General features: G+C 65.0%; 45 protein-coding genes and 2 pseudogenes. 27 read left to right on the top strand and 20 right to left on the bottom strand.

Annotated features, from left to right (window positions below; genetic code table 11):
• Nucleotides 1–95: 95 nt before the first annotated feature.
• From CSQ99_RS25565 to CSQ99_RS25555, 3 genes and pseudogenes are all read right to left on the bottom strand, one after another.
• A pseudogene (locus tag CSQ99_RS25565) lies at nt 96–416 on the bottom strand (ATP-binding protein); the annotation flags it as partial.
• On the bottom strand, nt 413–1,918 hold the full coding sequence (istA, locus tag CSQ99_RS25560) for an IS21 family transposase (protein WP_099041809.1): 1,506 nt from the start codon (nt 1,916–1,918) through the stop codon (nt 413–415). The gene istA and the pseudogene CSQ99_RS25565, both read right to left, overlap by 4 nt.
• Nucleotides 1,919–2,306: 388 nt before the next feature.
• Nucleotides 2,307–3,263: a phytanoyl-CoA dioxygenase family protein gene (locus CSQ99_RS25555; RefSeq protein WP_099041798.1), complete on the bottom strand. Its 957-nt coding sequence runs from the start codon at nt 3,261–3,263 to the stop codon at nt 2,307–2,309.
• 298 nt (nt 3,264–3,561) lie between these two features.
• On the opposite strand from CSQ99_RS25555, the gene CSQ99_RS25550 reads away from it, so the two are divergent.
• Nucleotides 3,562–4,008, top strand: coding sequence for an IspD/TarI family cytidylyltransferase (locus CSQ99_RS25550; RefSeq protein WP_218014616.1), 447 nt, complete (start codon nt 3,562–3,564; stop codon nt 4,006–4,008).
• 145 nt (nt 4,009–4,153) lie between these two features.
• Here the strand turns inward: CSQ99_RS25550 and CSQ99_RS25545 are convergent, their stop codons facing one another.
• Nucleotides 4,154–5,560, bottom strand: coding sequence for an IS1380 family transposase (locus CSQ99_RS25545; RefSeq protein WP_099041797.1), 1,407 nt, complete (start codon nt 5,558–5,560; stop codon nt 4,154–4,156).
• A 132-nt stretch (nt 5,561–5,692) separates the two neighbouring features.
• Between CSQ99_RS25545 and CSQ99_RS25540 the strand changes: the two genes are divergently transcribed.
• On the top strand, nt 5,693–5,992 hold the full coding sequence (locus CSQ99_RS25540) for a 2-C-methyl-D-erythritol 4-phosphate cytidylyltransferase (RefSeq protein ID WP_218014615.1): 300 nt from the start codon (nt 5,693–5,695) through the stop codon (nt 5,990–5,992).
• A 78-nt stretch (nt 5,993–6,070) separates the two neighbouring features.
• On the opposite strand, the gene CSQ99_RS25535 is transcribed toward CSQ99_RS25540, so the two are convergent.
• Nucleotides 6,071–6,931, bottom strand: a complete 861-nt coding sequence (locus CSQ99_RS25535; RefSeq protein ID WP_099041795.1) for a MaoC family dehydratase — start codon at nt 6,929–6,931, stop codon at nt 6,071–6,073.
• The gene (kstD, locus tag CSQ99_RS25530) at nt 6,931–8,613 is read right to left on the bottom strand and encodes a 3-oxosteroid 1-dehydrogenase (RefSeq protein WP_099041807.1); all 1,683 of its coding nucleotides are present in this window, start codon (nt 8,611–8,613) and stop codon (nt 6,931–6,933) included. The genes CSQ99_RS25535 and kstD overlap by 1 nt, the downstream gene beginning before the upstream one ends.
• Before the next feature lie 70 nt (nt 8,614–8,683).
• On the opposite strand from kstD, the gene CSQ99_RS25525 reads away from it, so the two are divergent.
• The 7 genes and pseudogenes from CSQ99_RS25525 (at nt 8,684) to CSQ99_RS25495 (ending at nt 16,005) form a co-directional block, all read left to right on the top strand.
• Nucleotides 8,684–9,469 (top strand): 2-keto-4-pentenoate hydratase, encoded by a 786-nt coding sequence (locus tag CSQ99_RS25525; RefSeq protein ID WP_099041794.1) that lies wholly within the window; start codon nt 8,684–8,686, stop codon nt 9,467–9,469.
• 12 nt (nt 9,470–9,481) lie between these two features.
• The gene (locus CSQ99_RS25520) at nt 9,482–10,411 is read left to right on the top strand and encodes an acetaldehyde dehydrogenase (acetylating) (protein ID WP_099041793.1); all 930 of its coding nucleotides are present in this window, start codon (nt 9,482–9,484) and stop codon (nt 10,409–10,411) included.
• Nucleotides 10,408–11,483 (top strand): annotated as a pseudogene (gene dmpG / locus CSQ99_RS25515) (4-hydroxy-2-oxovalerate aldolase). The gene CSQ99_RS25520 and the pseudogene dmpG overlap by 4 nt, the downstream one beginning before the upstream one ends.
• Nucleotides 11,484–11,577: 94 nt before the next feature.
• Complete coding sequence (locus tag CSQ99_RS25510) at nt 11,578–12,060, top strand: hemophore-related protein (protein ID WP_099041806.1); 483 nt, start codon at nt 11,578–11,580, stop codon at nt 12,058–12,060.
• Between the two features lie 70 nt (nt 12,061–12,130).
• Nucleotides 12,131–14,218, top strand: coding sequence for a RecQ family ATP-dependent DNA helicase (locus tag CSQ99_RS25505; protein WP_099041791.1), 2,088 nt, complete (start codon nt 12,131–12,133; stop codon nt 14,216–14,218).
• Nucleotides 14,219–14,322: 104 nt separating this feature from the next.
• Nucleotides 14,323–14,736, top strand: a complete 414-nt coding sequence (locus CSQ99_RS25500) for a hemophore-related protein (RefSeq protein ID WP_099041790.1) — start codon at nt 14,323–14,325, stop codon at nt 14,734–14,736.
• A 141-nt stretch (nt 14,737–14,877) separates the two neighbouring features.
• Entirely contained in the window at nt 14,878–16,005 is a 1,128-nt protein-coding gene (locus CSQ99_RS25495) for a hypothetical protein (RefSeq protein ID WP_099041789.1), read from the top strand.
• Here the strand turns inward: CSQ99_RS25495 and CSQ99_RS25490 are convergent.
• Nucleotides 16,002–16,955 (bottom strand): IclR family transcriptional regulator, encoded by a 954-nt coding sequence (locus CSQ99_RS25490; RefSeq protein WP_099041788.1) that lies wholly within the window; start codon nt 16,953–16,955, stop codon nt 16,002–16,004. The two genes, CSQ99_RS25495 and CSQ99_RS25490, sit on opposite strands and share 4 nt — an antisense overlap.
• A 69-nt stretch (nt 16,956–17,024) precedes the next feature.
• Here CSQ99_RS25490 and CSQ99_RS25485 point away from each other — a divergent pair, with 69 nt between their 5' ends.
• From CSQ99_RS25485 to CSQ99_RS25475, 3 genes are read left to right on the top strand one after another with little or no spacing between them, the layout of a single operon-like run.
• Entirely contained in the window at nt 17,025–18,152 is a 1,128-nt protein-coding gene (locus CSQ99_RS25485) for a hypothetical protein (RefSeq protein ID WP_099041787.1), read from the top strand.
• Nucleotides 18,149–18,931 carry an SDR family oxidoreductase gene (locus CSQ99_RS25480; RefSeq protein ID WP_099041786.1) on the top strand — a complete coding sequence of 261 codons (783 nt, stop codon included), beginning with the start codon at nt 18,149–18,151 and terminating at the stop codon, nt 18,929–18,931. Before CSQ99_RS25485 ends, CSQ99_RS25480 begins: the two co-directional genes overlap by 4 nt.
• Complete coding sequence (locus CSQ99_RS25475) at nt 18,931–20,073, top strand: sulfotransferase family protein (RefSeq protein WP_176561218.1); 1,143 nt, start codon at nt 18,931–18,933, stop codon at nt 20,071–20,073. The genes CSQ99_RS25480 and CSQ99_RS25475 overlap by 1 nt, the downstream gene beginning before the upstream one ends.
• A gap of 3 nt (nt 20,074–20,076) precedes the next feature.
• Here the strand turns inward: CSQ99_RS25475 and CSQ99_RS25470 are convergent, their stop codons facing one another.
• Nucleotides 20,077–20,715 carry a sensor domain-containing protein gene (locus CSQ99_RS25470; protein WP_099041784.1) on the bottom strand — a complete coding sequence of 213 codons (639 nt, stop codon included), beginning with the start codon at nt 20,713–20,715 and terminating at the stop codon, nt 20,077–20,079.
• 120 nt (nt 20,716–20,835) lie between these two features.
• Between CSQ99_RS25470 and CSQ99_RS25465 the strand changes: the two genes are divergently transcribed.
• The 4 genes from CSQ99_RS25465 to CSQ99_RS25450 are packed head-to-tail and all read left to right on the top strand — an operon-like array spanning nt 20,836 to nt 24,536.
• Entirely contained in the window at nt 20,836–22,188 is a 1,353-nt protein-coding gene (locus CSQ99_RS25465; RefSeq protein WP_099041805.1) for an MFS transporter, read from the top strand.
• A complete protein-coding gene (locus CSQ99_RS25460) occupies nt 22,169–22,927 on the top strand; it encodes an SDR family oxidoreductase (RefSeq protein ID WP_099041783.1) in 759 nt (252 codons plus the stop codon). The genes CSQ99_RS25465 and CSQ99_RS25460 overlap by 20 nt, the downstream gene beginning before the upstream one ends.
• The gene (locus CSQ99_RS25455) at nt 22,924–23,580 is read left to right on the top strand and encodes a bifunctional 4-hydroxy-2-oxoglutarate aldolase/2-dehydro-3-deoxy-phosphogluconate aldolase (RefSeq protein ID WP_245909087.1); all 657 of its coding nucleotides are present in this window, start codon (nt 22,924–22,926) and stop codon (nt 23,578–23,580) included. The genes CSQ99_RS25460 and CSQ99_RS25455 overlap by 4 nt, the downstream gene beginning before the upstream one ends.
• Nucleotides 23,577–24,536 carry a sugar kinase gene (locus tag CSQ99_RS25450; RefSeq protein WP_099041781.1) on the top strand — a complete coding sequence of 320 codons (960 nt, stop codon included), beginning with the start codon at nt 23,577–23,579 and terminating at the stop codon, nt 24,534–24,536. The genes CSQ99_RS25455 and CSQ99_RS25450 overlap by 4 nt, the downstream gene beginning before the upstream one ends.
• Here the strand turns inward: CSQ99_RS25450 and CSQ99_RS25445 are convergent.
• Genes CSQ99_RS25445 through CSQ99_RS25435 form a run of 3 tightly spaced genes read right to left on the bottom strand, consistent with a single transcriptional unit; the run spans nt 24,533 to nt 26,966 of the window.
• On the bottom strand, nt 24,533–25,312 hold the full coding sequence (locus CSQ99_RS25445) for an IclR family transcriptional regulator (protein WP_099041780.1): 780 nt from the start codon (nt 25,310–25,312) through the stop codon (nt 24,533–24,535). The genes CSQ99_RS25450 and CSQ99_RS25445 overlap by 4 nt on opposite strands.
• Before the next feature lie 20 nt (nt 25,313–25,332).
• On the bottom strand, nt 25,333–25,791 hold the full coding sequence (locus CSQ99_RS25440) for a hypothetical protein (RefSeq protein WP_099041779.1): 459 nt from the start codon (nt 25,789–25,791) through the stop codon (nt 25,333–25,335).
• Nucleotides 25,788–26,966: a 3-ketosteroid-9-alpha-monooxygenase, oxygenase component gene (locus CSQ99_RS25435; protein ID WP_099041778.1), complete on the bottom strand. Its 1,179-nt coding sequence runs from the start codon at nt 26,964–26,966 to the stop codon at nt 25,788–25,790. The genes CSQ99_RS25440 and CSQ99_RS25435 overlap by 4 nt, the downstream gene beginning before the upstream one ends.
• Before the next feature lie 132 nt (nt 26,967–27,098).
• Between CSQ99_RS25435 and CSQ99_RS25430 the strand changes: the two genes are divergently transcribed.
• Nucleotides 27,099–27,629, top strand: a complete 531-nt coding sequence (locus CSQ99_RS25430) for a gamma carbonic anhydrase family protein (RefSeq protein ID WP_099041777.1) — start codon at nt 27,099–27,101, stop codon at nt 27,627–27,629.
• Between the two features lie 16 nt (nt 27,630–27,645).
• The gene (locus CSQ99_RS25425; RefSeq protein WP_176561217.1) at nt 27,646–28,626 is read left to right on the top strand and encodes an MOSC domain-containing protein; all 981 of its coding nucleotides are present in this window, start codon (nt 27,646–27,648) and stop codon (nt 28,624–28,626) included.
• On the opposite strand, the gene CSQ99_RS25420 is transcribed toward CSQ99_RS25425, so the two are convergent.
• The 6 genes from CSQ99_RS25420 to CSQ99_RS25395 are packed head-to-tail and all read right to left on the bottom strand — an operon-like array spanning nt 28,623 to nt 33,878.
• Entirely contained in the window at nt 28,623–29,270 is a 648-nt protein-coding gene (locus CSQ99_RS25420; RefSeq protein WP_425437876.1) for a hypothetical protein, read from the bottom strand. The genes CSQ99_RS25425 and CSQ99_RS25420 overlap by 4 nt on opposite strands.
• Before the next feature lie 55 nt (nt 29,271–29,325).
• Nucleotides 29,326–29,742, bottom strand: coding sequence for a nuclear transport factor 2 family protein (locus CSQ99_RS25415; RefSeq protein WP_099041776.1), 417 nt, complete (start codon nt 29,740–29,742; stop codon nt 29,326–29,328).
• Nucleotides 29,743–29,744: 2 nt separating this feature from the next.
• Nucleotides 29,745–30,623: a TIGR03619 family F420-dependent LLM class oxidoreductase gene (locus CSQ99_RS25410; RefSeq protein ID WP_099041802.1), complete on the bottom strand. Its 879-nt coding sequence runs from the start codon at nt 30,621–30,623 to the stop codon at nt 29,745–29,747.
• A 5-nt stretch (nt 30,624–30,628) separates the two neighbouring features.
• On the bottom strand, nt 30,629–31,810 hold the full coding sequence (locus CSQ99_RS25405) for a thiolase domain-containing protein (RefSeq protein WP_099041775.1): 1,182 nt from the start codon (nt 31,808–31,810) through the stop codon (nt 30,629–30,631).
• Nucleotides 31,811–31,812: 2 nt separating this feature from the next.
• Entirely contained in the window at nt 31,813–32,874 is a 1,062-nt protein-coding gene (locus CSQ99_RS25400) for a thiolase domain-containing protein (RefSeq protein ID WP_099041774.1), read from the bottom strand.
• 11 nt (nt 32,875–32,885) lie between these two features.
• Nucleotides 32,886–33,878, bottom strand: a complete 993-nt coding sequence (locus CSQ99_RS25395) for a Zn-ribbon domain-containing OB-fold protein (protein WP_218014614.1) — start codon at nt 33,876–33,878, stop codon at nt 32,886–32,888.
• A gap of 58 nt (nt 33,879–33,936) precedes the next feature.
• Here CSQ99_RS25395 and CSQ99_RS25390 point away from each other — a divergent pair, with 58 nt between their 5' ends.
• The 3 genes from CSQ99_RS25390 to CSQ99_RS25380 are packed head-to-tail and all read left to right on the top strand — an operon-like array spanning nt 33,937 to nt 36,951.
• Complete coding sequence (locus CSQ99_RS25390) at nt 33,937–34,968, top strand: LLM class F420-dependent oxidoreductase (protein ID WP_099041773.1); 1,032 nt, start codon at nt 33,937–33,939, stop codon at nt 34,966–34,968.
• A 55-nt stretch (nt 34,969–35,023) separates the two neighbouring features.
• Nucleotides 35,024–35,740, top strand: coding sequence for an acetoacetate decarboxylase family protein (locus CSQ99_RS25385; protein WP_099041772.1), 717 nt, complete (start codon nt 35,024–35,026; stop codon nt 35,738–35,740).
• The gene (locus CSQ99_RS25380) at nt 35,737–36,951 is read left to right on the top strand and encodes a cytochrome P450 (protein ID WP_281258511.1); all 1,215 of its coding nucleotides are present in this window, start codon (nt 35,737–35,739) and stop codon (nt 36,949–36,951) included. The genes CSQ99_RS25385 and CSQ99_RS25380 overlap by 4 nt, the downstream gene beginning before the upstream one ends.
• Nucleotides 36,952–36,957: 6 nt before the next feature.
• Here the strand turns inward: CSQ99_RS25380 and CSQ99_RS25375 are convergent, their stop codons facing one another.
• Complete coding sequence (locus CSQ99_RS25375; RefSeq protein ID WP_099041770.1) at nt 36,958–37,758, bottom strand: crotonase/enoyl-CoA hydratase family protein; 801 nt, start codon at nt 37,756–37,758, stop codon at nt 36,958–36,960.
• Nucleotides 37,759–37,826: 68 nt separating this feature from the next.
• Between CSQ99_RS25375 and CSQ99_RS25370 the strand changes: the two genes are divergently transcribed.
• Both CSQ99_RS25370 and CSQ99_RS25365 read left to right on the top strand, forming a co-directional pair.
• Nucleotides 37,827–39,479, top strand: a complete 1,653-nt coding sequence (locus CSQ99_RS25370) for an acyl-CoA synthetase (protein ID WP_099041769.1) — start codon at nt 37,827–37,829, stop codon at nt 39,477–39,479.
• Complete coding sequence (locus tag CSQ99_RS25365) at nt 39,479–40,600, top strand: NAD(P)H-dependent flavin oxidoreductase (protein ID WP_099041768.1); 1,122 nt, start codon at nt 39,479–39,481, stop codon at nt 40,598–40,600. Before CSQ99_RS25370 ends, CSQ99_RS25365 begins: the two co-directional genes overlap by 1 nt.
• 4 nt (nt 40,601–40,604) lie before the next feature.
• On the opposite strand, the gene lpqN is transcribed toward CSQ99_RS25365, so the two are convergent.
• Nucleotides 40,605–41,321, bottom strand: coding sequence for an envelope biogenesis lipoprotein LpqN (gene lpqN / locus CSQ99_RS25360; protein WP_099041767.1), 717 nt, complete (start codon nt 41,319–41,321; stop codon nt 40,605–40,607).
• A gap of 190 nt (nt 41,322–41,511) precedes the next feature.
• On the opposite strand from lpqN, the gene CSQ99_RS25355 reads away from it, so the two are divergent.
• A complete protein-coding gene (locus CSQ99_RS25355; protein ID WP_099041766.1) occupies nt 41,512–41,868 on the top strand; it encodes a VOC family protein in 357 nt (118 codons plus the stop codon).
• Here the strand turns inward: CSQ99_RS25355 and CSQ99_RS25350 are convergent.
• Nucleotides 41,805–42,587 carry a helix-turn-helix domain-containing protein gene (locus CSQ99_RS25350; protein ID WP_245909086.1) on the bottom strand — a complete coding sequence of 261 codons (783 nt, stop codon included), beginning with the start codon at nt 42,585–42,587 and terminating at the stop codon, nt 41,805–41,807. The two genes, CSQ99_RS25355 and CSQ99_RS25350, sit on opposite strands and share 64 nt — an antisense overlap.
• 27 nt (nt 42,588–42,614) lie before the next feature.
• Here CSQ99_RS25350 and CSQ99_RS25345 point away from each other — a divergent pair, with 27 nt between their 5' ends.
• The 3 genes from CSQ99_RS25345 (at nt 42,615) to CSQ99_RS25335 (ending at nt 46,100) form a co-directional block, all read left to right on the top strand.
• On the top strand, nt 42,615–44,141 hold the full coding sequence (locus CSQ99_RS25345; protein WP_099041799.1) for a PucR family transcriptional regulator: 1,527 nt from the start codon (nt 42,615–42,617) through the stop codon (nt 44,139–44,141).
• A 124-nt stretch (nt 44,142–44,265) separates the two neighbouring features.
• A complete protein-coding gene (locus tag CSQ99_RS25340) occupies nt 44,266–45,531 on the top strand; it encodes an NAD(P)/FAD-dependent oxidoreductase (protein ID WP_099041765.1) in 1,266 nt (421 codons plus the stop codon).
• A 101-nt stretch (nt 45,532–45,632) separates the two neighbouring features.
• A complete protein-coding gene (locus tag CSQ99_RS25335; protein ID WP_099041764.1) occupies nt 45,633–46,100 on the top strand; it encodes a GreA/GreB family elongation factor in 468 nt (155 codons plus the stop codon).
• The last annotated feature ends 304 nt before the right edge of the window (nt 46,101–46,404 follow it).

Here is a 46,404-nt window from a genome sequence, read left to right as displayed (position 1 = left end):
CAAACGCACAGCGTGCGGGTTCAGAAACACAGAAAACTCGGCCCGCCGGATACGCTTCCACTGCACCCGCAAACAGCGGGCCGCAACCCAGACATCATGCTGATTGCCCGCTCAAAATCGAAGAGCCGGATTGATGAGGAGGTCACGTCGAAGCCCTCAAGAGTCTTGAGAACCGGGAAGCCCGCAGCCTTGAGCCGGTTGGCGGTGTTGGAGGCGTCGCGGGCCGCGATCTCGGCCTCGACCAGGGTGCGCAGCACCTCTTCAGGTGTCCAGCGCTGCGTTTTGGCGGTCAACAGGACTTCGGGGGCACTGCGACGCACGGTGGCCAGCTTGAGTCGCCGCAACCCCGCATCGAGATCGGCCGCCAAGGGCGGAACACTGGTGGGGGCAACGGTTTTGGCGCCAGTTGTGCTCATGCGCCGCTCCCGTCACGAGTGTTGTCGATCTTGTAGGCGTCCAGGGGCCGGGTCGAGGAGACCGGCAGATCGAGCACCAGCGCATCCCCGGCTGGACGGGGTTGTGGGATGCCAGTACCGGCAGCCAGGATGGAGCGCACGTCCGCAGCGCGGAACCGTTTGAATGCCACCGCGCGGCGCATGGCCGCCACCAACGCCTGCTCACCGTGAGCAGCGGCGAGCCCTAGCAGGATCTCCAAATCTTGGCCCAGGCGAGTGTTTCCGATCGCGGCGGCACCGACCAGGAATGCCTCGGCGTCCTCGCCGAGAGCGCAGAATTGTTTCTCTGCAGTGGTTTTCGGGCGCGGTCCGCGACTGGGCGCTGGACGTGGCCCGTCATAGTGTTGATCGAGGATCGATGTTTCGCCGGGGGCGACCAGCTCGTGCTCGGCCACGATCGCTCCCGTGGCCGGCTCGACGACGATCAGGGCGCCGTGGTCGATCACGATCGTGACGATCGTTCCGATCAGTCGGGTGGGTACCGAGTAACGCGCCGAGCCGTAGCGGATGCAGGCCAGCCGGTCGACCTTGCGCGTCACCGACGCCGCACCGATCTCGGGTCGCAGCGACGGCAACGGTGCCAGCACTTGCCGCTCGGCGGCCAGGCGTTGGTCGGGCACCGCGGCGATCTCGGAGTGCATCGTGGCGTTGACCTCGACACACCACGCTGCTGCAGCCGCATTGGCCACCGCCAGGCTCACCGGTACCCTGGCGATCTGCGCCTCGGTCAACAGCGGCACCACCAGGTCACGCTGGGAATAGCCGCAGAGGTGCTCCACGATCCCTTTGGACTGTGGATCGTTGCCGTGACACCAGTCCGGGCGGAAACCGTAGTGGGTGGCAAACCGGACATAGTCGGCGGTCGGCACCACCACGTTGGCGACCACCCCGCCTTTGAGACAGCCCATCCGGTCGGCGAGCACTTTGGCCGGCACCCCGCCAATCACGGCCAGCGCCTCGGCGATCATCGCCATCGTGGTCGTGGCTTTCTGATCGACGGCGAATCTTACGAACCGCCATCGTGAAAACGCCAACACTGCGCAGAACGCGAACAGCCCCGGGGCGACCTCGGCCCAATCGATGACCAGATACTCGCCCGCTGCCCACACCGCTGGACGACGGCCACGGTGATGATCCTTGCGCCACAACGCTTTCTGTGCGGCCACCAGCCGCCGAAAGTTACGTGCTGAGCCCTCATAGCCGTCCGCGCGGGCGATCGGCAACAGCCGCTTGGCCGAGATCCGACCCGCCGACTTCTCGATCCGCTCAGCAACCAAGTCGACGACCTGGTCGAAATTGTGGGCACGCGGCGCCCGCGCCGGCGGCTCGCCACCAGCCTCGGCCCGCTCCACTACCCGCTTGACCGTCTTGTGCGTCGTGCCGCACAAATCGGCGGCACCTCGATACGTTCCGATTTCCCGATACGTCGAGACGATGTTCATTTTCTCCCTTGCAGACTTCAATGGAACTCCCTGGGCGGTGAAGTGACAGTTGGCGCTATCACCGTCACCGCCCAGGCCACGGGCTCCCCGGATCGACACGACAAGCAAGGGAGTGGGGACTTCTATCTGGCCATCAGCGGGGACCTACACCTGGCCACCAATGGGGACTTTTACATGGCCACGGACAGATCTGAGGTCGCACGTAAACCGGCAAACCGCCGAGCAGGAGCGCGATCACAAGTAGGAAGCCTCCTACCGCCGCCCGTGTCGTCCACGGTAGGAAACGAGGAAGATGCCGTAGCAATCGGCCGTCTATAGGCGTCTCGATGTAGCCCACGTGAAGCGCAATGGCTGTCCGCACGAGCGAACAACAATGGCGCGCCTACACCTAGCGATACCGGCGACGGGCTCAGCTCGTCCGAGCAGCACCACGCCGCTTATCGAGGAATCGTTGCACCCCATCCGCAAGCTGCCTCGCGTGGCCGAAGATGTTGGTGTCGGCTCCGGTGTGCGCAATCGGATTGGGGCCCTCGAAGCGAGGATCCGTGACATCGCCGGCGGGTTGGAAGCGCGCGTCAACCGAAAGCCGAAAACCCTTGCTGCGGTTGTCCAGCGTTGCGTGTAGGGCGCGGGTGCTGAAGATGATCACGTCACCGAGTCGGTAGTCGGTGCTGAGCCAGCGAGTGCCGAACTCTTCACGGACGCGGTCGGGTCGACGACTGTAGCGCCCGCCGTGCACCAACGAGCCGTGCTTGAAACGCGCGGCGTCGAAGTAGCCGAGTTTGTCGGCGTCCATTTCCAGGTAGCTTGCGGTGTGCGGATTCTCGTGGTGTGAATTCTCGAGAATCATCAGCGGTCCGTGCGACATGGGCAGATCCATCAGCGGCATCCATGCCGTGTAAATCCGCGATGTACCACGCGGCATGTACACCCAGTCGCAGTGGGGCAATTCGCTGCGACCCGGGCCGGCGACGCGCGGCCAGTTGTAATCGAGACACTTGGCCTCCTCACCGAAGATGGCCTTGAAGATGGCCGTCAGAGCTGGCTGGCGAGTGAGCGCGCGGCGTTCATCCTGGCTTATGTGATCCATCACTCTGTAGAGCGACAGGTCGGGACGTGCAGGAAACAGACTTGTGGATCGGTCGCCGTCGGGATCGATCAGGTCTAGCCGCCGCAGCTCATCGGCGATGGCTTGCTGAACTGCGAGCAGAACCTCCTTGTCGAGAACGTCGCGGAGAAAAGCATATCCGTCCTCGTTCAGCCGCTCCCGCAAAGCGGGCCCGTCGCCGGCGTGCTCGCTCGACTCTCGCAAGAGGCCGAACTTGCTCGCATCCTGGTCGATTACCGAACCATTCGAAGTGACCACGGCTTGCCCCGTCCCAAACTTCGTCGTGTCATTGTCGGCAGAAGCTTACGTGAGTGGTACTCCGTCCGCGCAAGATGCCAGCCGCCAACAATCCGAAGTCTTTGGTCGTGGGTCCGATCACAGCATTTGCAGGACACTTCACAGCAACTTCCAAACTTTATCCGGCGTCACGTCGATATGCGACTTCGCCACGAGTCGCCAGCCGGCCGGGACCTGGCTGATACTGAATAAGGAACGCCCCACCCCATGCATCACTGAACGTCACCTAGGGTGAGATCTTGCGAATCAGGTGGGAGTCGTGAGGGACTACGAGACGGACGATGTGTCGCGCACTGGATCCACCGGCGCGGGTGCGTGCTGGGCGATCGTGCTCGCGGCGGGCACAGGGGCCCGTTTCGGCGGTCCCAAACAGTTCGCTGAGCTGGCCGGAATGCCGATGTTGGAACATCCCGTCCGTTCGTCGGCCACGGTTTGTGGCGGCATCGTTGCGGTTCTGCCGGGGGGTGACCTCGATCGTTGGAACGCCCCGATTGGCGTCCTAAAGGTTGCAGGTGGCGCCACTCGCGCTCAGTCGGTTCGTGCCGGATTGTCCGCAGTTCCCGATACGGCTGAGGTCATCGTGATCACCGACGCCGCGCATCCGCTCGCCACTCCAGATCTCTACCGTCGTGTTGTCGAGCCGGTTCTCGAAGGGGCAGATGCTGCGATTCCTGGCCAACTACCCCGGATTTTTCGTAGGAATTGATTCGGGCCCAGTCTGATGGTGAATTGTGCTGCTGGGTAGTGGTTTCGGTGTGGTGGCGTGGTTGATTGGTCCCGTGTCGCCGGGTGGGGCGGGCTTTCCTTGGGGCCATTGGTCTTTCATCGTTGGTGGGACGTGGGATCAGCGGCTAGCTGAAGGCCGAGCGGATGCGTTGCCAGGCAGTGGCGATGGGGGTGGCCCATCGCCAGGTGGCATCGAGGCGCAGCCGCAGTTGGCGGGCGCCGCGGGTGATGCGGGCGGCCACATGCAGGACTCGGTAGCGGAACGTGGCGATCTCGGCGCGGGCCAGCGCGGGTTGGTCACCGAAGCCGATCAGGCGGGCCCAGGTGACCAGGTCAGCGGCGGCCAGAACGATTTCCAGCCAGGCCGCGTTGGCCCAGAACGAGTGGCACGGCAGGTTGCGTAGCCCGGTGGCTTTGAGTTCACGGATGCGGTCTTCGACGCGGGCATGCTGGCGGTGCCGTAGTTCCAGACCGGCGACTTGGCCGGGCACGGCACCGGGTTCGGTGTCGGTGATGAATGCGGTGACCCGCATGCCGTCGGCGTCGGTGAACCGCAACTGTGCTCCGGGGTGGGGACGTTCTTTACGCAGGATCAGCCGGGTCCCGGCGGGCCAGTTGTCCAGGTTGACCAGGTCGGTGGCCTCGGCGACCCAGGCCCCGTCACGAATACCGCCGTCGGTGTCGATCGCCGGGTACCAGCCATCGCCGATGTTGAGGGTGTCCACCGCGTCTTGGACCCGCACATCGACGGGGTAGCCGAACGAGAATCCGACCCCGGCAGCCCGGCACGCCTGGGCGAAGCGGTGGGTGGCTCCGGCGGTGTCGCTGCGGATCAGCACCCGCGGCTTGTCCGGGTCTGCGGGGTTGTCGGGGTCAGGCCGCCACCGAGCCGGAAGCGATGCCAGTGCCCGAGCCAGCACGATGATGTGGTCAGAAGCGGTGTTGGAGCCGGCGTTGCCGTTGCGCAGCATCCCAGCCACCGCTTCCCCACCGGAGATCTCGGGGCGGTCCACAAACGCCAGCAGCGGGTGGTAGCCGAACGTCTTCTTCCAGGTCGACGCGGCGCCGGCCTTATTGTCGGAGTGATCGAGAACCAGGGTCGCATCGATATCGATGGACAGCCAGCCGTGCAGGGCCGGGCCCGCGCCGGCCTCCCACGCCGCTGCCCGCGCTTTGGCTCGCGCCACCCATATCGCCGGCAGGTGCGCGGCGTCGATGCGCTCATCGACCAGCCGCCACATCGTGGTCGTCGAGGCCTTCACACCGAAGACGTGCTCACGATCGGCGCACAGCTGCCCGACCCCGTCGATGCAGTCCGCGCCGTCAGCGACCGCGGCGGCCAGATCGGCGAACACCTCGCCAGGCGCGTACACCCACGGGCCCCGGTAAGTGTCCGCCAACGCGGCCGTGACCTGCCCTGATAGACCCGTGCGGTCGGCGAGCTCGCGCAGCATGCCCATCCCGGCATGCGACACGACACCCTGGCCGTCAGCAGACACTTTCACCCGCGATGGGCCCGCGATATTCTTCACCTGCGAAGTGCCTTCCCGTAGGAATGATTGAACCCTAGACAAGTCCAATTATCCCCTGCAGGACAGGCACTTTCGCTTATCTACACCCCGACGCACACAACATTCCACGAAAAATCCGGGCTACTTGCCGAGGTGGTCAAGGAAGTCGCAGTTACCGCGGTCGAGGCCAGTGGCGTCGTTGTCGAAGCCGTCCGATCTCTGCCACGGGAAACCCATCGGATGATTCAGATGCCGCATGCCTTTAGGGCGGACTGGCTGCGACAGGTACATGCGGACGGCGCCGAAGCAGTTGAGGACTCTGAAATGGTGGCACAAGCGGGCGCGCGGGTGGTGGTTGTCGACGGCGAACCGTCCAACATTCATGTCACAACGCCCGAAGAACTGGTCATGGCGAATGTTCTGGCACCGTGGGTTTTCTCGCCGCCGCCGTGAGATCAGACTGCACCGCGTTGGCAAGGGCACTCACTCCGCGAATGCGGAGCCGTAAACGCCGCAGCGAGGTCTGCCGGGTCAGGCCGGGATGAGCTCCACGCCGGCCAGCGCGACGGCGTCGTCGCGCTCCGGCGCGGTGACGATGGCGGTGAAGCCATCACCCTCTTTCCAGATGCTGGCCTTGAGCGTCTCGCCCGGGAACACCACTCCCGCGAACCGGGCGCCGTAGCTGCCGACGCGGGCCGTATCGCCGTCGAGCAGGGTGTCGACCATCGCCTTGCACGTCATGCCGTAGGTGCACAACCCGTGCAGAATCGGACGCGGAAAGCCTGCGGCGGCGGCGAATTCGGGATCCGAATGCAGCGGATTGCGATCACCGCACATGCGGTACAACAACGCCTGTTGCGCAGATACCGGGATGGCCAGCTCGAAATCCGCTGCGCGCTGCGGGGGTTCCAACGACGTCGACGGGCCACGTTCGCCGCCGAAGCCGCCCTCGCCGCGCGCGAATATCGACCGCTTCTGCTTCCACAGCACTGCGCCGTCGGGTGCAGAAACCGTGGTCTCCGACCAGATCACCGCGGCCTTGCCCTTGTCCCAGATATCGGTGAAACGCGTGACCGCGATGCCGGTGCCCGAGGGTGGGATCGGTCCCGGAGCCGAGACCGCCTCGCTGGCGTGCAGCACCTTCGACAGCTCGATGTCGATACCGGGGAACTGGACGCTTGGCGGTTCGGTCATGTGAAAGCTCTGCGCCACGTTGGCGAACGTCGGCAGCACCTGGGGGGTGCCGTCGGTCAGGTAGCGCAATTCGCGCTTGTCCATCGGGTCGCCGCCCGCCCCGAGGCCGAGGTGGTAGAGCTGGATATCGCTACTGGTCCACGAGAATTCGGCGGGCGGTAGCTCGGCGCCCAGCGCCTCGTCGAGATTGATCGGCATCAGTTCTTCCCCGCAATGTGCAGCGCCGCCAGGTATCCGAACGTCATGGCAGGTCCGATCGTCCCACCCGGTCCCGGATAGGTGTGACCCATCACAGGCGAGCTGACGTTGCCCGCGGCGTAGAGGCCTTCGATGATCGAGCCGTCGTCGCGCAGCGCGCGCCCGTGGATGTCGGTGCGGACGCCACCCTTGGTGCCAAGGTCGCCGGGCACCATCTTGGCGGCGTAGTACGGCGCGTTGTTGATCTCACCGAGGTTGGGGTTCGGCTTGTTCGTCGGATCGCCGTAGTAGCGGTCGTAGGCGCTTTCGCCGCGCTGGAAGTCCTCGTCGACACCGGAACGGGCGAACCCGTTGAAGCGGTCGACGGTCGCGGTCAGCGCATCGACGGACAGCCCCGTCTTCTCGGCCAGTTCCGCAATGGTGTCGGCCTTCACGATGACGCCGGACTCCATCCACTTCTTCGGAATCCGTTGTCCGGGCTGCAGACCGGCGAAGATGTACCGATCACGATAGGTCTGGTCGAACACCAGCCACGCCGGGATGTTCTCGCCGGGACCAGGGCCCTGGCCGTACTCGCCGCCGTACATGTGGTGGCATGCCTCGACGTACGGCATCGACTCGTTCATGAACCGCTTGCCTGCCATGTTCACGATGATCGACCCGGGAGAGTTGCGTTCGGACAGCGCGAACCACGGCGCATCCACCAACGGAACCGTCGGGCCCCACCAGGCGTCTTCCATGATCTCCAGTGCGGCGCCCAGCTTTTCGGCGGCCAGGATCCCGTCGCCGGTGTTGGCCTTCGCGCCGACGGTCCACTCGGTCGTGATCGGGGCGCGCTGGTACTTGACCCGCATTTGCTCGTTGTGCTCGAAACCACCCGACCCGAGGATCACGGCGCGGCGCGCCCGGATCAGCTGCGGTTCGGCATCAGCGGAGTCGCGGGCATCGACGACATAGATGCCCTTCACGACGCCGTCCTCGACATAGAGATCGGTGAGTGCGGTGTTCAGCTGGACCGGCACCCCCACCTTCTGGAGCCCGATGCGCAGCGGCGCGATCAGCGCGCGGCCCATGCCGACGAGGTTCTTGCGCCGCAGGTTGGCCCAGACCGATCGCACGCCGACCTTCACGCTGCGCAGCAGGCCGCGCGGGTGGCGCTTCATCTGGTTCAGCCGAACGTAATCCTGCTGCATCACCACCATGTTCAGCGGCACCTTGCCGTACGGCGGCTCGAGGCCCTTCTCGTCGGGCCCGAGCTTGCGGGCGTCGAACGGCTTCGGCTCGATCGAACGACCCGCGGGCCGTCCGCCCGGTGTCTCTGGGTAGTAGTCGGAGTAGCCGGGCACCCAGCACATCTTCAGTGGCGAGTTCTTGAGCACGAATGACAACATCTCGGGTCCGCGCTGCAAGTAGGTGTCGATCTTCTCCGCGGGCACGACATCGCCGATGATCGCGTGCAGGTAGGTGCGCGCCGCCTCGGGACTGTCTTGGACACCATCTCGCTTGAGAATCTCGTTGTTCGGGATCCACACACCGCCACCTGACCGCGCAGTGGAACCGCCATAGTGCGCAGCCTTCTCGACGACTACTGTGGAAAGTCCCTGGTGGGCGGCTGTGAGGGCGGCTACCAAGCCGGCGGCGCCGCTTCCCACCACGACGACGTCATACTCCTGACCAGTCATGTAGAACACGTTATAGAATTGCCCGGCCGAACAACAGGGCCGGTCGAACAAACGAGGGGACTTCACGAAAATGTTGCCCGCGCAGGTGCGTGAACAGCTCGCAGCCGACTTGGCCCAGGCGGAGCGCAGCCGCGTCCCCATCAGTCCGTTGACCGATGCCCACGCCGATATCGACGTCGTCGACTCCTATGAGATCCAGCTGATCAACATCCGGCAGCGGATCGCCGAAGGCGCCCGGGTCATCGGGCACAAGGTCGGTCTCTCGTCGGAGGCCATGCAGAAGATGATGAACGTCGACGAACCCGACTACGGGCACCTCCTCGACGAGATGGAGGTCTTCGAAGATCGAAAGGTGCCGTCGGCGAATTACCTGTATCCGCGGGTGGAGGTCGAGGTCGGCTTCATCCTGGCCGACGATCTGCCGGGCGCCGGCTGTACCGAGGACGACGTGCTGGCGGCGACGGCGGCGTTCGCCCCGGCGATCGAGTTGATCGACACCCGCATCACCGACTGGAAGATCAAGCTCTGCGACACCATTGCCGACAACGCCTCATCGGCGGGCTGGGTGCTCGGTGAGGCCCGGGTGTCGCCCAAGGACATCGACATCCGCAATATCGATGCCGTGCTGACCAACAACGGCGAGGTAGTCGCGGAGGGCCGCAGTGATGCGGTGCTCGGAAATCCGGTCACCGCCGTGGCGTGGCTGGCGCGGAAAGTCGAGAGCTTCGGGGTGCGTCTGAAGGCCGGTGACATCGTGCTGCCGGGATCGTGCACACGTGCGATCGATGCACCGCCGGGGAGTAATTTCGTCGCCGACTTCGCCGGGTTAGGTTCAGTCCACCTGAGTTTCGAATAGCTAGGAGCACCAATGCCCCAGAAGGCATCAGTCGCCATCGTCGGTTCGGGAAACATCAGCACCGACCTGCTGTACAAGCTGCTGCGTTCGGAGTGGCTGGAACCGCGCTGGATGATCGGGATCGATCCCGAGAGCGAGGGTCTCGCGCGGGCGCGCAAGCTGGGTCTGGAGACGTCGCACGAAGGTGTGGACTGGCTGCTGGCCCAGAGCGAGAAGCCGGACCTGGTGTTCGAGGCCACCAGCGCCTACGTGCATCGCGACGCCGCACCGCGCTACGCCGAGGCGGGCATCCGTGCCATCGACCTGACTCCCGCCGCCGTCGGTCCCGGCGTGATCCCACCGGCGAACCTGCGCGCACACCTGGATGCCCCCAACGTCAACATGGTGACCTGCGGTGGTCAGGCCACGATTCCGATGGTGTACGCCGTATCCCGCGTCGTCGATGTGCCCTACGCCGAGATCGTCGCGTCGGTGTCGTCGGCGTCGGCCGGGCCAGGAACGCGGGCCAACATCGACGAGTTCACCAAGACCACGAGTGCGGGTGTCGAGGTCATCGGCGGCGCGAAGCGGGGTAAGGCGATCATCATCCTGAACCCGGCCGATCCGCCGATGATCATGCGCGACACCATCTTCTGTGCCATTCCCGAGGATGCCGACCACGACGCGATCACGGCCTCGATCAAGGACGTCGTCGCCGAGGTACAGACCTACGTGCCGGGTTACCGGCTGCTCAACGAGCCGCAGTTCGACGAGCCGACGATCTACAACGGCGGCAACCACCTGGTGACCACATTCGTCGAAGTGGAGGGTGCGGGTGACTACCTGCCGCCCTACGCTGGAAACCTGGACATCATGACCGCCGCGGCGGCCAAGGTCGGCGAGGAGATCGCCAGGGAAAAGGCCGGGGCGTCTCTGTCCGCATCATCTGGAGGCCAAGCATGAGCACCGACGAAATCTACTTCGACCCCATGTGGGACATCCGGATGACGGACACCTCGCTACGCGACGGGAGCCACCACAAGCGGCATCAGTTCACCAAGGACGAGGTCGGAGCCATCGTCGCGGCGCTGGACACCGCGGGCGTTCCGGTCATCGAGGTGACCCACGGCGACGGCCTCGGCGGGTCCAGCTTCAACTACGGGTTCTCCAAGACCCCGGAGCAGGAGCTGATCAAGCTGGCCGCCGAGACGGCCAAGGAAGCCAAGATCGCCTTCCTGATGCTGCCCGGAGTCGGCACCAAAGAGGACATCAAGGAGGCGCAGAACAACGGCGGGGTGATCTGCCGGATCGCCACCCACTGCACCGAGGCCGACGTCTCGATCCAGCACTTCGGCCTGGCCCGCGAGCTGGGCCTGGAGACGGTCGGCTTCCTGATGATGAGTCACACCATCTCCCCGGAGAAGCTCGCCGCGCAGGCACGCATCATGGCCGACGCCGGCTGTCAGTGCGTCTACGTGGTCGACTCCGCCGGTGCGCTGGTGCTCGAGGGAGTGGCCGACCGGGTCGCGGCGCTGGTAGCCGAATTGGGCGACGACGCCCAGGTCGGATTTCATGGCCACGAGAACCTGGGGCTCGGCGTCGCCAACTCCATCGAGGCCGTGCGCGCGGGCGCCAAGCAGATCGACGGCTCGTGCCGCCGGTTCGGCGCCGGCGCGGGCAATGCGCCGGTCGAGGCGCTGATCGGGGTGTTCGACAAGATCGGCGTCAAGACCGGTATCGACTTCTTCGACATCGCCGATGCCGCCGAAGAGGTCGTGGCGCCTGCGATGCCGCAGGAGTGCCTGCTCGACCGCAACGCGCTGATCATGGGTTACTCCGGCGTGTACTCCAGCTTCCTCAAGCACGCCATCCGCCAGTCCGAGCGCTACGGGGTGCCCGCGCATCAACTGCTGCACCGCGCCGGCCAACGCAAGCTGATCGGCGGCCAGGAGGACCAGCTGATCGACATCGCGCTGGAGATCAAGCGCGAACAAGAAGCGGCGCCGGCGTAGTTCACACCGTCCGGGCTTCCTGATGTGCCCGGTGATCTGATTTTCGCTCGGTCGCTGCGCCCAGCGGATACGCTCCGGTTGCGACCGACAGGTCGTCAACAGTGAGGAGTGATCGTGATGACCGCCTCTGTTACGAACGTTCGCCGTGGCCTCTTCGGCGTGCTCGCCGGTGGCGTGCTCACCTTCGGCGCGGCGGCGATGCTGGCCCCGATGGCCACCGCCCAGCCCAATCCCGCCGCACCCAATTGCACGGCGGCCAACGTGGCCAGCACCGTCAGCGCTGCCACCGCGGCCGAGAGCGCCTACCTGCTGGCTCACCCGCAGCACAACGAGGCACTGTCGGGCATCTCGTCGCAGCCGCAGGAACAGGTACAGGGCGCCTACAACGCGTATTTCGAGCAGAACCCGCAGGCCAGAGATGAGCTTGCGGCCGTTCATCAGCCGGTGAGCGCGCTGAGGGAGCAGTGTGGCATCAACGTGACGCCGACGCTGGTGGCCAATTCCGTGTTGACCTCGACCCAGACGCCGGCGGGAATCGACACGCCGAATCTCAACCAAAACGAGGTAGACACCCCGGCAGGCGTGGATCCGCCGTCCTAGAAGTCCGCTGACGGGTTTATCGTCCGGAGCCCCACCGGTGAGCGTCACACCGGTTCGGCACGATGGGACGATGACGACCCGCGACGACGCTCAGGCGATCCTCGAGCAGCTGGCCGGTCCGACCGCCCGACTGCGCGACGACCAGTGGAAGGCCATCGAGGCACTGGTGGTTGGTCGGCAACGCGCACTGGTAGTCCAGCGCACCGGTTGGGGTAAGTCGGCGGTGTATTTCATCGCCGCCAAGCTGCTTCGTGAAGCGGGTCGCGGTCCGACGGTGATCGTGTCGCCGCTGCTGGCATTGATGCGCAACCAGGTCGCTGCCGCGCAACGCGCCGGAGTCCACGCCGCCACCATCAACTCGAGCAACGTCGCCGACTGGGACGAGATCAACGATCGTGTGCACCGCCGCGAACTCGACGTCCTGCTGGTCAGCCCGGAACGATTGAACAATCCCGACTTTCGCGATCAGGTGTTGCCCGCGCTGGCTCACGATGCCGGTCTTGTCGTGGTCGACGAGGCGCACTGCGTTTCGGACTGGGGCCACGATTTCCGGCCGGACTACCGGCGCATCCGCACCCTGATCGATGAACTGGGTACCGACGTGCCGGTGCTGGCGACCACGGCCACCGCCAACGACAGGGTCGTCGACGACGTCGCCGCCCAATTGGGGGTCGGTGGACAGGACACGCTGGTGCTGCGCGGCGGCCTCGATCGCGAGTCGCTGAGGCTTTCGGTGGTCAAGGCGGGCAACCCGGCACAGCGCGCGGCTTGGCTTGCAGCACATATTGATTCGCTGCCGGGTTCGGGAATCGTATACACCCTCACCGTTGCTCAGGCACACGACGTCGCTTCGCTGCTGCGCGAACAGGGCCATGAGGTCGCCGCCTACACCGGCTCCACCGAGGCGGCCGAACGCGAACAACTCGAGGCGGATCTGCTGGCCAACAAGGTCAAGGCGCTGGTGGCCACGTCGGCACTCGGAATGGGGTTCGACAAACCCGACCTCGGCTTCGTCGTCCATCTCGGTGCGCCGTCGTCGCCGATCGCCTACTACCAGCAGGTCGGCCGCGCCGGCCGATCCACGGAGAGCGCCGAGGTGATTCTGCTCCCCGGCCACGAGGACCAGGATGTCTGGCGGTATTTTGCTTCGGTGGCGTTCCCGTCGGAAGCCATGGTGCGCAACGTGATTGGCGCACTGGAACTCGAGCGGCCACAGTCCACACCCGCGCTGGAACCCCTCGTCGACCTGGGACGGTCCCGCTTGGAGATGGTGCTGAAGGTGCTCGACGTCGACGGTGCGGTGCGGCGCGTCAAAGGAGGCTGGGTCGGCACCGGGGCGGCGTGGGAGTACGACGAGCCGCGCTACCGCAAGCTCGATGAGGCCCGAAAGCGGGAACAACAAGCGATGCTCGACTACCAAGCCACCGATGGTTGCCGGATGGCGTTCCTGCGGGGTCAACTCGACGATCCCTCACTTGAACCGGGCGAGCGGTGCGGTCGCTGCGACAACTGCACCGGCGAACATGTCAGCGCCGACGTCGATCCGGGTGCCACCGAGGAGACCAGACAACGACTCATGCGGCCCGGGGTCGAGCTAACTCCGCGTAAGCAGTGGCCGTCGGGGCTGGCCAAGCTGGGGGTGGAGCTGAGCGGGAAGATCAGTGACGGCCCGGCGCCCGGCCGGGCGATCGGGAGGCTGACCGACCTTGGCTGGGGTGCACGGTTGCGCCGCGTGCTCGACGAACCCGATGGCGAGGTGTCGCAAGACCTGGTGGCCGCCGCGGTGAAGGTGCTGGCCTCCTGGGACTGGGCCGATCGGCCGACGGCGGTGATGGCGCTGGACTCAGACCGGCACCCGCTGCTGATCTCGTCGCTGAGCCGCGAGCTGGCTCGACTCGGCAGGCTGACCGACCTGGGCACCCTTCAGTACTCGCCGACGCGGCGGGCAGTGACCGCGGCGAACTCGGCTTACCGCGTCGCGGCGCTCGATGGCGCGTGGAGGGTGCCGGATCCGGATCCGATCGCATCCGCGGGTGGACCGGTACTGCTCGTCGACGACCTGTCCGACAGCGGGTGGACGCTGACGATGGCGGCCAGGGTCGTGCGTGCCGCAGGTGCGGTGGATGTGCTTCCCTTCGCACTGGCCAGCACCAATTGAGAAGCGTGACACGCCGCCCCCGCCAGGGATTTGTTTGAGCCCGCCCCCATACCGGTTACGCCTTGAGAAGCGGCCATGCGGTCGCAGACTAAAGGAGTGATTCGATGAAGATGTCCGAAAAGACCGTGCGACGCGGCCTGTACGGCATGTTCGCCGGGGGTCTACTTGCTTTTGGTTCCGCGGCGATCGTCATACCGGTGGTGAATGCCCAGCCCGCCCCCGGTCCAGGTTCCGAGCCGCAGAATTGCAGCGTCAGCGCAATCGCCGACACCTCACGCTCTGTGTCGGAGTCCACGAGCATGTACCTGACCTCGAATCCTGAAACCAATAACGCGCTCTCGGAGATCGTGTCGGCATCGCCCGCTGATGTGACGCAGGCGTTCCGCACGTACTTCGCGGAGAATCCGACGGTCGAATCCGAGCTGATGACCATCAACCAGCCGGCGATCGATCTGGCCAGTCAATGTGGCGTCCAGGTGGCACCCACCCCGATCACCGAGGCGCTGACTGACCTCTAATCGCTGACCGGTCCCCACCGCTCGATCGCGTCGGCCCTCCCGCCGGCGCGATTGAGTGCTTTCCAACCGCCCCATGTTCCATATATGGACCGATTCGGTCGATATATTGACTCTTGTTAGAACGGGTTCTAGCTTCAAGAGGTGTTTTCGCAGCCACTGATCGATGCGATCGCCGAGGCGGAAAGCCTCGTCGCGGCCGCCCCGTTCATCGAATCCGACGCCGACCTGCTCGAGGGCCTGCAGTATCTGGCGGGCTGTATTGCGTCATGCACACACGTGGCGTTCGACTACGACCACGATCATCCCTTGCTGCAGTCCGGCACCGGACCGTTCACCAAAATGGCCCTGGACAACCCGGACACGCTGTACTTCGGCGCCCGGGTACTGCCGGGCCACGAGTACGTCGTGACCGGCCGGCGGGGGACCACGACGGACGTGAGCTTCCAGTTGCTCGGCGGTGAGTACACCGACGACAACGTGCCGCCGAGCCAGGCCGCATTCGACGACCGCGAGCTCGACATCGACGCCGACGGGAACTACGAATGGCGCGTGACGCCGACGAGTCCGTCGCAGTTGTTGATTCGTGAGGTCTACAACGACTGGTCGGCGCAGCGCGGATACATCAGCATCGCCAGAACCGACACCGCGGGCACCGCGCCGCCGCCGTTGACCCGGCAGTTGATCGAAAAGCGTTACGCCGTCGCGGGTAAGCAGTTGGTGCAGCGGGTGAAAACCTGGTTGCAGTTCCCGCAGTGGTTTTACAACACCCTGCCGGTCAACACGATGATTGCGCCCCGGCTGACGCCGGGCGGGCTGGCGACGCAGTTTTCCTCGGTCGGCCACTTCGACCTGGCGCCGGATCAGGCGATGATCATCACGCTGCCCGTCACCGACGCGCCGTATCTCGGCTTCCAGCTGGGCAGTCTGTGGTACATCTCGCTGGACTACATCAACCACCAGACGTCGCTGAATGGTGCTCAGGCGCAAGCTGATCCGGACGGCAAGATTCGCTACGTCGTGTCCGATGCGAACCCGGGTGTGACGAATTGGGTGGAAACGCTTGGGCATCGCAAGGGCTATCTGCAGTTCCGCTGGCAGCGGCTCTCGCGTGAGCTGACCGCTGCCGACGGGCCGGGCGTCGAGGTGGTCGATATCGACAAGGTGGCCTCCGCGCTGCCGTACTACGAGTCCAACAAGATTTCAGACGAGGACTGGCGCGCGCGGATCGCGCTGCGCCAGCGGCAGATCGGCGACAGGATGGTGGGTTAGAACCGGCGCCGGCTCTCCCGCCGGCGAGACTGAGTACTTCCCAGCTGTGCACTGACCGCGTCAGCGGCCGCCACCAGGGCGCGAGCCCGCTCAACAATCTCGTTGTCCGTCAACGACTTTCCGATATGCATCGAAGCCACCATCACCTGTCGCTGGTGATGGTCGTAGACCGGTGCCGAAATCACGCTGATATCGGAGCGGGCATTGCGGCGTTTTCCGCCACTTTCGTTCTCGTCACGCAGGTACACGCGCTCGCCGATGTCGGACACCAATTCGCCGAGTAGCGCGCGTAATTCGTCGGGCAAGTTACTTGACATGCCTGCCATCAACGAATACAGCCGCCGTCCGCCGGGGGTCTGCCGCTCGACGAGATAGCCGTCCTCGCGGCACCTGGCGATCACTCTGTTCAGCCGGTCCGAATGGGTGCGTAGCGGAATCGTCGGCTCCTTGGCGAGCCAATTGCGTTCGGCCTCTTCGTCCCACAGCACGAACATCAGCCCCACTGGCGGGGCGAACGGATAGCTCTGCCCCACCTCGACGCCCGGTCGCGCGCCGGCGGGGGCCACCAGATCCAGCAGCGTGATCCGGTCGTCGATGACACCGGACAGCGCCGCGGTGACCCCGAATCGAGCCGACAGCAGGCGCAGTTCTTCACGCGCCGCGGGGCTGACCCGCATCGACTCCTGCGCCTTGTGGCCGAGTGTGATCAACGACGGGCCAAGGCGATAGGTCTTGTCGGCGGCGTCGCGCACGAGGTAGCCCGCCTCGGCGAGGGATGTGACGATGCCGAGACACGTCGGCTTGCTCAGCCCGACCCGGCGGGCCAGGTCCGACACCCCGAAGCGTTCCGTGGGGTGGCCCGCGAGGTAGTCGAGGATCCGCACGACCCGGTCGGTCGGCGGCGAAGCACGGCCGGAAGACTCGGGGGCGGACACCGTTGCAGGGTACATCTCGTTCCATATATGTACCGCGGTGGTCGGTATATTGACTCTTGTTAGAACGCGTTCTAGTTTCAAGAGGTGTTTTCGCAGCCACTGATCGACGCGATCGCCGAGGCGGAAAGCCTCGTCGCGGCCGCCCCGTTCATCGAATCCGACGCCGACCTGCTCGAGGGCCTGCAGTATCTGGCGGGCTGCATCTCGGGCTGTACGCATCTGGCGTTCGACTACGACCGCGATTATCCGTTCATGCAGTCCGGCACCGGACCGTTCACCAAGATGGGTCTGGACAATCCCGATGCCATGTACTTCGGCACCCGGGTACTGCCGGGCCACGAGTACGTCGTGACCGGCCGCCGGGGGACCACGACCGACCTCTGCTTCCAGATGCTCGGCGGTGAGTACACCGACGACAACGTGCCGCCGAGCCAGGCCGCATTCGACGACCGCGAGCTCGACATCGACGCCGACGGGAACTACGAATGGCGCGTGACGCCGACGAGTCCGTCGCAGTTGTTGATTCGTGAGGTCTACAACGACTGGTCGGCGCAGCGCGGATACATCAGCATCGCCAGAACCGACACCGCGGGCACCGCGCCGCCGCCGTTGACCCGGCAGTTGATCGAAAAGCGTTACGCCGTCGCGGGTAAGCAGTTGGTGCAGCGGGTGAAAACCTGGTTGCAGTTCCCGCAGTGGTTTTACAACACCCTGCCGGTCAACACGATGATTGCGCCCCGGCTGACGCCGGGCGGGCTGGCGACGCAGTTTTCCTCGGTCGGCCACTTCGACCTGGCGCCGGATCAGGCGATGATCATCACGCTGCCCGTCACCGACGCGCCGTATCTCGGCTTCCAGCTGGGCAGTCTGTGGTACATCTCGCTGGACTACATCAACCACCAGACGTCGCTGAATGGTGCTCAGGCGCAAGCTGATCCGGACGGCAAGATTCGCTACGTCGTGTCCGATGCGAACCCGGGTGTGACGAATTGGGTGGAAACGCTTGGGCATCGCAAGGGCTATCTGCAGTTCCGCTGGCAGCGGCTCTCGCGTGAGCTGACCGCTGCCGACGGGCCGGGCGTCGAGGTGGTCGATATCGACAAGGTGGCCTCCGCGCTGCCGTACTACGAGTCCAACAAGATTTCAGACGAGGACTGGCGCGCGCGGATCGCGCTGCGCCAGAAGCAGATCGGCGACAGGATGGTGGGATAGAAGTGTTGCTCGAAAACAAGGTGGTCGTCATCAGTGGCGTCGGCCCGGCGTTGGGCACCACGCTCGCCAAGCGATGCGCCGGGGCGGGTGCCGATCTCGTGCTGGCCGCCCGCACGGTGGAACGGCTGGAGGACGTGGCCAAGGAAATCACCGACGTCGGCAGGCGGGCGGTGACGGTGGGCACCGACATCACCGACGAGGCGCAGGTGAACAACCTCGTCGAGCAGACGCTCGAGGCGTACGGCAGGGTCGACGTGCTGATCAACAACGCGTTCCGGGTGCCTTCCATGAAGCCCTTCGCCAACACCACGTTCGAGCACATGAAAGACGCCATCGAGCTGACCGTGTTCGGCGCACTGCGGATGATCCAGGGCTTCACCCCGGCATTGGCGGAATCCAAGGGTTCCGTGGTCAACGTCAACTCGATGGTCGTGCGCCATTCGCAGGCCAAGTACGGCGCCTACAAGATGGCCAAGTCGGCGCTGCTGGCGATGTCACAGACGCTGGCCACCGAGCTCGGCGAGCAGGGTATCCGGGTGAACTCCGTTCTGCCTGGCTATATCTGGGGGGGAACGCTGAAAAGCTACTTTGAACACCAGGCCGGCAAGTACGGCACCAGCGTCGACGACATCTACAACGCCGCCGCGGCGGGATCTGACCTGAAGCGGCTGCCGACCGAGGAGGAGGTCGCCTCGGCGATCCTTTTCATGGCGAGCGATCTGTCCAGCGGTATCACCGGGCAGGCGCTGGACGTCAACTGCGGGGAGTACAAGGCCTGATGGTTAGGACGGACGTCGGAACTGTCGACGACCTGCACGCCTCGGCGACGAAGGCGTGCGGACTCGACGACTTCGGCGTCGATGACGACAACTACCGCGAGGCGTTGACCGTTCTGCTGGAGTCGTTCCGGCGCGATGCCGACCTGACCGAAATCGGTAGCAAGATGAACCGGTTCTTCGTGCGGAACGCCCTGGTGGCGCGGCTCGTGTCGGAGGCGGCCTGGAAGCAGTATCCACAGCATGCCGACGTGGCCGTTGAGCGACCGATCTTCGTTACCGGGCTGCCCCGTACCGGCACCACCGTCATTCACCGGCTACTCACCGCCGACCCGAGGCATCAGGGGCTGGAACTATGGCTGGCCGAGTTCCCGCAACCCCGCCCACCACGTGAGACATGGTCGGAGAACCCAGTTTTCACGCAGATCGATGCTCAGTTCGCCAAGGCGCATGCGGAGAATCCGGACTACACCGGTCTGCACTACATGACCGCCGACGAGGTGGAGGAGTGCTGGCAGCTGCTGCGCCAGTCGCTGCATTCGGTGTCCTACGAGACGCTGTCCCATCTGCCGACGTACTCACAGTGGCTGGCCAAGCAGGACTGGACCAAGGCGTACCAGCGGCATCGCAAGAACCTGCAACTGATCGGTCTCAACGACGCCGAGAAACGCTGGGTGCTCAAGAACCCGAGCCATCTGTTCGCGCTCGACGCAATTTTCGCGACGTACCCCGACGCACTCATCGTGCAGTGCCACCGGCCCGCGGAGACCATCATGGCCTCGATGTGCTCGCTGGCGCAGCACACGACCGAGGGTTGGTCGAACTCGTTCGTCGGCGCGCAGATCGGCGAGGACGCCATGGAGACGTGGACGCGAGGTCTGAAGCGGTTCAACGAGGTTCGCGCCGACCATGATCAGGCACAGTTCTGCGACGTCGACTACTTCGAGTTCGTCAAGGATCCGGTGTCGGCGGTCGAGGGCATCTATTCGCACTTCGACATCGACTTCACCGACGGGGCCCGCGCCGCGATAATCGACAGTCACGCCGAGAGTCAGAAGGGCCCCCGCGCGCCGAAGCACACGTACTCCCTCGCCGACTACGGGCTGACCGACGAGCAGGTCAAAGAGCAGTTCAAGGGGCTGTGACGGTCAGGCGGTCGTATTAGCCAGTCGTTCAATGCGATTCAGCGCGTCGGCGGCCAGGGTGTGCACCGGGTAGCCGCCGACCGGCCCACACGTCGAAATCTGGACCGCCGCATTTTGGGCGGCGACGAACGTGCTGTCGCAGGCCCAGTCGCTTGCGGTGAACGACCACAGCAGGATGTTGGGCGAACTCGACGTCGTCAGGGGCTGCAGTGTGAAGTCGTAGGTGCGGCCCTTCATATCGGTGACCGTGAACGGAATGTCCACGCACGACTCAAGGGTCCGCTTCGCCTGCGATAGCGCATTCTTCGCGTCGTAGTCCGTGCGATAGACGCCGACCATCTCCTCGATGTACACCTGGCCGCCGACGTCGTCGACCATCCAGTGCCCGCCGTCGTGCGCCGCCGGATCGGAGTCGAAGATGAATGGCGGATCCACCTCTTTGGCGACGCCGCCGCACTCCTCGGGTTCGACGGTGGAGAACAAGTTGCCGTCGTACTTCTCGCCATCGGGGCTCAGCAGGTCACCGACCTGTCCTGCGGTGATCGGCGCCACCGGCGAGGTGGCCTTGGGCGGGGTGTCTACGACCTGGGTGCAGCCTGCAGCCACGAAAACGAGCAACGGTGCGACCGCACGTTTTCCCATGTCGGCAGTTTAAAGATCGCTGTGCAGTCAATAGGGGTGTTGTCTGCCTCACACATCGCAGGTTAGGCTGGCACAGTAATGGGATAGCATCCCTAAAATCGGGATAAGCGGGTGACCGCCATGACAGACAAGAGCATCGTGAAATCGCCGGACCAGCCGGCAGACCAGCAGACCGTTCGAAGAGCCGCGTGGGCCGGACTCATCGGCACCGCACTCGAGCAGTACGACTTCGTCATCTACGGCACCGCCGCCGCGCTGGTGTTCAACGACATCTTCTTTCCCGACGTCTCACCTGCCGTCGGGTTCATCGCCTCCTTCAGCACCTATGCAGTGGGATTCGCCGCGCGGCCGCTGGGTGGCCTGTTTTTCTCTCACTTCGGCGACCGGCTGGGACGCAAATGGGTCCTCGTGACAACGCTGCTGCTGATGGGCGTGTCCACCTTCTTCATCGGACTCCTGCCCACCTACGACCAGGTTGGGCTGTGGGCGCCGATCCTGCTGGTGGCTCTGCGTGTCCTGCAGGGCTTCGGCGCGGGCGCCGAACAAGCAGGCGGCATCGTGCTTCTCACCGAAACCGCGGCGAAAGGCAGACGTGGCCGCTACGCGTCACTGGTGTACGTCGGCGCCGCGGCCGGAACGGTGCTCGGTGCGGTGATCTGGATACTCGTTCAGCTGTGGCCCGAAGACGACGTGATGAACTGGGGCTGGCGGCTGGTGTTCTTCTCGTCAGTCATCGTGACCGTCGCGGCGTTCGTCATCCGGCGCAAGATGTCCGAGTCGCCGGTGTTCAAGGAGCTCAAGACGGAGGGGGTCATCGAGCGGCAGAAGGCGCCGATCAGCGACGTCCTCAAACACGGACGGTTCGGCGTGGTGCGGGTGTTCTTCATGAACCTCGGCACCAACGCGCATTCCTACGTCTTCCAGGTATTCATGGCGAGCTACCTGATCAGCCAGCTCCAGGTCGACAAGGCATTCATCCCGAAGGTGCTGCTGATCGGTGCACTCTTCGCGTGCCTGTCGGCGTACGTGTTCGGCACGCTGTCGGATCGCTTCGGCAGGCGCCCGATGTACCTGATTGTGACTGGATTCCTGCTGATCTTCCCGGTGCCGGCATTCATGCTGGTCGGAACTCAGAACCTGCTGTTGATCGCGCTCGTCATCGTGCTCGGATTCGTCTTCGCCGGGTACGGCTCAGTGGGTGTGCAGGCCGCATACTTCCCCGAGCTGTTCGGGTCGCGATACCGCTATGCCGGGGTCGCGCTCGGCCGCGAGTTCTCGGCGGTGTTCGGCGGTGGCATCGCACCGTTGATCTGTTCGGCGTTGGTGACCTGGGCATCCGGATCATGGTGGCCGGTGGCGGTTTACATGATGGCGATCATGGCGATCTCGCTGGTCGCCACCATCGTGTCACCGGAAACCGTCGACCGCGACCTGCTCACCGAAGAGGACGCCGGTGCACGAGTGTCCGTCTGACCTGACCGGGCAGACCGCGGTCGTCACCGGCGCATCGCGTGGCGTCGGTTATGCGATCGCGGTGGGGCTGTTGCGTGCCGGCGCTGATGTCGTGACGCTGCAGCGCGCCGACCCGGGGCCGGAGCTGGAGGCTGCCGCGGGTGCCCGAGGGCGCCGGTTGACCCACCACAGCGTGGACCTGGCCTCGGAGGCGTCGATTCGCGAAGTGACCGAGAACGTGCTGGCCGACCAGCAGGTGGACATCCTCGTCAACAACGCGGGTGCCCAGATGCGCAACGATGCAATCGATTTCCCGCTCGGCGACCTCGATGCGACAATGAACATCAATTTCCGGGCGGTGTTTCAACTCTGTCAGGCATTCGGCGCACCCATGGTCGAACGCCGTCGCGGCAAGATCATCAACCTCGCGTCGATGCTGAGCTTTCAAGGCGGTGTTCGGACGTCCGCGTACGCGGCGTCCAAGGGTGCGGTCGTCCAACTGACCAAAGCTCTTTGCAACGAATGGGCCGCGCGTGGTGTGAATGTCAACGCCGTCGCGCCGGGTTATCTGGCCACCGAGATGACCGAGGCGCTGAGGGCCGATCCCACGCGCAGCCAGGAGATCTCGGCGCGCATCCCCGCCGCGCGTTGGGGCACTCCCGGTGACGTGGTGGGCCCCGTCGTATTCCTGGCTTCCGCCGCGGCGGACTACGTAAACGGTGCGGTGATACCGGTAGACGGTGGATGGCTGGCGCGATGACCAGGGTCGATTTCTCACCGTTGCTCGCCGACGACCCGGTGATCGCGGTGCTGCGCGCGGACCATGCGCGTGAGTACCCGCCCGTCATCGATGCACTTCTCGCAGGCGGTGTACGTGCGATCGAACTGACGCTCAGCACGGCCGGGGTATTCGCCCAGATAAAGAGTCTGGCAGCCGAATTCGGCGATGCGGTGATCGGCCTTGGCACCGTCACCACCGCGGCACAAGCCGAGACCGCGATCGAGAACGGCGCGAAGTTCATCGTCAGCCCGACGGCGGAGCTCGACGTGATACGGGTCGCCTGCGATGCGGGCGTCCCCGTGTTTCCTGGCGGGCTGACACCGACCGAGCTGTACCGGTGCTGGGAGGCGGGCGCCTCGGCGCTCAAACTGTTTCCCGCTTCCGTCGTCGGGCCCCGCTATATCGCCGACATCAGCGGACCGTTCCCCGACATGCGGATCATCCCGAGCGGCGGCGTCGGTTTGGATGATGTCGAAGCGTGGATCGCCGCGGGCGCGCCTGCGGTCAGCATCGGTGGCCCCCTGTTGGGTGATGCGTTCTCCGGCGGAGATCTCATCGCGCTCAGCACGCGGGCGCAGCAGTTCAGGACCATCGCAGGCGACGCGCTTGCGCAGCGAAAGGCTGTGCAATGAACGAGAACTCAGCGACCGAGGTTGTTACGCTTGGGGAGACGATGGCACTTGCCCGCGCCACCCACCCCGGACCGCTGATGCACGCATCGGAGATGACCCTTGGCATGGGCGGGTCAGAGTCGAACTTCGCGATCGCACTTCGCCGCCTTGGCTCGACCGTGACTTGGGTCGGGCGGATCGGTGTGGACAGCTTCGGTGAGTACATCCGCCGCGAACTCGCCGCAGAGCAGGTGGATGCGGCCATCGTGACCGACCCGACCGCGCCGACCGGTTTGATGGTCAAGGAGCGGCGCACGGCGTCGACACAGAAGGTGTGGTACTACCGGGTGGGCAGTGCGGGTTCGCGTCTGTCCCCGGAAGACCTGCCGCTCGACAAGATTCGACGCGCCCGCGTTCTGCATGTCACCGGAATCACGCCCGCATTGTCCGAATCGGCCGCCGAAACCGTCGACCGTGCGATCGAGGTCGCCCGTGATGCAGGGGTGAGCGTCGTGTTCGATGTCAACTACCGGGCGAGCCTGTGGTCAACCGACGTCGCGGGGGAAGCACTTCGGAGGCTTGCCGGGCGCGCCGATGTCGTCTTCGCGAGTGATGACGAGGCGGCTCTGGTCGCCGGCCCCGCCGCCGACGCCGCCGAACTCGCGTGCCGCATCGCCGAACTCGGCCCTGCGCAGGTGATCATCAAACTCGGGGCGCGCGGATGCGCCGCACTGATCGACGGCGCCGAGCACCGCACCGATGCCATCCCGGTCGAGGCACTCGACACCGTCGGCGCGGGCGATGGATTCGTCGCCGGATACGTAAGTGAACTGCTGGCCGGCGCGGAGCCGTCGGTACGGCTCGATACCGCAGTAAGGGTCGGCGCATTCGCCTGCCTCGTCCCCGGTGATTGGGAGGGTATGCCGCGGCGCTCCGAGCTCGGGTTGCTGGATTCCCGCGAACCCGTCACCCGTTAGGGGCTTGCGCCCCAATAGGTTTCCAGACCAGCCGGAAGGAGTGGATTTAGCGCGGTTTGCGCGTCGCGCAGACACTCGAGCACGTCGGCGTACCGTGTCGCCGGAAGGTGGACGCTGGGAGCGGACACGGATAGCGCGACGGCGGTGTGCCCACGCGCAGCGGGTATACCGATTGCCACACAGGTGATTCCGAGCTCATTCTCCTGATCCTCGACCGCGTACCCGCGCTCGCGGGTCATGGCCAACCCGGCCAGGAACTCCTCGAGTGATCGCACGGAGTTCGGCGTGGGTGTCGCTTCAGGGTCGAAACGGGCCGCCGCCTCGATGTCGGGCAGAGCGGACAGCAGCACCTTGCCCATCGCTGTGTTCTGCGCGCGCAGCCGGATACCCGGATGCGACATCATCTCGATGCCGCGACGGCCGCGGGCCTTGGCGAGATAGAGAACGTCGGCGTCGACCAGCACGCCGAGATGCGTGGCATCGAGCGTGCGTGCCGATAGCGCCTCCAATTCTGCCTGTATCGCGCGGGACACATCGATGGACGCCTGGGCGTGGCTGCCCAACTGGAGCAACTTGATTCCCAGCTGATACTCGTGATTGGCACCTAGGCTGAGAAAGCCGGTCTCGACCAACGTGGTCAGCATGCGGTGGGTCGACGAGCGGCTCAGCCCCGCGGCGCGGGCGATGTCATCGAGGCGGGTGGTGCCCTCGGCGACGTGGTCGAGCAGCCCGAGGCCCCGTTCGAGAGTCTTGGCACCGGAGGTGCTGTCCGCCATGCACCGAGTATCCCTGAATATCAGCCGTCGCCGGGCGATGGCGCCGACGACATCTCCTCCAGGCAGCCCTCGGCGACAGCGTGTTTGATGCTGCCCGCGAGCTTCGGGCAGGACTTCTCGCGCGCGGGGTCGCCGCCGGAAGCCCGGATGTCGGCGAAATACGCGCAGCGCTGCGTCGCCTCGGTGTTCCATTGCACCGACGTGTGCGCGGGACCGAGTTTCTTCACGTTGACCGCCACGTGACAGAACCGGCAGTCGACGGACACCAGTCCCGACGTCAGGTAGCGCTCGCGGTCGCGCGCGGTGGCTTCCCTCAGCGCCTCGGCACGATCATCGCCGAAAGTCGGCGCCTTCGACCAACTTCCACGCCCGTTGCCGGACTCGCCGTGGGTGTGGTCATCGTCGTCGTGAACGCCGTGCAGGAGCAGCATCGACCTCGCCAGCTGGTCGACGTCCGGAGCGTCCTTACGCGGGGTCATGAGCTCGCGTGTTCTGCCTTTTCCTTCTCGTCCTGCTCGGCCTTCTTGAGGTTTTCCTGCTCCCGCAGATTCTCCTCAACTTCGATGGTCCACTTCTCGTTGGCCGCCGTGGTGTCGACCTCGACCTCGAAGCGGTCGGTCATGTCCGGAGTCACGTCGGCGACGTCGACATAGAACTGCTGATACCAGCGGCGCATCTGGTAAACCGCGCCGTCTTCCTCGACGAGCAGCGGGTTGTCGATGCGCGTCTTGTGCTTCCAGATCTCGACGTCCTGCAGGAAGCCCTTGCTGACGCCCTCGGTGAACACCCGCGCGAGCTTGTCGGTGGTCGCATCGTCGAGACCCTTGGGCTTCTCGACGATGACGCCCCACTGCAGCACGAAGGAGTCCTGGCTGACCGGGTAGTGGCAGTTGATCAGGATCGACTCGGCCTTGAACCCGCCGTAGTTGTTGTGCAGCCAGTTGATCATGAAGGACGGCCCGAAATACGACGCCTCCGAGTCCAGGTGCGCCTCACCGTAGGAGGTGCCCAGATCGTTCACATCCGGCCTACCCACGTTGTGCAGGTACTGCGACGCGATGTGGCCCTCGAACACGTTCTTGAAGTACGTGGGCAGGCCGAAGTGGATGTAGAAGAAGTGCGCCATGTCGGTGACGTTGTCGATGATCTCGCGGCAGTTGCTGCCCTCGATGAGCATCGTGTTCCACCGCCATTCGGTCCACCCGTCGTCGTGGGCCTCGGCGATGTCGGGGATGCGCACCTCTTCTTGAGGTGGGTTGCCCTCGTGGTCGTGCCAGACGAACAGCAGGCCACCGCGGACGTCGGTGTGCCACGCCTTGGTGCGGGCCAGCCGTGGGGTGCGCTTGGCGTAGGGCACGAGCTTGCATTTGCCGTCGCCACCCCAGCGCCAGTCGTGGAACGGGCAGGCGACCTCGTCACCCTTGATCGTGCCCTGCGACAGGTTCCCGCCCATGTGGCGGCAGTAGCCGTCCAGCACCTTGAGATCGCCGTTGGAGTCTGCGAAGACCACCAGCATGGTGCCGAAGATCTCCACGCCGTGCGGCTTGCCGTCCAGGTAATCCTTCACCGGGCCGAGGCAGTGCCAGCCTCGCGCAAACCGGTCCGGCAGCGCTCCGGTGTCGATTTCGCGGACGCTTGCAGTTTCGGTAGTCACGGTGGGCCTCCCGTTTTTGTGGCTCTAACTAGAACACGTTACAGTTTTTCCCTCCCCGCGCGCAATCTAAACTCATCTACCTGCCTTTTCGCGCGAACGCTCATCGCGAGCCGACTGCGGTATATCTAGACAATGCCGTTGTACTCGTTTGAGGGGCGGTCACCGACCGTCGATCCCAGTGCCTTCGTCGCCCCAACCGCGACTTTGGTCGGTGACGTGCACGTCGAGGCGGGTGCGTCGATCTGGTTCAACGCGGTGCTCAGGGGCGATTTCGCTCCGATCGTAGTCCGCGAGGGCGCCAACGTGCAGGACTGCTGTGTGCTGCACGCCCCGCCGGGCATCCCGGTCGACGTCGGACCGGGCGCCACGATCGCGCACGGATGCGTGGTGCACGGCGCGCACATCGGTGCCCAGGCCGTCGTGGCCAACCACTGCACGGTCCTCGACGGGGCGGTCATCGGCGCGCGCAGCCTTATCGCCGCTCATTCGCTGGTCATCGGCGGCACCAAGATTCCCGACGAGGTCGTGGTGACCGGTGCGCCCGCCAAAGTCCGGGGTCCGGTCGCAGGTACGGGCGCGGAGATGTGGGTGAACACCAATCCCGGCGCGTATCAGGATCTCGCCCGGCGCTACATGACAGGTCTACGTCCTATTCCGGAGTAGCGCGTACCGTATTCGCATGTCGTTTGGTCAGGTCAGCGCGCTGTGGCGTTATCCGGTGAAGTCACTCGGAGGCGAGCAGGTCGAGCAGATCCATATCGGCTCCCGCGGTCCGCACGGCGACCGGCTGTGGGCGGTGCGCGACCTCGAACGTGACGTGACCGCGACGGCCAGGCGCATCCCCGCCCTGTTGGGGGCGACGGCCCGATATGCGGAGCCGGTCGGCCCGGGCGCAGGCCCCGGCAACGCGCCCGAGGTCGAGATCACCTTTCCCGACGGCAGCGTGGTGTCGAGCAGCGATCCCGACGTGCACAAGAGACTTTCCGACCTGGTCGACCGCGACGTCCGTCTGACCGCCCTGCCGCCCGCCGACGACACCAGCCTGCACAAGTTGAGCCGTGACGAGCGCGAGAACATGTCGATCGCCGCGTTGCGCAAGGATTTCGGAATCACCGACGGTGAGAAGTTCCCGGACATGTCGATGTTTCGCGTCACCGATCTCGCCACCCTTGGCAAGTACTCGACCCCGCCCGGTATGTTCGTCGATCTGGCGCCCGTCCACGTCATGACGCAGACGAGTCTGCAGACCATCGGCGCCGAGATCGGCGGCACCGACTTGGATGTGCGCCGCTTCCGCCCCAATATCCTGTTGGCGCTGACCAATCCGGACGACGGGCTGCCTGAATCGCAGTGGACCGGCGGACGCCTCTCGCTCGGCGGAGTCGTGCTCGACGTGACCATGCCGACCATCCGGTGTGTCGTGCCGAGTCGTGCGCAACCCGGCTTCGAGGTCGACCGCCGCATCACGAAGGCGGTTGCGAATCGGGCGAGCCGATGCCTGGGCACCTACTGCTGGGTGGCCGCAGGCGGCACGGTGAGAATCGGCGACGAGGCGACACTGAAGGAGAGCAAGAACCGTGCGCTCGCCGATGCCGCCCGTCGCACGAAGCGTTTGGCCTTTGGGATGGCGACCAGCGTCATGGAGCGCTTGGGGCGCTAGCCACTCTGGGGCAGGCCGACTCTCAGCGCAATCTGCTGCATCTTGCCGATGTTGATGACGAAGTCATCGGTGGTGACGTCGCCCGGCGCGCTCTGGAATTCCAGGCGCACCAGCGCGGGCCCCTCGGTGAACAGCAGCAGCGTGACCGCTTTACTGCCGTCCTTCGACATGCCGATAGCCATCGTGCCGCTGGTGCCGACCGGTGCCGGGCGGGTGGTCGCATCGGTGAGCGTCGAGCCGAGCGTCGGCAGGGCCTCACGCAACGTCGTGGCCGCCGTCTCGGCATCGGGGTAGATCACGATGGTGGCGGCGATGGCCCGGGTGTCGTCCTGGTTGACGTACAGGGCACTCGCACCGGGCAGTCCGTCGGGGCCCGACGGGGTGGTCGACTGCTCGGTGAAGGTGTCCTCGTTGTCGCTGACGTCGGCCGGCTGTAACAGCAGACGGCTGTAGTCGACCACCTTCTTGTCGTCGGTCGTCTGCGTGGTCGTCGGAGTCATCGGCACTGACGGGATCGTCGCGGCGGGCTGGCTTGCGCCACTGCCCCCATGGTCGATGCCCGATGGGGAATCACAGCCGATCGCTGCCGCGCACATCAGCGCCGCGATAGCGGTCGCCGAGCTGGACTTGAAACCTTTGAACACTCTGATCTGACTTGGCTTTCGTGGGTATTGGCGGTCGCCACCCAACGTACCCGCGCTAGATTTTTCGCGCGCTCGCCGTGGCCCGGTCGAGTTCCCAGAACGCCCGCAGCGCAACGATCTTGCCCTCGTCGTTCACGCGGTAGGTGAAGATGCCCTCGGCTTTCACCTCGTAGCCGGCGGACTTGATCACGATATGGCCGATGTTGGCTTCCTCGTTGCCGCACTGATACGTCTCGACGAAGTCGAACTCCAGGTCGCTGGGCGCGATCGCCATGTCATAGAACTTGGAGATCGCCTCCTTGCCGCGGTGACCCTTGCCCTCGGGGTCGAAGTGTGACGGACCGATCGGATCTTCGACGACCGCGTCGTCGGCGAAGTTCGCCAGCCACGCGTCCTTGTCGTGGGCGATCGCCGCCTCCCGCGAACGCTTACCCGCCAGGTGCACCGGTGCGTCGGGGTTGGTGACGGTCATGCTCAGTCCTGCCAGCCCGAGTGGATGTAGGTCTCGGCGAAGCGCTTCATCGAATCGATCTTCTTGTCCACCGGGGCGTCGAAGGCGAGGCCCTCGAACACCCACGGAATTCCGATGTAGTCGGTGACACCCGCCGCGGCCAGGTCGCGGTGGCCGTCGACACCGAACTTGTCGATACACACGGCCTGGTATTCGAACGGTTCGTCGGCGCGGCCGTTCTCAGCCAGCAGCTTCTTGAGCTCGGTGATCGTTTCGGCCAGCTGGTCGCACGTCATCATCGCACTGGTCCAGCCGTCACCGATCCGGACGGCGCGTTTGAGCGCGACCTCCGTGTGCCCGCCGACGTAGAACGGCACCGACTTCGACGGTGCCGGGCTCATCTGCAGCCGGTCGAAGTCGTAGAACTCGCCGTGGTGCTCGACCATGCCGCCGGCGAGCACCAGCTTGATGACGTCGATCATCTCGTCCACGCGCTTGCCGCGCTTCGCGTAGGGCACCCCACACCACTCGAATTCCTCAGGAGCCCAGCCGATCCCGACACCGAAGCCGAACCGGTTGTTGGTGAGGTTCGCCACTGATCCGACCTGTCGGGCCAGTAGCAGCGGATTCCGCGAACCGAGCTTCATCACGTTGGTGTAGAAGCGCAGCCTCGAGGTCACCGCACCCAGTGCACCAGCGAGGATCAACGGATCGACCCAGGGCGAGTTCTCATCGAACATCCGCTTGCCGTCGGCGGTGTAGGGATAGTCGACGGACTGCTTCTCGAAATAGAAAATTGAATCCGGCAGCGCGACGCTGTCGAAGCCGAGTTCTTCAGCTGCCTTTGCGATCTCGATCAGCTGGTCGAGTGGGCTGAACGCGATGCTGACGGTGTACTGCATCCGTGTCATGACTTGGCGGCCGGCTTGTCGGAGGAGACCACCCACATCGAGTAGTACTGCGACCCGCCGCCGTATGCGTGGCCCAGCGCCTTGCGTGCGCCTTCGACTTGATGCTCACCGGCCTTGCCCATCACCTGGATCGCCGCCTCGGCGAACCGGATCATGCCCGATGCACCGATGGGATTGCTCGACAGCACGCCGCCGGAGGGGTTGAACGGTATGCGTCCGCCGATCGCCGTTTCGCCGGCCTCGGTGAGTTTCCAGCCCTCGCCCTCAGGCGCAAAGCCGAGGTTTTCCAACCACATCGGCTCGAACCACGAAAACGGGACGTAGACCTCGGCGACGTCGATCTCGTCGATCGGGCTCGTGATCCCGGCATCGCGCCACAGTGCGGCCGAGGCGTCACGCCCGGCCTGCGGGTTCACCTGATCGCGACCGGAGTAGGCCAGGGGCTCGGTGCGCAGCGCGGTGGCGTGTACCCATGCGACGGGATGACCTTCGGCCACGCGTGCGTCGGCGATCTGCTCATTGCCGATCACCAACGCGCACGCGCCGTCCGACGAAGGACACGTCTCGTCGAAACGGATGGGGTCCCAAAGCATCTGGGACTCCATCACCTTCTCCAGCGTGATGTCGGGCTGGTGCAGGTGGGCCAGCGGGTTCTTCGCTCCGTTGAGCCGATCCTTGACCGCGACCATCGCGCCGATGTGTGTCGGTGCGCCGGATCGCCGGATGTATGACCGCACGTGCGGGGCAAAGTAACCGCCGGCGCCCGCCCCGACCGGCTTGGTGAACGGGACCGGAATGCTCAACGCCCACATGGCGTTGGACTCCGACTGCTTTTCCCACGCCATCGTCAGCACGCGGTTGTACTTGCCGGACTGGACCAGGCTGGCAGCCACCACCGCGGTCGACCCGCCGACCGAGCCCGCGGTGTGTACCCGGATCAGCGGCTTGCCGGTGGCGCCGACCGCGTCTGCCATGAACAGCTCGGGCATCATGACGCCCTCGAAGAAGTCGGGCGCCTTGCCGACCACCACGGCGTCGATGTCGTCGAACGTCGAGCCCGAATCCGCGAGCGCCTTGTCAATGGCCTCGCGGACCAGCCCGTTCATCGAGACGTCTTTGCGCTTGGCGACGTACTTTGTCTGCCCGGTGCCGAGCACCGCTGCGAGTTGACCCGCCATGGTTATTTCCCTTCCAGCACGGCGACGAGGTTCTGTTGCAGCGCAGCCCCGCTGGTGGCGTGGGCAAGCACGCGCTGCGCAGAGCCGTTGAAGATGTGCCTGGCCGCGAAGCCGATGCGCTCCAGGCCCGTCGAGAACATCGGGTTGGCCGCCAGCGCGCCGCCGGAGGGGTTGATTTTCGTGGAGTCACCCAGCCCGATGGCCTCGGTCAGGATCAGCTGCTGATGAGTGAACGGTGCATAGAGTTCGGCCACGTCGATCGAACCGGCATCCCCACCGGTGGCCGCCTTGGCCGAGGCCGTTGTCGACGGCGATGTGGTCAGGTCGCGGGCGCCCAGCACCGGCGTCTCGATGCGGTGCTCGAAACCGGTGATCCAGGCCGGGTTCTCGCGCAGCTCGCGGGCCTTGTCGCCCGCGGCGAGCACGATCGCCGATGCACCGTCGGTGATCGGCGCGATGTCGTGGCGCCGCAGCGGATCTGCGAAGTATGGGCGGGAGAGCAGCTCGTCGATGCTTTTCGCCGGCTTCTCCGAGTCGGTGCGGCTGGCGGCGTTCATGGAGTCGAGCGCCACCTGGGCCATCTGCTCGGCGGTCCACTTGCCGGAGTCCAGCCCCAGCCGAGCCTGCAGACCGGCCGTCGACACGGCGTCGGGGACCAGCGGTGCCACGGTGTAGGGGTCGGTCTGCATCGCAAGTACGCGACGCAGCACCCCGGCGCTGGACTTGCCGAAGCCGTAGACGAGCGCGGTGTCGACCGAGCCGGTCAGGATCTTGATGTAGGCCTCGTAGAGCGCCCATGCGGCATCCATCTCCACGTGCGATTCGTTGATCGGCGGGACCGCACCGATCGAGTCGATCGCGGAGAGGAACGAGAATGCGCGCCCGGCAAGGTAATCCGAGGAGCCCGAGCACCAGAACCCGATGTCGGTCTGCTTGATGCCGAGATCGGCGTAAAGCTCGGCGAAGCATGGCATCAGCATTTCGACGCCGTTGGTGGTGCCTTCGGTGCGGCGCACATGCGGAGCATGAGCGAAGCCCACGACGGCTACGTCACGAAAAGTCATCTGAGCAACCCTTACTGGTGGTGCTTGTAGGTTTCGTAGTCGGCGTCGGGTTCACCCGTCGGCCGGAAGTAGTCGATGTTGTCGATGCCAAGACCCCACTCCTCGCGGGGCTTCCACACCGCCTCGACCCGCATGCCCATCCGCACGTCGGTCGCGTCGATCTCGGTGACCAGGTGCAGGAACGGGATGTCCGCGCCGTCGAGCAGCACGTATGCCGCAACGTACGGCGGCTTGATCCGCTGGCCGGCGAACGGGATGTTGATGATCGCGAACGTCGTCACGGTTCCCTTGTCGGGGAGTTCGATGAACTCGTCGAGCTGCTGGCCGGTCGCCGGATCAGCCTCCCGCGCCGGGAAGTACACCTTGCCGTTTGCTCCGGTGCGTGCACCCAGCAGCTTGCCCTCCTCGAGCGCCCTCAGGAACGCGCTCTCGGGAAGTGAAGCGGTGTGCTGGATTTCGATTGTCGTGGGAACGACGAGCATCGTCACCGGGTCCCGGTCATCCGTCACCTCGGGGACTTCTTCAGCCTGGTCGCCCAGCTTGAAGTAGGCGATGTCGGTGATCGCGCCGACCGGTTCGTCAACCCAGTGCACGTGGACCCGGGCCCCCGTGCTGATCGCATCGGACGAGCCGGCGTCGACAGCATGGAGTAGAGCGGTGTCGGCCCCATCGAGCTTCACCAGCGCCCACGCGAACGGGCGGTCCAGTGGTTGGCCCTCGAGGGGTTCCGGCTGCCAGCTCCACGAAACCACGGTCCCGACGCTGCTCACCGGTACGATTTCGGTCAATTCCGCATAGGTGACCGTGTCGTACTCGGCGGGCGGCACGAGCACCCGACCGTCCGAACCGCGCACGCCGACAATGCGGCGCTCGCGCAGGGCAGTGAAGAACTGGGACAGGAGTGGTCCGACTGAACGGGTGTAGTCGAATGAAAGCCGCAACGGCGCCGAAAGTGGCGGCTCATGCGGATCGATCTGCACCGGGCTGCTTTGGCTGGTGGTCACAGCGTCGAGTAGAACAGGTTCTAAGAATGGTTTCAACCACGGGTCGGAAGGCGAGCTAATGAAGCTAGGTTTGCAGCTCGGATATTGGGGCGCGCAACCGCCCGAGAATCACGCGGAATTGGTCGCCGCAGCGGAGGACGCCGGGTTCGACACCGTCTTCACCGCGGAGGCCTGGGGATCGGACGCGTACACGCCGCTGGCCTGGTGGGGCCGCGAAACGACGCGCATGCGGCTTGGCACGTCGGTCATCCAGCTGTCGGCCAGGACGCCGACGGCGTGCGCGATGGCCGCGCTGACGCTGGACCACCTATCCGGCGGCAGGCACATCCTCGGCCTCGGGGTGTCGGGTCCCCAGGTGGTCGAGGGCTGGTACGGCGCCAAGTTCCCCAAGCCCCTGGCCCGCACCCGGGAGTACATCGACATCCTGCGCCAGGTCTGGGCCCGCGAGGCCCCGGTGCACAGCGACGGCCCGCACTATCCGCTGCCGTTGACGGGCGAGGGGACCACCGGGCTCGGCAAGAACCTCAAGCCCATCACCCACCCGCTGCGCGCGGATATCCCGGTGATGCTGGGGGCCGAGGGGCCGAAGAACGTTGCGCTGGCCGCCGAGATCTGCGACGGCTGGCTGCCGATCTTCTATTCGCCCCGGATCGCGGGCATGTACAACGAGTGGCTCGACGAGGGATTCGCCCGCCCGGGAGCACGCCGCACCCGGGAGACCTTCGAGATCTGCGCGACGGCTCAGGTCGTCGTCACCGACGACCGCCCCGAGATCATGGAGCTGATGAAGCCGCACCTGGCGCTCTACATGGGTGGTATGGGCGCCGAGGACACCAACTTCCACGCCGACGTCTACCGGAGAATGGGTTACGCCGAAGTCGTGGACGACGTCACCAAGCTGTTCCGCACCGATCGCAAGGACGAGGCCGCCAAGGTCATTCCCGACGAACTCGTCGACGACTCCGCGATCGTGGGCGACCTCGCCTACGTGCAGGAACAGATCAAGGCGTGGGAGGCCGCGGGCGTCACGATGATGGTCGTCGGCGCGCGGTCACCCGAGCAGATCCGGGACCTCGCCGCACTCGTATAGGCCTCGAGTAGACACTTCCTTGCTAGTTGTCTAGTCCGCGTTCTAGATTGACTCGATGACCTCCCAGCACACGATCGCGGGCACGGTGCTGACCATGCCGGTGAAGATTCGCAAGGCCGCTCAGCACATGGCGATGTTCTCTGTCGACGCCGACGCCGCGCAGCAGATGATCGACTACAGCGGCTTGCAGGTCTGCCGGTACCTTCCCGGCCGCGCGATCGTCGTCCTGATGTTGATGCGCTACATCGACGGCGATCTGGGCGAGTACTACGAGTACGGCACCAATGTGATGGTGAACCCGCCAGGGACGAGTGCGAGCGGGCCCCGCGCCTTGGGTTCGGCGGGTGCCTTCATCCATCATCTTCCCGTCGATCAGCAGTTCACCTTGGAAGCGGGAACGACCATCTGGGGCTTTCCGAAAGTCATGGCCGACTTCACGATTCGAGACGGCCACCAGTTCAGCTTCGACCTCACCGTCGATGGCCAGTTCGCGCTCGGCATGGACTTCCGCCCCGGTCTGCCGGTCCCGCTGTCGGGGCGTACGCAGGAACAGACGTCGTACTCGTACCGCGATGGTGTCACGCGCGAGATCCCCTTCGAGATGACGCCGTCGGCCCTGCGTTACCGGATCGGGGGCGCCAGGGTGCGTCTAGGCGAACATCCCTATGCCAAGGAACTCGCATCGCTAGGCTTCCCGAAACGTGCACTGATCTCCGGATCGGTTGGCAACGTGCAGATGTCATTCAACGACGCGCAGGAGGTGTCACGGTGACAGCTATCCAGGCAACGACAAAGCCGGACGTGGACCTTGCCGACGGCGGTTTCTACGCCGACCGGCCCACGTCGCGCGAAGCGTATCGGTGGATGCGGGCCAACGAGCCGGTGTTCCGCGATCGCAACGGCTTGGCGGCCGCGACGACATACGAGGCCGTGATCGACGCGGAGCGCAATCCCGAGTTGTTCTCGAACGCAGGCGGCATCCGCCCCGATCAACCTGCCCTGCCGATGATGATCGACATGGATGATCCGGCACATCTGTTGCGCCGCAAGCTCGTCAACGCCGGTTTCACGCGTAAGCGTTTGAAGGTCCAAGGCGATTCCATCAGCTCGCTGTGTGACTACCTCATCGACCGGGTGTGCGAGCGGGGCGAATGCGATTTCGTCCACGACATCGCAGCACCGCTGCCGATGGCGGTCATCGGGGACATGCTCGGTGTGCTGCCCGACGAGCGGGAGCTCTTCCTCAAGTGGTCTGACGACATGATGGAAGGACTGAGTTCCACTGTGTCCGAGGCTGATATGCAGGTCACCTTGGATGCCTTCATGGCGTACAACGAGTACACCATGAACAAGATCGAACAGCGTCGGGCCGAGCCGACCGAAGACCTGATCAGCGTTCTGGTGCACGCGGAGGTCGACGGTCAACAGTTATCCAACGACGACATCCTTCAGGAGACCCTGCTGATCCTCGTCGGTGGCGACGAGACGACACGCCACACGATCTCCGGCGGAACCGAACAGCTGATCCGCCACCCCGAGCAGTGGGACCTGTTGCAGAACAACCCCGGCCTGGTCCCCGTCGCGGTCGAGGAGATGCTGCGCTGGACCTCACCGTTGAAGAACATGGCGCGCACGATCACTGCCGACACCGACTTTCACGGAACGCAGCTGCGCAAGGGCGAGAAGATGCTGCTGATGTTCGAGTCGGCGAACTTCGATGAAGCAGTCTTCGGCGATCCCGACAACTTCAATGTTCAGCGAGACCCGAACAGCCACTTGGCATTCGGCTTCGGTACGCACTTCTGCCTGGGTAATCAATTGGCCCGGATAGAGCTCATCAACATGATCGGCGCAGTCCTGAAGCGGCTGCCCGATCTGCAGTTGGCCGACGGCGCGGCCACGCTGCCGTTGCGCGCAGCCAACTTCGTCAGCGGCCTTGAGGCGATGCCGGTGACGTTCACCCCGACCAAGCCCGTGGGCTGAGCCCGCCTACTTCATCTGGAAGTTGGGCGCGCGCTTCTCCTTGAACGCCAGCGGGCCTTCCTTGGCGTCGTCGGACAGGAACACCGGGATGCCGTTGGCGGTGTCGGGCTTGAACGCGTCGAGTTCGTGCATGCCCTCGGCCTCACGGATGGTCTTGAGAATCGCCTGCACGGCCAACGGGCCGTTGTTGTTGATGACGTCGGCGATCTCGAGTGCCTTCTCCAGTGCGGTGCCGTCGGGGACAACGTAGCCGATCAGGCCGTAGGACAGCGCCTCGGCGGCGGTGATGTGCCTGCCGGTCAGCAGCAGGTCGCACGCGATCGTGTAAGGGATCTGGCGCGGCAGCCGCACCGCCGAGCCGCCCATCGGATACAGGCTCCACTTCGCCTCGGAGATGCCGAACTTCGCGCTCTCACCGGCAACGCGGATGTCGGTGCCCTGCAGGATCTCGGTGCCTCCCGCGATCGCCGGGCCCTCGACTGCCGCGATCAGCGGCTTGGTCAACCTGCGACCCTTCAGCAGCCCCTCGATCTTCGTCGGGTCGAACGCACCGCTCTTGAACGAGTCGCCGGGAGGGGCTTTGGTTGCGGTCTTCAGATCCATGCCCGCGCAGAAGTAGCCGCCGGCACCGGTGAGAATGCAGGTACGGATCTCGGGATCCTCGTCGACGCGGTTCCATGCGTCCACCATGATCGAGAGCATCTCGGTGGAAAGCGCGTTCCGCGCCTCCGGCCGGTTCAGCGTCAGGATCAAAGTGTGTCCGCGCTGCTCAATGAGGGCGTCGGGGCCCTTCTCATGCTCGCTCACGAGGGTCCGCCTTCCAGCGTCGATGCCACAGACTTGTCTGGAAATGTAACACGTTCTAGTTTAGTCCTGTGGCCCTGAACATTGCCGACCTTGCCGAGCACGCCATCGACGCCGTGCCTGACCGTGTCGCCCTCATTTCCGGCGACGAACAGCTCACCTACGCCCAGTTGGAGGAGAAGGCCAACCGCCTGGCCCACTATCTGCGCGACCGGGGGGTGAAGAAGGACGACAAGGTCGGGCTGTACTGCCGGAACCGCATCGAGATCGTGATCGCGATGCTGGGCATCGTGAAGGCGGGTGCCATTCTGGTGAACGTCAACTTCCGCTATGTCGAGGGCGAGCTGAAGTATCTTTTCGAGAACTCGGACATGGTCGCACTGGTGCACGAGCGCCGGTATGCCGACCGCGTGGCCAACGTCCTTCCCGAGACGCCGAACGTCACGACCATCCTGTCGGTCGAGGACGGTAGCGACGACGACTACCAGCGCTACGGCGGCGTCGAGTTCTACTCGGCACTGGAGCAGGGCTCGCCCGACCGCGATTTCGGCGAGCGCAGCCCCGACGACATCTACCTGCTGTACACCGGCGGCACCACCGGGTTCCCCAAGGGCGTGATGTGGCGCCACGAGGACGTCTACCGGGTGTTGTTCGGCGGCACCGACTTTGCGACGGGTGAGTTCGTCAAAGACGAATACGACCTGGCCAAGGCCGCCGCCGCAAACCCGCCGATGGTGCGCTACCCGATCCCGCCGATGATCCACGGGGCAACCCAGTCGGCCACGTGGATGTCGATCTTCTCGGGCCAAACCACCGTGCTGGCACCTGAATTCGACGCCGACGAGGTATGGCAGACCATCGAGAAGTACAAGGTGAACCTGCTGTTCTTCACCGGCGACGCGATGGCGCGCCCGCTGCTGGACGCATTGACCAAGCTGCACGACGGCGGCCACGAGCCCGACCTCTCGTCGCTGTTCCTTCTCGCCAGCACCGCCGCGCTGTTCTCGACGAGCATCAAAGAGAAGTTTCTCGAACTGCTGCCCAACCGGGTGATCACCGACTCGATCGGTTCCTCGGAAACGGGCTTCGGCGGAACCAGCATCGTGGCCAAGGGTCAGTCACACACCGGCGGCCCGCGCGTGACGATCGACCACCGCACCGTCGTTCTCGACGAAGAGGGTAACGAGGTAAAGCCGGGCTCAGGTGTGCGGGGGATGATCGCCAAGAAGGGCAACATTCCGGTCGGCTACTACAAGGACGAGAAGAAGACGGCCGAGACGTTCAAGACGTTCAACGGTGTGCGCTATGCGATTCCGGGTGACTACGCCGAGGTCGACGCGGACGGCTCGGTGACGATGCTCGGCCGCGGCTCGCAGTCCATCAACAGTGGCGGCGAGAAGATCTACCCAGAAGAGGTGGAAGCCGCGCTCAAGGGCCACCCGGATGTTTTCGACGCATTGGTCGTCGGTGTGCCGGACGAGCGATTCGGCAACTGCGTCGCTGCCGTCATCCACCGTCGTCCGGGCACCAACCCGACGCTCGCCGAACTCGACACGTTCGTGCGTCAGGAGATCGCCGGATACAAGGTGCCGCGCAAGGTTTGGTGGGTCGACGAGATCCACCGGACGCCGGCCGGTAAGCCCGACTACCGATGGGCCAAGGACACCACCGAGGAACGCCCCGCCGACGACGCACACGCCAACCATGTGGGGTCCGCGACTTGATGCGAACCGCCCTCTGTGACCGCTTCGGTATCGACTATCCGATATTCGTTTTCACGCCATCGGAGAAAGTCGCCGCCGCGGTCAGCAAGGCCGGCGGGCTCGGCGTGCTCGGCTGCGTTCGGTTCAACGACGCCGATGATCTCGAGACGGTGCTGTGCTGGATGGACGAGAACACCGACGGCAAGCCCTACGGCGTCGACATCGTGATGCCCGCGAAGGTGCCGCAGGAGGGGACGGCCGTCGACATCGGCAAGCTGATCCCGCCGAGTCATCGCGACTTCATCGATAAAACCCTTGCCGACCTTGGTGTTCCGCCGTTGCCCGAAGATGAGGAGCGCAACGCGGGCGTGCTGGGGTGGCTGCATTCGGTGGCCCGGTCGCACGTCGAGGTGGCACTCAAGCATCCGATCAAGTTGATCGCCAACGCCCTTGGCTCACCGCCGAAGGACGTCATCGACCAGGTGCACGCGGCCGGTGTGCCGGTGGCGGCCCTCGCGGGCAGCGCCAAACATGCCCAACGTCACGTCGAGAACGGCGTGGACATCGTCGTCGCGCAGGGCCATGAGGCCGGCGGACACACCGGCGAGATCGGCTCGGTGGTGCTGTGGCCGGAAATCGTTGATGCGGTTGACGGTAAGGCACCCGTGCTAGCAGCCGGCGGTATCGGCAGCGGTCAACAGGTGGCGGCGGCGCTCGCGCTTGGCGCGCAGGGGGTGTGGATGGGCTCGGCGTTCCTGACGTCGGCCGAATACGATCTCGGCCACCGCAAGCCATCCGGCGTCTCCACGATCCAGGAGGCGCTGCTGCGCGCCAACTCGAGTGACACGGTGCGCCGCCGCATCTACACCGGTAAGCCTGCGCGCCTGCTCAAGTCGAAGTGGACCGACGCCTGGGACGAGCCCGATGCGCCTGAGCCGCTGCCGATGCCGCTGCAGAACATCCTCGTCAGCGAGGCCCACCAGCGAATGAACGAGTCGGACAATCCCGACACCGTCGCGATGCCGGTCGGCCAGATCGTCGGACGGATGAACGAGATCCGCCCCGTCGCAGACATAATCGCCGAGTTGGTCTCCGGTTTCGAAGAGGCAACTCGGCGATTAGACGGTATCCGCGAGGGTTAATACATCACGGCGTGATGGTCGTCTGCTCGTCGATGACGTTCGTTGCCGCGCCCACGATGTCGCCCTGGTTCTCCAGGCCGTCGGCGTTGAGCTGCAATATGTAGAGGCCGTCGGCGCCGGGGATCACGACCGTCTTCTGGGCGACGATCTTGGTCTGCCCCTCCGAGTCCCAGGTGCCACCGAGCTGAAAGGCCGGGTACTCGCCAAGCGTGCTGTTCTCACCTTCGTTCGATGCAACCCAGCCCGGCAGGTTCTGCAGTTCGCCCGGCGCCAAATCGATGATCCGCTGCGGATCGACGTTGCCGGTCAGCTTCGAGACCAGCGCGACGATGCTCGGAGAGTACTCGGCAGCTTCGGGGCCTGCATAGATTATTGCGCCGTAGGCCCACTCGGGGGTGTTCTCCCCGGCCGGCTCCCAGCCGTCGGGGATCGGCAGATCGATCGTCGGCGAACCGGGGTCGCCACGTTTGACGGGCGTCTCCTGAATGTTGTTCTCGACGATGTAGCTGGCGATCGTCGGGTTCGGGCCCGCCGCATCCTCATCGCGCGGAGCGACCTTGGCCGTTGTCGTCGGCGCGGCCTTGGCGCTCGTCGTGGTGGTGGTGGTGGTTTCCGATTCCGTGGTGCTGGGTTCGGTTTTGGTGTCCGAACCGCATCCCGATAACACCAGGGCCAAAGCCGCAGCCAACGCGGCTGCTCCGGTGATCGCCGTGCGCCTCATCAGTCAACTCCTGTCGTTGTGCACCGCCTGTCGCCGTTCTTGGCAAACATCACCGGCGCATTGGTTGTAGCGAAGCGTAGTCGAAAAGTGCACTTATGACGGGGGACTCAATCAAAAGGCGCAAACCCGCCGCCAAGGGTGTCCGATTTGTTCACGACACCTACCCGGCTCCCGGCATAGCGTCGGCGGTATGGATATTCGAGTGACTTCAACCGTCTTCCAAGTATTCGCCAGCAACCTGGCAGCATCGCTGAACTTCTACCGGCTTCTTGGTCTGCCGGTGCCGGACTCCGATGGACCGCATGTGGCAGTTGAACTGCCCGGCGGCAACACCCTGTCGTTCGACAACGAGGAGACGATCGCCAGGCTCACATTGGCGTTTGGCGTCGGGACTGCCGGTGAGGTCGACGCACTCTACGAAAAGGTCACCGCGGAGGGCTATTCCGGCTTGCTCCAGCCTTACGACGCCCCGTGGGGGCAGCGCTATGCAACCGTTGCCGACCCGGACGGCAACTGGGTGGATCTGTTCGCGCCGTTGCCGTCCTGACCAAACCATCGCAAGGGCACGCCCGCGAGCGCGCGGACCTCACGGTGCAGATGCGGTTGGTCCGAGTAGCCCGCGCGGACGGCGACGTCAGTGAGGACAAGCCCCGCATCCAGCAGTCGTCGAGCGCGCCGGAAACGCAGGATGCGCCGCAGGGTCGCAGCACCGTAACCGTATACGGCGGTGCACTGGCGCTGCAGGGTGCGCGGCGACCAGCCGAGGGCGTGCGCCAGGTCGGCGACGTTCGACCCGGCGGCGAGGTCCTCGGTGACCTGCCTCAACTGCGGCATCGTCCACGGCGCCGTTTCGCTCCGCGGCTCTTCGGCCGCCAGCTGCTCGGTCAATTCGGTCAGCGACCGGGCTCGCGGAGGCGGTCTCCGCAGATCCGAAAGGAGCACCCGCCGATCGCGTATCTCGCCCGCCGGAACTCCGAGTAGGCGAGGCAGAATGCCTGGCCGAAAACGCAAGCCGACGTATGGGTCTCCGTCGCGCGACGTCATCACCGCTGCGGTGTCCGGCCCGGCGACGACGATGTCGCCGTTCATCGCGATGAGGTCCATGCACCCGTCGGGCAGCACGCGCACGGGAGCCGGCGGACCGTCCAACGCCCACGCCGACTCGACCAGGTCGCGCAACACGGTGGGCGGTGCGTACTCGCGATATCCCACGCTGACGACGTTACCGGCGGAGTGCGACATCGCCTCGGCCGTGTGACGGACCATAGACTCGGCGTGAAAAAGGAGACGCGTGTGGTCACGTTGGACCGGTTGGTGAACGTGTTGGGAAGCTACGGCGTCCGTTTGCGTTTCTGCCCGATACCGCGCTCGAAGGAACTCGGCAGTGTGGCGATGCACGAGACCGCCGGTGGACGCACGGTCATCGGCGACGTGCTCCTGGCCATCGGGGCGCGTTCGGCCGACGAGGCGTTGCGATGGGCGGCGTCGGCGCACGCGGCAGTTGTTCTTCTGCGCGACGTCGATGACGACACCACCTTCGCCGGGATGGGTGAGGGCATCGCGGTGATGGTCGTCGATGCGACGGTGTCGTGGAGCGAGCTTTCGGCGGTCGTTTATGGGTTGGTACTGGAAGGGCGTGAAACCGAATCCGGTCGCGGTCCAACGGATCTGTTCGCCCTCGCCGACAGCATGGCCGAGATGACCGGCGGCGGGGTCACCATCGAAGACCCATTGTCGCGGGTGCTTGCTTACTCGACGATGCAGCAGAACGCCGACCCGGCGAGGGTGGCGACCATCATGGACAGGCAGGCGCCGCAGCACCTTCGCGAATTCTTCGATACTCGAGGTGTTTTCGCCCATCTTGCGACCTCGGATGAACCGTTGTTCGTCAGCCCGGACACCGAACACGGAGTGTCTGGCCGCATGGTGGTGGCGGTGCGCTCGGGGCGAGAGCTCATGGGATCGTTGTGGGTTGCCTGCCACAAGCCGCTGGACGATCCCGAACGTACGGCACTGGCTGACGGGGCCCGCACAGTGGCTCTGCATCTGTTGCGGTCACGCGCCAGTGCAGATTTGGAGCGCCAGGTCGAATCCGAACTGGTGCTTCGACTGCTTGATGGCAGCCCTGATGCCGCCGCGTCGGCCAGCAGACTTGGCTTGCCGCAGGGTCTCATGCGGGTGATAGCCGTGCAGGCGTTCATCGGCAACGATCGAGACGCCGGTCTCCTGCTGGCCTTCGAGAGGGCGACCAGCGGCTTCGGTTGGTCGCGCCCTGGCCGGAGCGCACTGGCCGGAAATACCGTCTATACGTTGCTGCCGGGCGAGCAGGCGGCGGCGGCGCGTCGCTGGGTCGCAGGTTTGCTAGCGTCGCTGCCCGATCGGTTGACCGTGTTGGCCGGAATCAGCAAAGCGGCAGGGCCAAGCGATCTGCCCGCGGCGCGACAGGAAGCCGATGAGTGTCTGGCCCTGCACGAAACCAAGCAGTCAAGTACCTCGCCGCCTGCCTACGACGAGTCATGGGACGAGATCCTGCTGCAACGCCTTCGCACCGCGGCGCGCTCTGGCCGGACGCCGGACCGGGGACCCGTCGCTGAGCTGCGACGCCACGACACCGATCACTCCACCGACTATGTGTCGACATTGAGGGCTTGGCTGGAGGCTCTTGGGGACCCTGCCGAGGCGGGCGACCGTTTGGGATTGCATGAGAACACCGTGCGATACCGACTCCGCAAGATGGGCGAGATCACCGACCTGCAGTTGGGCGACGGCCGCAAGCGGCTGGCCATGATCATCGAACTTGCTGCGATGAACCTCGACTGACCAGGTCATTTGTCGGATCACCACAACGGCACCGCTGTGGGTTGTCCCGTGGCGGCAACTGCTGTCGGTGCCGGTCGGGCGACCATGGAGTTACCCGTAATGGTCGAGCGATGGAGGTATGGCAATGGTTGGCGGCGAACGTCTCGATGGCGGTCCGCGGTCTGCGGTCGTGGTCGGCGCGGGCATCGTCGGATTGTCGACGGCGTGGTTCCTCCAGGAGAGGGGAGTCGACGTCACGGTGGTGGACCGCGCCGGCGTGGCTGCAGGGGCCTCCCGGGGCAACGCCGGGTGGATCGCCCCCGCACTGACGATGCCGCTGAACTCTCCGAAGGTTCTTCGCTACGCGCTGCGCTCGCTGCGCGACCGCAGCGCTCCGCTGCACGTCCCGTTGCGCGCAGATAGTGCGCTATGGCTGTTCTTGATGCAATTCGCCGCAAACTGCCGCCCGTCGACGTGGAACCGGGCGGTGCTGGCCAACGTCCCACTCAACGAGGAATGCATTGAGGCGTTCGACGTGCTGCTCGCGAACGGTGTCGATGCACCGGTGACCGACGCTCCGATTACGGCGGTGTTCCGGACCACCCGTGACGCGGAAAACATGATGCGCGAGCTACGCACTTTCGAGGACGCCGGACAGTCGCTGTTCGTGACCGGGCTCTCCGGTGAGGCATTGCGTGAGCAGGTCCCTCTCGCGTCGCCGGCGATCACCGCCGCGCTCAACATCAACGGCCAGCGATATGTCGATCCGGGACGCTTCGTCACAGCCCTTGGAGAAGCGGTTGTGCAACGCGGGGCGACGATTCTGACCCACGAGGTACGTGACGTTTTCAGCTCCGGCAACACGGCGACGGTGCTTCCCTACAACGGCAAGCCGGTGACGGCCGATGCTGCTGTGATCGCTACCGGCGCCTGGTTGTCGCGACTGGCGGGCAATCGACTGCGGGTACCAGTTCGGTCAGGTCGTGGCTACTCGTTCACCGTGCCCGTGGACCGGCCCATACCCGGGCCCATCTACCTGCCGGATGTGCGAGTGGCATGCACTCCCTATAACGGTGCGCTGCGGGTGGCGGGCACGATGGAGTTCCGTGACCCGCATGAACCAGTGATGGCGCAGCGAGTCGGTGCAATCGTGGCCTCTGCGAGTCCCCTGTTGGAAGGCGTTCGGTGGGCCGAACGCAGCGACGTTTGGGTCGGTCCGCGCCCGGTCACCCCTGACGGCTTGGCGTTGATCGGTGAAATATCCCGCAACGTCTACGTCGCCGGCGGGCACGGAATGTGGGGCCTCGCGCACGGGCCGATCACCGGCCGGCTACTGACCGAACAGATCACGACCGGTAAGCAACCCGAAGCCCTGCAGCCTTTCGATCCGCTGCGGCGAGCAGTGGGCTGAACCGAGGTTCTCGCCCGACACGGGCATCCGAGTCGTCAGGGGCGGCGCGTTTGTTGCAGCCCGCCCCTGACGACAACTCTTACGTAGTGAAAGGGCTGAATATGACTATTTCACAAGGCATCTGGATCTCATCGGAAGCCTACGAAGGTTTACACGAGGAATTGGCCACCCTGCGGCGACTGTGTGCTGCCGCCGTCGAAGACGGGGATACCGGTGAAAATGCGACCGCTATCGAACGGGCCCGCCAATCGCGTATTCAACAGATTCACGACCTACTCGTTTACGCGGTTGTAGGCGAGGATCCGCCCAACGACGGGATCGCCGAACCGGGCATGGTGGTCAGCGTTCGATACGACGATACCGGCGACACCGAGTCGTTTCTCATCGGCGTTCCGGGTACCGAGCTGGGCGATACCACGGTCTACTCAGTTCAATCTCCCCTCGGTGCAGCCATTCTCGGCGCGCGCCCTGGTGAGCGACGCAGCTTCAAGTTGCCGAGTGGCGCTGAGCTGTCCGTCACAATGCTGGCGGCCGTTCCCTACGGTCTGCACAACGCGCAGATGCGATAGCGGGCAGGGGCTCTAGCCCACACCAAAGAAGGGAGGGCAATGTTTGCACCGCTTGAAAGCGAAGATCCACTACTCGGAAATAGCATGCAGCCCAACGGTAGCCGCGTGATAGCCCCTGTCGCTCTGGAGCGATGGGAATCCGATGGGGGAGCGCTTCCGCCACCACAGCCGTGGTTGGAGGTTGTCCCGGTCTTCGTGGAATTTGAGGTGGCGGTCCCTCACCTGATGCCCGCCAGATGGTAGGTCTTCGGGTGAACGACCAAGTACACCTCGAAGAAGGAGTAAGGGACCGCCATGAAGACCG

The organism is Mycobacterium neglectum (genome assembly GCF_002591975.1).
Lineage (GTDB): Bacteria > Actinomycetota > Actinomycetes > Mycobacteriales > Mycobacteriaceae > Mycobacterium > Mycobacterium neglectum.
This window is presented reverse-complemented; position numbering and strand designations above follow the sequence as displayed.

Coding starts and splice junctions, on each gene's coding strand:
- CSQ99_RS25535 (WP_099041795.1), bottom strand. CDS start 6,931: ATGCCGATCAATCTCGACGAGGCGCTGGGCGCCGAGCTACCGCCCGCC.
- kstD (WP_099041807.1), bottom strand. CDS start 8,613: ATGACTGGTCAGGAGTATGACGTCGTCGTGGTGGGAAGCGGCGCCGCC.
- CSQ99_RS25525 (WP_099041794.1), top strand. CDS start 8,684: ATGTTGCCCGCGCAGGTGCGTGAACAGCTCGCAGCCGACTTGGCCCAG.
- CSQ99_RS25520 (WP_099041793.1), top strand. CDS start 9,482: ATGCCCCAGAAGGCATCAGTCGCCATCGTCGGTTCGGGAAACATCAGC.
- CSQ99_RS25510 (WP_099041806.1), top strand. CDS start 11,578: ATGACCGCCTCTGTTACGAACGTTCGCCGTGGCCTCTTCGGCGTGCTC.
- CSQ99_RS25505 (WP_099041791.1), top strand. CDS start 12,131: ATGACGACCCGCGACGACGCTCAGGCGATCCTCGAGCAGCTGGCCGGT.
- CSQ99_RS25500 (WP_099041790.1), top strand. CDS start 14,323: ATGAAGATGTCCGAAAAGACCGTGCGACGCGGCCTGTACGGCATGTTC.
- CSQ99_RS25490 (WP_099041788.1), bottom strand. CDS start 16,955: ATGTACCCTGCAACGGTGTCCGCCCCCGAGTCTTCCGGCCGTGCTTCG.
- CSQ99_RS25475 (WP_176561218.1), top strand. CDS start 18,931: ATGGTTAGGACGGACGTCGGAACTGTCGACGACCTGCACGCCTCGGCG.
- CSQ99_RS25470 (WP_099041784.1), bottom strand. CDS start 20,715: ATGGGAAAACGTGCGGTCGCACCGTTGCTCGTTTTCGTGGCTGCAGGC.
- CSQ99_RS25465 (WP_099041805.1), top strand. CDS start 20,836: ATGACAGACAAGAGCATCGTGAAATCGCCGGACCAGCCGGCAGACCAG.
- CSQ99_RS25455 (WP_245909087.1), top strand. CDS start 22,924: ATGACCAGGGTCGATTTCTCACCGTTGCTCGCCGACGACCCGGTGATC.
- CSQ99_RS25450 (WP_099041781.1), top strand. CDS start 23,577: ATGAACGAGAACTCAGCGACCGAGGTTGTTACGCTTGGGGAGACGATG.
- CSQ99_RS25445 (WP_099041780.1), bottom strand. CDS start 25,312: ATGGCGGACAGCACCTCCGGTGCCAAGACTCTCGAACGGGGCCTCGGG.
- CSQ99_RS25440 (WP_099041779.1), bottom strand. CDS start 25,791: ATGACCCCGCGTAAGGACGCTCCGGACGTCGACCAGCTGGCGAGGTCG.
- CSQ99_RS25430 (WP_099041777.1), top strand. CDS start 27,099: ATGCCGTTGTACTCGTTTGAGGGGCGGTCACCGACCGTCGATCCCAGT.
- CSQ99_RS25425 (WP_176561217.1), top strand. CDS start 27,646: ATGTCGTTTGGTCAGGTCAGCGCGCTGTGGCGTTATCCGGTGAAGTCA.
- CSQ99_RS25415 (WP_099041776.1), bottom strand. CDS start 29,742: ATGACCGTCACCAACCCCGACGCACCGGTGCACCTGGCGGGTAAGCGT.
- CSQ99_RS25410 (WP_099041802.1), bottom strand. CDS start 30,623: ATGCAGTACACCGTCAGCATCGCGTTCAGCCCACTCGACCAGCTGATC.
- CSQ99_RS25405 (WP_099041775.1), bottom strand. CDS start 31,810: ATGGCGGGTCAACTCGCAGCGGTGCTCGGCACCGGGCAGACAAAGTAC.
- CSQ99_RS25400 (WP_099041774.1), bottom strand. CDS start 32,874: ATGACTTTTCGTGACGTAGCCGTCGTGGGCTTCGCTCATGCTCCGCAT.
- CSQ99_RS25390 (WP_099041773.1), top strand. CDS start 33,937: ATGAAGCTAGGTTTGCAGCTCGGATATTGGGGCGCGCAACCGCCCGAG.
- CSQ99_RS25385 (WP_099041772.1), top strand. CDS start 35,024: ATGACCTCCCAGCACACGATCGCGGGCACGGTGCTGACCATGCCGGTG.
- CSQ99_RS25365 (WP_099041768.1), top strand. CDS start 39,479: ATGCGAACCGCCCTCTGTGACCGCTTCGGTATCGACTATCCGATATTC.
- lpqN (WP_099041767.1), bottom strand. CDS start 41,321: ATGAGGCGCACGGCGATCACCGGAGCAGCCGCGTTGGCTGCGGCTTTG.
- CSQ99_RS25355 (WP_099041766.1), top strand. CDS start 41,512: ATGGATATTCGAGTGACTTCAACCGTCTTCCAAGTATTCGCCAGCAAC.
- CSQ99_RS25350 (WP_245909086.1), bottom strand. CDS start 42,587: ATGGTCCGTCACACGGCCGAGGCGATGTCGCACTCCGCCGGTAACGTC.
- CSQ99_RS25340 (WP_099041765.1), top strand. CDS start 44,266: ATGGTTGGCGGCGAACGTCTCGATGGCGGTCCGCGGTCTGCGGTCGTG.
- CSQ99_RS25335 (WP_099041764.1), top strand. CDS start 45,633: ATGACTATTTCACAAGGCATCTGGATCTCATCGGAAGCCTACGAAGGT.